Source organism: Mesorhizobium sp. B2-3-2, from assembly GCF_006442295.1.
Classification (GTDB): Bacteria; Pseudomonadota; Alphaproteobacteria; order Rhizobiales; family Rhizobiaceae; genus Mesorhizobium.
Map to the genome: position 1 here is coordinate 114,325 of NZ_VFWA01000011.1, position 54,813 is coordinate 169,137.

Annotated in this window: 60 protein-coding genes (2 of these 60 cut by a window edge); 19 read left to right on the top strand and 41 right to left on the bottom strand. The window is 61.7% G+C overall.

The features are described 5' to 3' along the window. From FJ964_RS22550 to FJ964_RS22565, 4 genes are all read left to right on the top strand, one after another. A protein-coding gene (locus FJ964_RS22550; protein ID WP_140552446.1) for an SDR family oxidoreductase crosses the window boundary here: on the top strand, positions 1–230 show its 3' end. It extends 724 nt beyond the left edge of the window; 230 of the gene's 954 nt are visible here — the last part of the coding sequence; the start codon falls outside the window, past its left edge; it ends in the stop codon at positions 228–230. 73 nt (positions 231–303) lie between these two features. Continuing rightward, a complete protein-coding gene (locus tag FJ964_RS22555; protein WP_140552447.1) occupies positions 304–924 on the top strand; it encodes an NAD(P)-binding domain-containing protein in 621 nt (206 codons plus the stop codon). A 306-nt stretch (positions 925–1,230) separates the two neighbouring features. Further along, positions 1,231–2,322: an IS5 family transposase gene (locus tag FJ964_RS22560; RefSeq protein ID WP_140552448.1), complete on the top strand. Its 1,092-nt coding sequence runs from the start codon at positions 1,231–1,233 to the stop codon at positions 2,320–2,322. Then, the gene (locus FJ964_RS22565; RefSeq protein WP_140552449.1) at positions 2,319–2,666 is read left to right on the top strand and encodes a hypothetical protein; all 348 of its coding nucleotides are present in this window, start codon (positions 2,319–2,321) and stop codon (positions 2,664–2,666) included. Before FJ964_RS22560 ends, FJ964_RS22565 begins: the two co-directional genes overlap by 4 nt. A 109-nt stretch (positions 2,667–2,775) precedes the next feature. Here the strand turns inward: FJ964_RS22565 and FJ964_RS22570 are convergent, their stop codons facing one another. Further along, positions 2,776–3,378, bottom strand: a complete 603-nt coding sequence (locus tag FJ964_RS22570) for an NADPH-dependent F420 reductase (RefSeq protein ID WP_140552450.1) — start codon at positions 3,376–3,378, stop codon at positions 2,776–2,778. Between the two features lie 87 nt (positions 3,379–3,465). After that, positions 3,466–4,200: an SDR family oxidoreductase gene (locus FJ964_RS22575; protein WP_140552451.1), complete on the bottom strand. Its 735-nt coding sequence runs from the start codon at positions 4,198–4,200 to the stop codon at positions 3,466–3,468. A gap of 277 nt (positions 4,201–4,477) precedes the next feature. On the opposite strand from FJ964_RS22575, the gene FJ964_RS22580 reads away from it, so the two are divergent. Both FJ964_RS22580 and FJ964_RS22585 read left to right on the top strand, forming a co-directional pair. Beyond that, a complete protein-coding gene (locus FJ964_RS22580) occupies positions 4,478–5,374 on the top strand; it encodes a LysR family transcriptional regulator (protein WP_140552452.1) in 897 nt (298 codons plus the stop codon). A 24-nt stretch (positions 5,375–5,398) separates the two neighbouring features. Then, positions 5,399–6,064: a GNAT family N-acetyltransferase gene (locus FJ964_RS22585; protein WP_224713384.1), complete on the top strand. Its 666-nt coding sequence runs from the start codon at positions 5,399–5,401 to the stop codon at positions 6,062–6,064. 150 nt (positions 6,065–6,214) lie between these two features. Here FJ964_RS22585 and FJ964_RS22590 read toward each other — a convergent pair whose 3' ends face one another. Continuing rightward, positions 6,215–7,048, bottom strand: a complete 834-nt coding sequence (locus FJ964_RS22590; protein WP_140552453.1) for a hypothetical protein — start codon at positions 7,046–7,048, stop codon at positions 6,215–6,217. A 560-nt stretch (positions 7,049–7,608) separates the two neighbouring features. Here FJ964_RS22590 and folP point away from each other — a divergent pair. Next, a complete protein-coding gene (gene folP, locus FJ964_RS22595; protein ID WP_246676211.1) occupies positions 7,609–8,385 on the top strand; it encodes a dihydropteroate synthase in 777 nt (258 codons plus the stop codon). Positions 8,386–8,394: 9 nt separating this feature from the next. Here the strand turns inward: folP and pqqE are convergent, their stop codons facing one another. From pqqE to FJ964_RS22640, 8 genes are all read right to left on the bottom strand, one after another. Next, complete coding sequence (pqqE, locus tag FJ964_RS22600; RefSeq protein ID WP_140552454.1) at positions 8,395–9,516, bottom strand: pyrroloquinoline quinone biosynthesis protein PqqE; 1,122 nt, start codon at positions 9,514–9,516, stop codon at positions 8,395–8,397. Further along, complete coding sequence (gene pqqD / locus FJ964_RS22605; RefSeq protein ID WP_140552455.1) at positions 9,513–9,809, bottom strand: pyrroloquinoline quinone biosynthesis peptide chaperone PqqD; 297 nt, start codon at positions 9,807–9,809, stop codon at positions 9,513–9,515. Before pqqD ends, pqqE begins: the two co-directional genes overlap by 4 nt. After that, the gene (pqqC, locus tag FJ964_RS22610) at positions 9,806–10,564 is read right to left on the bottom strand and encodes a pyrroloquinoline-quinone synthase PqqC (protein WP_140498254.1); all 759 of its coding nucleotides are present in this window, start codon (positions 10,562–10,564) and stop codon (positions 9,806–9,808) included. The genes pqqD and pqqC overlap by 4 nt, the downstream gene beginning before the upstream one ends. Beyond that, positions 10,561–11,499 carry a pyrroloquinoline quinone biosynthesis protein PqqB gene (gene pqqB, locus FJ964_RS22615; RefSeq protein ID WP_140552456.1) on the bottom strand — a complete coding sequence of 313 codons (939 nt, stop codon included), beginning with the start codon at positions 11,497–11,499 and terminating at the stop codon, positions 10,561–10,563. Before pqqB ends, pqqC begins: the two co-directional genes overlap by 4 nt. A gap of 411 nt (positions 11,500–11,910) precedes the next feature. Next, entirely contained in the window at positions 11,911–12,471 is a 561-nt protein-coding gene (locus FJ964_RS22625) for a PQQ-dependent catabolism-associated CXXCW motif protein (protein WP_140552457.1), read from the bottom strand. Then, on the bottom strand, positions 12,468–13,361 hold the full coding sequence (locus tag FJ964_RS22630) for a substrate-binding domain-containing protein (protein ID WP_140552458.1): 894 nt from the start codon (positions 13,359–13,361) through the stop codon (positions 12,468–12,470). The genes FJ964_RS22625 and FJ964_RS22630 overlap by 4 nt, the downstream gene beginning before the upstream one ends. Then, entirely contained in the window at positions 13,333–13,857 is a 525-nt protein-coding gene (locus FJ964_RS22635; RefSeq protein WP_140515133.1) for a c-type cytochrome, methanol metabolism-related, read from the bottom strand. Before FJ964_RS22635 ends, FJ964_RS22630 begins: the two co-directional genes overlap by 29 nt. Positions 13,858–14,032: 175 nt before the next feature. Continuing rightward, complete coding sequence (locus FJ964_RS22640; protein ID WP_140498243.1) at positions 14,033–15,934, bottom strand: methanol/ethanol family PQQ-dependent dehydrogenase; 1,902 nt, start codon at positions 15,932–15,934, stop codon at positions 14,033–14,035. Positions 15,935–16,620: 686 nt separating this feature from the next. Between FJ964_RS22640 and FJ964_RS22645 the strand changes: the two genes are divergently transcribed. Next, the gene (locus tag FJ964_RS22645; RefSeq protein ID WP_140498241.1) at positions 16,621–16,974 is read left to right on the top strand and encodes a hypothetical protein; all 354 of its coding nucleotides are present in this window, start codon (positions 16,621–16,623) and stop codon (positions 16,972–16,974) included. A 52-nt stretch (positions 16,975–17,026) separates the two neighbouring features. Here FJ964_RS22645 and FJ964_RS22650 read toward each other — a convergent pair whose 3' ends face one another. The 6 genes from FJ964_RS22650 to FJ964_RS22675 form a co-directional block, all read right to left on the bottom strand. Next, positions 17,027–17,983, bottom strand: coding sequence for a quinoprotein dehydrogenase-associated SoxYZ-like carrier (locus tag FJ964_RS22650; protein ID WP_224713383.1), 957 nt, complete (start codon positions 17,981–17,983; stop codon positions 17,027–17,029). Between the two features lie 25 nt (positions 17,984–18,008). Continuing rightward, positions 18,009–18,980, bottom strand: coding sequence for a quinoprotein relay system zinc metallohydrolase 2 (locus FJ964_RS22655; RefSeq protein ID WP_140552459.1), 972 nt, complete (start codon positions 18,978–18,980; stop codon positions 18,009–18,011). A gap of 35 nt (positions 18,981–19,015) precedes the next feature. After that, the gene (locus FJ964_RS22660; protein ID WP_140552511.1) at positions 19,016–19,756 is read right to left on the bottom strand and encodes an ATP-binding cassette domain-containing protein; all 741 of its coding nucleotides are present in this window, start codon (positions 19,754–19,756) and stop codon (positions 19,016–19,018) included. Further along, entirely contained in the window at positions 19,725–20,471 is a 747-nt protein-coding gene (locus FJ964_RS22665) for an ABC transporter permease (RefSeq protein ID WP_224519073.1), read from the bottom strand. Before FJ964_RS22665 ends, FJ964_RS22660 begins: the two co-directional genes overlap by 32 nt. Positions 20,472–20,548: 77 nt before the next feature. After that, positions 20,549–21,535, bottom strand: coding sequence for an ABC transporter substrate-binding protein (locus FJ964_RS22670; RefSeq protein ID WP_140552461.1), 987 nt, complete (start codon positions 21,533–21,535; stop codon positions 20,549–20,551). Positions 21,536–21,566: 31 nt separating this feature from the next. Then, on the bottom strand, positions 21,567–21,776 hold the full coding sequence (locus FJ964_RS22675) for a hypothetical protein (RefSeq protein WP_140552462.1): 210 nt from the start codon (positions 21,774–21,776) through the stop codon (positions 21,567–21,569). Between the two features lie 361 nt (positions 21,777–22,137). Here FJ964_RS22675 and FJ964_RS22680 point away from each other — a divergent pair, with 361 nt between their 5' ends. Next, entirely contained in the window at positions 22,138–22,518 is a 381-nt protein-coding gene (locus FJ964_RS22680) for a cytochrome c family protein (RefSeq protein ID WP_140498230.1), read from the top strand. Positions 22,519–22,566: 48 nt separating this feature from the next. Here the strand turns inward: FJ964_RS22680 and gph are convergent, their stop codons facing one another. The 10 genes from gph to FJ964_RS22730 are packed head-to-tail and all read right to left on the bottom strand — an operon-like array spanning position 22,567 to position 32,540. Further along, positions 22,567–23,268, bottom strand: a complete 702-nt coding sequence (gene gph / locus FJ964_RS22685; protein ID WP_140552463.1) for a phosphoglycolate phosphatase — start codon at positions 23,266–23,268, stop codon at positions 22,567–22,569. Beyond that, positions 23,265–23,822 (bottom strand): thioredoxin family protein, encoded by a 558-nt coding sequence (locus FJ964_RS22690; protein WP_140552464.1) that lies wholly within the window; start codon positions 23,820–23,822, stop codon positions 23,265–23,267. The genes gph and FJ964_RS22690 overlap by 4 nt, the downstream gene beginning before the upstream one ends. Before the next feature lie 21 nt (positions 23,823–23,843). Further along, positions 23,844–24,530: a ribulose-phosphate 3-epimerase gene (rpe, locus tag FJ964_RS22695; protein ID WP_140552465.1), complete on the bottom strand. Its 687-nt coding sequence runs from the start codon at positions 24,528–24,530 to the stop codon at positions 23,844–23,846. Positions 24,531–24,589: 59 nt separating this feature from the next. Next, positions 24,590–25,528, bottom strand: a complete 939-nt coding sequence (gene cbbX, locus FJ964_RS22700) for a CbbX protein (RefSeq protein WP_140552466.1) — start codon at positions 25,526–25,528, stop codon at positions 24,590–24,592. 8 nt (positions 25,529–25,536) lie between these two features. Then, on the bottom strand, positions 25,537–25,971 hold the full coding sequence (locus FJ964_RS22705) for a ribulose bisphosphate carboxylase small subunit (protein WP_140552467.1): 435 nt from the start codon (positions 25,969–25,971) through the stop codon (positions 25,537–25,539). An 18-nt stretch (positions 25,972–25,989) separates the two neighbouring features. Further along, the gene (locus FJ964_RS22710; RefSeq protein WP_140552468.1) at positions 25,990–27,483 is read right to left on the bottom strand and encodes a ribulose-bisphosphate carboxylase large subunit; all 1,494 of its coding nucleotides are present in this window, start codon (positions 27,481–27,483) and stop codon (positions 25,990–25,992) included. A gap of 21 nt (positions 27,484–27,504) precedes the next feature. Beyond that, positions 27,505–28,584 (bottom strand): class II fructose-bisphosphate aldolase, encoded by a 1,080-nt coding sequence (gene fba, locus FJ964_RS22715; RefSeq protein WP_140552469.1) that lies wholly within the window; start codon positions 28,582–28,584, stop codon positions 27,505–27,507. 11 nt (positions 28,585–28,595) lie between these two features. Beyond that, positions 28,596–30,602: a transketolase gene (gene tkt / locus FJ964_RS22720; protein WP_140552470.1), complete on the bottom strand. Its 2,007-nt coding sequence runs from the start codon at positions 30,600–30,602 to the stop codon at positions 28,596–28,598. Positions 30,603–30,612: 10 nt separating this feature from the next. Then, entirely contained in the window at positions 30,613–31,485 is an 873-nt protein-coding gene (locus FJ964_RS22725; RefSeq protein ID WP_140552471.1) for a phosphoribulokinase, read from the bottom strand. An 8-nt stretch (positions 31,486–31,493) separates the two neighbouring features. Beyond that, on the bottom strand, positions 31,494–32,540 hold the full coding sequence (locus tag FJ964_RS22730; RefSeq protein WP_140552472.1) for a class 1 fructose-bisphosphatase: 1,047 nt from the start codon (positions 32,538–32,540) through the stop codon (positions 31,494–31,496). A 123-nt stretch (positions 32,541–32,663) separates the two neighbouring features. On the opposite strand from FJ964_RS22730, the gene FJ964_RS22735 reads away from it, so the two are divergent. Then, the gene (locus tag FJ964_RS22735) at positions 32,664–33,596 is read left to right on the top strand and encodes a LysR family transcriptional regulator (protein WP_140552473.1); all 933 of its coding nucleotides are present in this window, start codon (positions 32,664–32,666) and stop codon (positions 33,594–33,596) included. Between the two features lie 94 nt (positions 33,597–33,690). Here FJ964_RS22735 and FJ964_RS22740 read toward each other — a convergent pair whose 3' ends face one another. The 6 genes from FJ964_RS22740 to FJ964_RS22765 form a co-directional block, all read right to left on the bottom strand. Then, positions 33,691–34,317 carry a hypothetical protein gene (locus FJ964_RS22740; protein ID WP_140552474.1) on the bottom strand — a complete coding sequence of 209 codons (627 nt, stop codon included), beginning with the start codon at positions 34,315–34,317 and terminating at the stop codon, positions 33,691–33,693. After that, positions 34,317–35,177, bottom strand: coding sequence for an ABC transporter permease (locus tag FJ964_RS22745; RefSeq protein ID WP_181167723.1), 861 nt, complete (start codon positions 35,175–35,177; stop codon positions 34,317–34,319). The genes FJ964_RS22740 and FJ964_RS22745 overlap by 1 nt, the downstream gene beginning before the upstream one ends. An 11-nt stretch (positions 35,178–35,188) precedes the next feature. Then, positions 35,189–35,977, bottom strand: a complete 789-nt coding sequence (locus tag FJ964_RS22750) for an ATP-binding cassette domain-containing protein (RefSeq protein WP_140552475.1) — start codon at positions 35,975–35,977, stop codon at positions 35,189–35,191. 70 nt (positions 35,978–36,047) lie between these two features. Next, positions 36,048–36,491 (bottom strand): hypothetical protein, encoded by a 444-nt coding sequence (locus FJ964_RS22755; protein ID WP_140552476.1) that lies wholly within the window; start codon positions 36,489–36,491, stop codon positions 36,048–36,050. Between the two features lie 29 nt (positions 36,492–36,520). After that, a complete protein-coding gene (locus tag FJ964_RS22760) occupies positions 36,521–37,492 on the bottom strand; it encodes a YVTN family beta-propeller repeat protein (protein ID WP_140552477.1) in 972 nt (323 codons plus the stop codon). Positions 37,493–37,513: 21 nt separating this feature from the next. Next, entirely contained in the window at positions 37,514–38,743 is a 1,230-nt protein-coding gene (locus FJ964_RS22765; protein ID WP_140552478.1) for an ABC transporter substrate-binding protein, read from the bottom strand. A gap of 69 nt (positions 38,744–38,812) precedes the next feature. Here FJ964_RS22765 and FJ964_RS22770 point away from each other — a divergent pair, with 69 nt between their 5' ends. From FJ964_RS22770 to FJ964_RS22790, 5 genes are read left to right on the top strand one after another with little or no spacing between them, the layout of a single operon-like run. After that, positions 38,813–39,040: a hypothetical protein gene (locus tag FJ964_RS22770; protein ID WP_140552479.1), complete on the top strand. Its 228-nt coding sequence runs from the start codon at positions 38,813–38,815 to the stop codon at positions 39,038–39,040. Further along, a complete protein-coding gene (locus tag FJ964_RS31410; protein ID WP_140552480.1) occupies positions 39,037–40,863 on the top strand; it encodes a (5-formylfuran-3-yl)methyl phosphate synthase in 1,827 nt (608 codons plus the stop codon). The genes FJ964_RS22770 and FJ964_RS31410 overlap by 4 nt, the downstream gene beginning before the upstream one ends. A 3-nt stretch (positions 40,864–40,866) precedes the next feature. Further along, positions 40,867–41,418, top strand: coding sequence for a flavoprotein (locus FJ964_RS22780; protein WP_140552481.1), 552 nt, complete (start codon positions 40,867–40,869; stop codon positions 41,416–41,418). Next, positions 41,411–42,805 (top strand): DUF6513 domain-containing protein, encoded by a 1,395-nt coding sequence (locus tag FJ964_RS22785; RefSeq protein ID WP_140552482.1) that lies wholly within the window; start codon positions 41,411–41,413, stop codon positions 42,803–42,805. The genes FJ964_RS22780 and FJ964_RS22785 overlap by 8 nt, the downstream gene beginning before the upstream one ends. Then, the gene (locus FJ964_RS22790; RefSeq protein WP_140552483.1) at positions 42,806–43,390 is read left to right on the top strand and encodes a DUF447 domain-containing protein; all 585 of its coding nucleotides are present in this window, start codon (positions 42,806–42,808) and stop codon (positions 43,388–43,390) included. A 20-nt stretch (positions 43,391–43,410) separates the two neighbouring features. Here FJ964_RS22790 and FJ964_RS22795 read toward each other — a convergent pair whose 3' ends face one another. Further along, positions 43,411–44,457 (bottom strand): hydantoinase/oxoprolinase family protein, encoded by a 1,047-nt coding sequence (locus tag FJ964_RS22795; protein ID WP_140552484.1) that lies wholly within the window; start codon positions 44,455–44,457, stop codon positions 43,411–43,413. A gap of 42 nt (positions 44,458–44,499) precedes the next feature. On the opposite strand from FJ964_RS22795, the gene FJ964_RS22800 reads away from it, so the two are divergent. Beyond that, a complete protein-coding gene (locus FJ964_RS22800; RefSeq protein WP_224713382.1) occupies positions 44,500–45,198 on the top strand; it encodes a HisA/HisF-related TIM barrel protein in 699 nt (232 codons plus the stop codon). 135 nt (positions 45,199–45,333) lie between these two features. Here FJ964_RS22800 and fae read toward each other — a convergent pair whose 3' ends face one another. The 7 genes from fae to FJ964_RS22835 form a co-directional block, all read right to left on the bottom strand. Beyond that, on the bottom strand, positions 45,334–45,840 hold the full coding sequence (gene fae, locus FJ964_RS22805) for a formaldehyde-activating enzyme (protein WP_140552486.1): 507 nt from the start codon (positions 45,838–45,840) through the stop codon (positions 45,334–45,336). Between the two features lie 148 nt (positions 45,841–45,988). Next, entirely contained in the window at positions 45,989–46,849 is an 861-nt protein-coding gene (locus FJ964_RS22810; RefSeq protein WP_140552487.1) for a triphosphoribosyl-dephospho-CoA synthase, read from the bottom strand. A gap of 14 nt (positions 46,850–46,863) precedes the next feature. After that, entirely contained in the window at positions 46,864–47,811 is a 948-nt protein-coding gene (locus FJ964_RS22815) for a RimK family alpha-L-glutamate ligase (RefSeq protein ID WP_140552488.1), read from the bottom strand. A 53-nt stretch (positions 47,812–47,864) separates the two neighbouring features. Further along, complete coding sequence (mch, locus tag FJ964_RS22820) at positions 47,865–48,821, bottom strand: methenyltetrahydromethanopterin cyclohydrolase (RefSeq protein ID WP_140552489.1); 957 nt, start codon at positions 48,819–48,821, stop codon at positions 47,865–47,867. After that, positions 48,818–49,879 carry an ATP-grasp domain-containing protein gene (locus FJ964_RS22825; RefSeq protein ID WP_224713385.1) on the bottom strand — a complete coding sequence of 354 codons (1,062 nt, stop codon included), beginning with the start codon at positions 49,877–49,879 and terminating at the stop codon, positions 48,818–48,820. Before FJ964_RS22825 ends, mch begins: the two co-directional genes overlap by 4 nt. A 46-nt stretch (positions 49,880–49,925) precedes the next feature. Then, a complete protein-coding gene (locus FJ964_RS22830; RefSeq protein ID WP_140552490.1) occupies positions 49,926–50,819 on the bottom strand; it encodes an NAD(P)-dependent methylenetetrahydromethanopterin dehydrogenase in 894 nt (297 codons plus the stop codon). Between the two features lie 30 nt (positions 50,820–50,849). After that, entirely contained in the window at positions 50,850–51,821 is a 972-nt protein-coding gene (locus FJ964_RS22835; protein WP_140552491.1) for a beta-ribofuranosylaminobenzene 5'-phosphate synthase family protein, read from the bottom strand. 157 nt (positions 51,822–51,978) lie between these two features. On the opposite strand from FJ964_RS22835, the gene FJ964_RS22840 reads away from it, so the two are divergent. From FJ964_RS22840 to FJ964_RS22850, 3 genes are all read left to right on the top strand, one after another. Then, the gene (locus FJ964_RS22840) at positions 51,979–52,359 is read left to right on the top strand and encodes a 4a-hydroxytetrahydrobiopterin dehydratase (protein WP_140552492.1); all 381 of its coding nucleotides are present in this window, start codon (positions 51,979–51,981) and stop codon (positions 52,357–52,359) included. A gap of 118 nt (positions 52,360–52,477) precedes the next feature. Beyond that, complete coding sequence (locus FJ964_RS22845) at positions 52,478–53,566, top strand: tungsten formylmethanofuran dehydrogenase (RefSeq protein WP_140552493.1); 1,089 nt, start codon at positions 52,478–52,480, stop codon at positions 53,564–53,566. Then, on the top strand, positions 53,560–54,813 hold the 5' portion of the coding sequence (locus FJ964_RS22850) for a formylmethanofuran dehydrogenase subunit A (RefSeq protein WP_140552494.1). It continues 378 nt past the right edge of the window; only the first 1,254 of its 1,632 coding nucleotides appear in the window; the start codon lies at positions 53,560–53,562; the stop codon falls past the right edge of the window. Before FJ964_RS22845 ends, FJ964_RS22850 begins: the two co-directional genes overlap by 7 nt.

Here is a 54,813-nt window from a genome sequence, read left to right on the forward strand (position 1 = left end):
TCGCTGAGGCCATTGGCACCCGTATGGGCGTGCCCGCCGTGCCCATCCCTGCGGACGTACTGATGTTGCCGGGCTTCTTCGGCTTTCTCGCGAATTTGGTCACGCTGGACCTTCCGGCGTCCAACGCCATCACCCGCCGGACTCTCGGCTGGCATCCAGTTCAGCCGGGCCTGATCGAGGACCTCGACAACGGCCATTACTTCCCGGCGGGCCATATCGCGACCCCGTAATTCGTCAAACCAACAAACGGGATCCCCCTTTTAGAAACTACCAGCAATACCCCCACTCAATAGGAGACAGCACATGAGCATTATCAGCATCATTGGCTCTGGAACCATGGCTGCCGCGATCGCGGGCCGTACCGCCAAGGCCGGACACACTGTCGAGGTGGTCGGCCGCGACCCCGCCAAGGCGCGGGCGCTCGCCGACCAACTTGGAGCCGGAGCGACCACTGGGATATACGGAGCCGCCCCCGCGGGCGACATCGTCATCCTCGCCGTGCCGTACAGCGGTGCAGCGGCGGCTGTGGCCGACTTTGGGAAAGCGCTCGATGGCAAGGTGATCGTCGACATCGCCAACCCGGTTGCCCCCGACCTCTCGGGCCTCGTCACGCCCCACGGCAGTTCTGGCGCGCAGGAGAGCGCAAAGGGCCTCCCCGCCGGCGCGCATGTTGTGAAGGCGTTCAACACGATCTTTGGTCACGTGCTTGCGAAGGGTGGACGCCTCGACGCGTTCATCGCAGCCGACGATGCGGAGGCGAAAGCGCGCGTCTCGACGTTCCTCGAAAGTCTCGGGCTGCGTCCGCTCGACGTGGGCGGCTTGCACATGGCCCAGACGCTGGAGGCGCTCGGTTTGATGATGATTGGCCTCGCCAAAAATGGCGCCGGCACCTGGGACTTCGCCATGAACGTCGATATCGGCTGAATCACCGACATCAGCCCTCATGCAGCTGGTCAGGGATCATTAGACTGACCGCGATACTTCCGCCCTTTGGGACGTCGCCCAGCAACCAGGTGCCTTTTCGCGCCGCCGCATGGCATCGCTGCCGGCGCAATCGGTTAGTCCGCAGCCCAAAGCTCTACGACCAATTGCGGCCGCCGCATGGCGCACGCTTGACCGCCCCCGCTCTTCGAACGGCGCCTATACGCCGCTAGCAGGCCGTTGAAAAAGTCACTCGCCGCCGAGCCATGAGCGTGATTCATTGGCTTCGAAGGGATTCGGAGGTGAAGGGTGCGCGGCGGCGACGATCGAACTGGCGAGTTGTTCAGCTACGTGGACCATGAGGCGCGGGTGCGACGAGATCATCCGCTGCGGGCCATTCGTGCGATCGTGAACGAGGCGCTGTCGGCGCTGGAGGGGGAGTTCGCGGCGCTGTATTCGTCGATCGGGTGGCCATCGATCCCGCCCGAGAAGCTGCTCAGAGCGATGCTGTTGCAGGCATTCTATTCGATCCGCTCGGAGCGGCTTTTGATGGAGCGGCTGGAATACGATCTCTTATTCCGCTGGTTCGTCGGCATCGGCGTCGACGATGCGGCATGGAACCCTTCAGTGTTCTCGAAGAATCGTGACCGGCTGCTGGAAGGCGACGTCGCGGCGAAGTTCCTGGCGGCGGTCTTGGCACAGCCCAAGGTGAAGAAACTTCTGTCGACGGACCACTTCTCGGTCGACGGCACGCTGATTGAGGCTTGGGCCTCGATGAAGAGCGTCAAAGTGAAGGACGGTTCGGACGAGCCACCGGCGCAAGGCGATGGGCGCAACACCGAAGCAGACTTCCATGGCCGGAAGCGATCGAACGACACGCATGTCTCGACCGCCGATCCGGACGCCAGGCTATACCGCAAGGGCAAAGGCAAAGAGACCAAGCTGTGCTTCATGGGGCATGAGCTGATGGAGAACCGCCATGGTCTGCTGGTCGATGCCTGCCTGACGCTGGCCGACGGACATGCCGAGCGGGTGGCTGCGCTGCACATCATCGGGCCTCGTGCCGACCGGCCGGCCGCGGTCACGCTCGGCGCCGACAAGGCCTATGACGCCGAGGACTTCGTCAACCAGTTGCGCTCGATGCGGGTGACACCGCACGTGGCGCAGAACACGAACGGGCGAAGTTCGGCGATCGATCGCCGCACGACCCGGCACGGCGGCTATTCCGTCAGCCAGTGTATCCGCAAGCGGATCGAGGAAGCGTTCGGTTGGATCAAGACGGTCGCCGGGCAGCCGAAGACCAAGTTGCGCGATCGCGACCGCGTTGGGTGGGCCTTCACCTTCGCGGCTGCCGCCTACAACCTGGTGCGGCTGCCCAAGCTCGTGGCGGTGCCGATATGACTGTGCCCGCAGGCTGCCAGTTGATCGGCCGCTGGCGCATCGTCGAAGCCGATCTGTGGGATCGCAGCTACCTGAACCTCGGCGGCCCCGCCATGATCGCCATCGGCGGCGACAACAATGGCGAGATCGCCTTTGGCGTCCTGCAAGCCGGCCTCGACCTCATCTACAGCCCGTCGATGGTTCACTTCACATGGGCCGGATGTGACGAGATGGACGAAGTCACAGGCGACGGCCACGCCGAACTGCTCGACGACGGCTCGATCGAAATCACATTCACCTACCACAACGGCGACGAGGCCATCCTCAAGGCTATACGGCAGACTTCTTCAACAGCAGCCTGCTAGGCCCACCCCAGCTTCGCGACCTTGTGGTCTTCAAATATTTGATCGCGCGCTGCTCGAAGAGGTTAGCGCGCGACCAGTTCTCGGCGTCGATCACGCGGTCGTAGATCGATTACTGCTCTTTCTTGAACAAATCCTGGAAGATGAGGTGGCCCCAAGTGCGGCCGCGTGCCTGCACCAGCGCGCCACCCTCGCCGAGCTTTCCCAGCTTGACGGGGGCGAACCCGAGTTGTTTGGCCAGGGCCGCCACGGGGGCGGTCGCGTCCTCGTCGTCACCAGACAGAAAGACGACCCGGTGGCCGCCCTCGACGATCGGATCGGCAGCCAGCGTGGCCGCAGCCAGGTGATTGAACCCTTTGACGAGCTTGGCGCCGGTGAACGCCTTCGCGACGAAGGCCGAGGACGGGAGACCGTCCAGTTCTTCGGGGAGAACTCCAAAAGTGTTCATCGCGTCGATGACTGTCTTGCCTTCCCAGTTCGGCAGGGCTTTCGCGACCTCGCGATGCTCCCAGAACGGGACCGCCAAGATGATTGTGTCGGCCTCGAGCGCATCCCGCAGCGACTTGGCGATGACCGTGGGTCCAATCGCCCGAGCCTGCGGCGCCAATGCCTCGGGCGGCCGGCGGCTCGCGACGGCCACCTTGATGTTCTTACGGGCGAAGGCGTGGGCGAGGGCCTGGCCTATTTTACCGAATCCTACAATCGCGTAACTCATAATGTTTCTCCGATCCGTGTTGATGTCGATTCCCGGCCCTCAACGGCGCTGGTCAATTGAATGGAGTGACCGGCCGGGCGTGGCGCCTCAGAGTTGCGCAAGGCCGCCGTCAACGGCGACCTCGCTGGCGGTCATGAAGCTGCTGTCCGACGATGCGAGAAAGGCGGCGACGGCCCCGATCTCCGCCGGATCGGCCATTCGCTGGAGCGGCGTCATCGCGGCGAAGACCTTCTGGCCCTCCTCGCCCAGCGCTTCCTTCGCGAGTTCGGTCGCGGTCGCCCCGGGCGATAGCACGTTGACGCGGATGCCGGTGCCCTTCAGGTCCTCCGCCCAAGTCCGCGCGAGGTTGCGCACTGCCGCCTTGCTTGCGCTGTAGGCGCTCATTGCCGCGGCGCCGGTCGTGCCGGCGCTCGATCCGGTCAGGATTATGGAACCGCCCTGGTCCATCAGCGGCAGCGCCTTCTGGACAGTGAAGATCGTACCCTTCACATTGGTGTCGAAGGTTTCGTCAATGTGCTCGGCGGTGATCTTGCCGAGCGCAAGCTGGCTTCCCGCCCCGGCATTGGCGAAGACGATGTCGAGGGTTCCGCGCTCGGCCTTCACCGTCGCGTAGAGTCGGTCGAGGTCGGCCTCATCCGAGACCGAGCCCGTCACCGCGCGGGCATTGGGCCCGAGCTCGGCCAGAGCCGCGTCGAGCGTTTCCTGCCGGCGGCCGAAGATGAAGACGAAAGCCCCCTCCTCGATGAAGCGCTTTGCCGCAGCGCGGCCAATGCCGGTAGCGCCGCCCGTGATGACTGCAACCTTACCGTTTAACTTTCCCATGACTTTTCCTTCCAGGCTCTGCCTTTGATCGTTCGGGAAGAACCCCGAGAGCCTGGAAATAAGTCTGCAGGGGTCAGGCGTTGAGTGCGGAAGTGCGCACATCGGTGGTGCAAAATCGATCCGGTCGGAGGACTGCCGCCAGTCGCGACGAATCGGTGTCCGTCGTTCGGAATTGGGCCGCGCTCGTCGACATAAGCTATGATAACTGCCCACACTGCTGTACGACTGCGTTGGATACGGGCTTTGGAAAGCGCACCGCGCGGTGCGGGATCGCGCCATGATCGACTGGGATGATGTTCGCTATTTTCTGGCCGTGGCGCGCGGAGGCTCGGTGCGGGCTGCCGGCGAGCGCCTCGGTGTGAACCACTCGACCGTGCTGCGACGCGTTGCACAGCTCGAGGAACGCCTCGGGGCGCAGATGTTCGAAAAGCTGCCTTCGGGCTACCGCCTCACGGCTGCGGGCGAGGAGGTGCTCGAGCTCGCGAACCAGATGGAAGCGTCGTCGCACCAGTTGGAGACACGTGTCTTCGGGCGCGACCAGAGCGTGCGCGGGCTTCTGCGGGTGACATTGGCTCCGACCCTCGCGACACACCTGCTCATGCCGGATTTCGCCGAGTTCGCGCGTCTGCATCCAGACATCGAGATGGACGTCTTATCGTCCGGGGAGCTGGCAAATCTGACCAACCGAGAGGCCGACGTGGCGATCCGCGTCGTCTATGACCGCAAAACCCTGCCGCTCAATCTTCACGGCCTGAAGGGGCCGGAGTTGTTCGGCGGCGTCTATATGTCCCGCGATCGACTGGCCGCCTGGCATGCGGGCGCGCCTGATCCCATCCGGTGGATCGTCATAAGTATTCATGGAATTCCGGACTGGGCCCGCGAGGGCGAGGTTCGTACCACGGGGGTTCCATTCAGGACCACGGACGCCGAGGCGCAGATCGTTGCTGCAAGGCAAGGGCTCGGGATCACGACACTGCCGTGCTTCGTCGGAGATGCCGACCCCCTGCTGGTGAGGGTGCCGGGCACCGAACTGCACATGTACGGAACGCTCTGGCTTCTCACGCAGGGGGAGACACGCAAGACGAAGCGCGTGCGGCTCTTCACGGAATTCGTATCCCGCAGGCTCGCCGCGTACGCTCCGCTTCTCGCGGGACTGTCCCTATCGCGCGACTGACGCTTGGCGGGTTGACGGCCTGCCTTGCCGAAGGCTTTCTGGGGGGCTTGCCGGCTGGTTCATGATCGCCGCTTTCCGGCTATCATTGGCACCCCCTCAGGTGAAAATGCTTCGATGGAAACTGTCCGATTTCCCAAGCTCACGACACCAAGGCTCGTGCTTCGGGTGCCGAGAAAACGGGATATCCCGGCATGGTTTGCGCGCGCGACGGATGTCGAATCCGCCTCTCTTGCCGGCGATCCTGTTCCCGACGACATAAGCGCGGGCGAGCGATGGTTCGCCCGTTCGCGCCAGCGGTTCGCTGACGGTACGGCGATCCAGTGGTCCATAGATCAAGTAGGAGTTTCGGAAGCGATCGGGACAATAACCTTGTCCTTCGGCGCAACCGACGCCAAGGCAGCTGCATTGGGATTTGTGCTCGCGCGTGCGCATTGGGGGCACGGACTGGGCAGCGAGGCGGCGCGCGAAGTTCTCCGCTACGCTTTCGAAACTCTGGCACTTGAACGGGTGACGGCCGAAGCGGCGGCGCGCAATTTTGCCTCGGTGCGGATATTTGCGAAGCTCGGATTCAAACATGTCGAGAGCTTCATCGATGAGTCCGACGGCGAGCGTTGCGAGCGCTTTACGCTCGACCGAGACATCGGGCCGTCACTGTTGGCGAGCAACGCGATGCCGGACTTCCCGGCTTGAGCCATCGCAGGCCGGAATTCGCCGTGCGCAAGACGCCCGGTCATCGCCCGCCACGGATAAGCTAGCAGTTAGACAACAATGGCCAGCGGAACGATCCCGCCATTTCCGTGGACAAGACCAACGGCTGGACGCGATCGATCGAGTGCAAGATCAGTTGGTGTTGGCGGTGAACCCGCACTGCTTCTGCTCCATATCGATCTGCTTCGTGATGCGGACGGCGTTCTGTGCGTAGGCTTCCGTCACGGAGCCACTATTCACGGTCTTGTCCTTCAGCGGACTCACGCCTGCGCAGAGGTGGAAAACATGCGGCTCGGTGGATTTCGCGGCTCCGTTTTCGGGCGCGATCCAGTAGACGACGTCCTGCCCTGCGGGGTGGCTCGCGTCCTTCGTCGCCGCCGCCACCGCGGCGGTGTCCGCCGCGATCGCCTGCGCCTGAGCGGCGACGTCGGGCGAACAGGCGGTGGTGGGCTGCCCCGACTTGATCTGGGCTGCGCATGCGTTCATGTCCTGGGTGTATTGTTCGACCGACGGGGGTTTGAAACTGATCCCCATGATCGTCGCGAGCACGGCCAGCGCAGCACCCACGCCGCCGGCAACCTTCTTTGTCCGTGGATCCATGTTTTTGTCGGTGAGGATCAGGAAAACCAGCGGGAGGAAGGCAATCAGCGTGATGATTGCGCCGAGCTGGTTCTGGAAGAAGAACCTGGCCGTGTCGGATGCGCGGGCCGGATCGTGCCTGTTGGCCGCCTTCCACAGCAAGTTGCCGGCGATTGCGAAAATCGCGATGCCGACCAGAAGGCCGATGATCAGCGGCAGGTGTGCCTGGTCGAACTTGTTCTGGCGAAGCAGCATAATCCCGTAGATCTCGCCGCCAATGGCGACAATCCACGAGAGTGCGGCGAAAAGGCGAAGACGTGTGGCGGAGGACTTCTGGCCCTGCGTCGCCTGCCAATCCTTGGTAACGTCTGGCTTGTTGTCGGTCATGGACCAGATCCCCCGATATCGACACTTATGCGGGTGGCATTACCCGCCTGCGCAGCCTCGTTGAACGTACATTACCTGCCTTAGCGACGCGACGACAATGTGAGCGCCACGGCAGGCCTCATCCTCATACATATTGCGCATGAGTGAAGCCGTCCATACCCACGAAGGCAGACGCCTACCGGGCGACGGCTCCGTGGTCTCTGGCCCGAACTGACGACACCAGCCGAAAATCGAAATTGCCATCCCGCGGGTCCCTCCCTCGGGACCTTTTCGCACACCTGCGGTGCCCGAACATTGGCTTTTCGCACTGCGGGGTTATGATAAGCCTAGGCAAGCCGAAAGATCGAATAAGACACGAATTCCGCAATGACGATGACCACGACACCAACTGCGGTATTGCGTGGCACGGAGGTCAGCATCCCTCGCGAGAATGCACCCGGCAGACTATGTCCGAGCGATCACCAGGGAGGCATGGCGTCGATGCTCGCCGCGCTCGCCGGATGAACCGTTGGCAACTTGCTCATGGACGCTATCTCGATCTTGGTGCGAGATCGTTGTTGATGGGGATCTTGAACGTTACGCCGGACAGTTTTTCCGACGGGGGAGAATTCGATCGGCCGGAGCGGGCACTCGAACAGGCCCGGCGTATGATCGGCGAGGGCGCGGCGATCATTGACGTCGGGGGCGAGTCGACCAGGCCCGGCGCCGGCAGCGTTTCGGCGCTTGAGGAACAATCGCGTATCCTCCCGATCATCGAGGCGCTGTCGTCCGACGGCAACAGCATCGTCTCGGTTGATACCTATCGGGCCGAGACGGCGCGTCTCGCGGTCGCGGCGGGCGCACATATCGTCAACGACGTACATGGCCTGCAGCGCGAACCCGACATCGCGCACGTCGCGGCGGAAACCGGCGCTGGCCTTGTCATCATGCACACCGGGCGCGACCGGGAAAAATTGGCGGATGTAATCGCCGACCAGTTCCTGTTCCTGAACAGATCGCTGGAGATCGCGCGCAACGCCGGCATCACGGACGACCGCATCGTGCTGGACCCAGGCTTCGCTTTCGCCAAGAGCGGAGAGGAGAACCTTGAACTCATGGCTCGCTTCGGCGAATTGCGCGCTCTTGGTTTTCCATGGCTCGTCGGCACCTCGCGCAAGCGCCTTGCCCACCACCTGGTCGGCGAAAGCGACGAAGGGCGGGACGTTGGCACAGCGGCAACCAGCGTCATCCTGCGATTGAAGGGTGCTTCGATTTTTCGTGTGCACAATGTCGGGATCAATCGCGATGCCCTGGCTTTCGCCGACGCAGTGCGCGAGCGCGACAATACGGCGGAATGAAAGAACCTGTCAGGCGGGCTCGGTCACGACGCCGATACGCCGGTAGGTGAATGGTTCGTCCTCCGAAGAAACTGTCGCGGTGCGCTTGGCTTCGTCGATCAGCATCGCCATGCGCGCGTGGATCGGCGACTTCGCGCAAGCCGGATCCGTTGCGGCGGCATCGCCGGCGATCGCCATCGCCTGGCAGCGGCAACCGCCCCAGTCGATCTCGCGCCGTTCACAGCTGCGACAGGGTTCCTGCATCCAGTCCGTGCCGCGGAAGGCATTGAACGCCGGCGAATCGGCCCAGATCGAGGATAGGGTGTGTGGTTTGAAACGCTCGAAGCTGAGCGACGGGATCGTCTGCGCGGCATGGCACGGCAACACGGTGCCGTCAGGCGCCACCATGAACGCGTCACGCGCCCAGCCACCCATGCACGGTTTGGGGTAGATTGCGAAATAGTCCGGTGTCACGAAATCGATGTTGATAATGCCGGCCAGCCGCTCGCGTGCTTCCGCGACGATCTCCGCCTGCCGGTCGACTGCTGCACGCTCGGGCATCAGCTGATCGCGATTTATCAAAGCCCAGCCAGCGTACTGGACGTTGGCGATCTCGAGCCTCTCCGCGTCCAGCGAAATGGCGAGATCGATAAAATCCGGTACCTCCTCGATGTTATGGCGATGGATCGGCGCGTTGATGGTGAGAGGCAAGCCGGCAGCTCGCGCGCGGCGTGCCGTCTCCAGCTTCTTGTCGTGGCTGCCTTTGTGGTTGCCGATGCGTTCGGTGGTCGCCGGCCGTGCGCCCTGAAAGCTCAATTGCAGGTGGTCGAGCCCGGCTTCGGCAAATGCTTCGATGCGACCCTCGGCGATGCCGACGCCAGCGGTAATCAGATTGGTGTAGACGCCGCGCGCTGAAAGTCCGGCGATCAATTGCTCGAGGTCGCGGCGCAGCGTCGGCTCACCGCCGGACAGATGCACCTGCAGAACGCCGAGATCGGCGGCCTCCGAGAACAGGTTGAGCCAGGTCTGTGTGTCGAGTTCGCGATTGGCCTTCTGCAATTCGAGCGGATTGGAACAATAAGGGCATTGCAGCGGGCAGCGATGTGTCAGTTCCGCCAGCATGCCGATAGGAGGGAGGAGGGGCGTGCTCATAGCTTCACCAGCAGCTTGTCCGACCACTCTTGCAGGAAGGCGATGACGTCGGCCGCCACGGCCTCCTCCTCGGCCTCATAATCCGTGGCAAGGCCGGCGATGATTTCGCCGACCGTGGACCGTCCGTCGCAGCGCCGCAATATGTCGAGGCTGATATCGTTCGGCCAGAATATTCTCTCCGGTGAAAGCACGGCGAATGCCTGCCGCACGGAATCGTACTGTATGCGCACATGTTTCGGCAGGAAGGGTACCGATCGCAGCGACACCAAGGCTCTTTCGCGCAGCATCATCATGGGGCTGCCTCGGGGCGGAAGGCGCCGGGCGGTATATTTCCTGGCTCGCCATAGGCGTGTTGAAGCGCATCAAGCATGGCCCAGAGTATATCGCATTTGAATACCAGCGCATCTATTGCCTGCTGCTGGCGTTCCGCCGTATCGGCATGGCTGAGCACGTAGGTGAGGGCGAAGTCGGCGTCGCGTGAGGCTTGTTCGGGTCGTTGCTTGAAATAGGCCAGCGTATCCTCGGTGATATAATCGTATTTGGCCAGCATCGCCGGTACGCGCTCGCCGATGATAAGCGGTGAGAACATCTCGGTCAGCGACGACGCGACCGCCTCGAACAGCGTCCGGTTGGTGCAAAAGGAGAGGTAGGCCCCCACGGCGAACCGTGTCGCCGGCAGTGCCAGCCTTTCGCTCTTCACGGCCTCGGCGTCCAGGCCGAGCGAGGTTGCCAGATGCAGCCAGCGCGCGATACCGCCGCTCCAGCCGTCCTCCCCGTCATGGTCTTCGATACGTTTGCGCCAGGCGGCGCGAAACGCCGGATCCTCGGCATGTGCGAGGATCATGGCATCCTTGCGCGGGATGACAGCCTGGTAGCAATAACGGTTCAGCGCCCAGGCCTTCATCTCGGCCTTCGACAGCGCGCCGCTGGTCATCCTGTGGTGGAAGGGATGATGATTGTGGTAGCGCTCGGCGCCGACCTGCCTCAGCACGGCTTCCAGATCGCTCGTGGACAGGCCGCCTTTGGCCGCATCGCGGAAATCGTTCAAAATTCCATCTCCATGCCGTCGCCTGCGACCTCCCATCCTGCCGCCTTGACTGCCGCGTGTTCGGCCGAATTCTCGTCAAGGATCGGATTGGTGTTGTTGATATGGACGAAGACGCGGCGGCCCAGCCTCACATCGGCCAGGCCGGCGATCGAACCCGCGTCTCCCGAAATCGCCAGATGTCCCATGCGCGCGCCGGTTTTCTGACCGACGCCGGCGACGATCATCTCGTCGTCGGTGTAGACAGTGCCGTCGAACAGAAGACAGGCTGCATCGCAAAGACGGGCGCGCAGCCTCGCATCGATGCGCGCGCAGCCTGGAATGTAGAAGACAGAATCGCGGCTGCCGATACCCGCAATTCGGACTCCAATCGTGTCACCGGCGTCGGAGCTGAAATTGGCATCCGGATGGTCTTTGTCCTCCAGATAGAGTGCTATCTTTCCAGGCACCGGAAAGCTCTCGATCATCACGCCGGTCTCGCTGCCTTCGGCATCGCAGATGACCAATTCTTTCGCTGTCGGCAGGATGCGCCGCGGCACGACCGCCGGATCGAGAACGTTGAAAATCGAATTCGCCTCCAGCGTCGCCAGAACCTGCGCCGTTGCGTAGATGGCGAAAGGCTGCCGCTCGCGCAGGCTGAGCAGTCCGGCGATATGATCGACATCGGCATTGGTCAGCACCACCGCGCGGATAGGGGTCGAGCGCATCGGCGCGTCGCCCGCAGGTTGCAACTCAGGCGTTGCCGCGATCTGCTGGCGAATGTCGGGAGAGGCATTGAAAAGAACCCATCCGACCCCATCCGCCGAGGCGATGACACTTGATTGGGTTCGTGAATGCACGCCAGCCATCCCGGAACGGGCCGCACGACTGAGACGATAATTGCAATTCCATTGCGGAAAGCCGCCGCCTGCCGCCGATCCGATGATCCTCAAATGCATGAAAATGCCCGCCCCGCGGCTTCTCTGACCAGCAGGCAATTTGCAGCCCTGAAAAGTGCCGCGCGCGCCCTACACGCGTCAAAACCTTTCGCCAAAACCCATGCGGGGATGCGTGCCCCTGTTGCCAGGGACACGCACCTCTGCGGCCTACCTCTTGGGAGTAATTTCGGCAGGCAGATACCGGGAAATTTCCATGCCCGCGGCAACCTGGCACATGGTCGGTTTTTTCCAGTTCTTCTTCATGACATTTCTCCTCTTATACCAGTCCGGAGGGACCGATCCCTGTTGTTAGCCAACCATTGCAGGGCACCGAAGCAATGGCTCGTCCATCACGTCTCAAATGGACAAACGAAAAAGTAGGTTTTGAAAAATCGAAAAGCAAACTACCGGGAATAATTGCATAACATTCCTTCAATTGTTCGTTTCATACGGTTTTTTCACCTCCAGCGGAAGATTTGCACCTTCCCATCCATCAGCACCGAGTGGATACCAGATTACCGAACTGTAGCCCCACTCGATCGCCCGTTTGGCGGCATTCCAGGACATCCAGCAATTCGTCATGCAATAGAACAGAATCGCTCGCGATTTGTCCGTGCCGGCCTTGGCTTCGAGGCCTTGGCGAAAATAGCTGGTGGTCTCCTGCGAAATAGCGCCGTATCCCACGTTGGCCAGCCATGTACTGCCTGGAATGTCCTTTCTAACCTTGTCTCTCCATATCGTTCCTGCCGGCAAATTGGTCGGCTTGGGCGTGTTCGGCATCACGTCGAAGAAGACTGCTTTCTTCGCTCGCCACAGCGCTTCAGCTTCCGCCGTCGTCACCACCCTGGCGCCTCGCAGCGTCGGCGGCACCGGCGCCCGATAGTCATCCATCCGGTACCCGCTGGGTTCGGCGATCTCGCCAGCGCGCGCCGGTTCGGCCAGACCCATAAGGCTCGCAGCGACCAGCAAAAAAACAGCCTCCTTTCCCTTCATTGGGTGATCGGATTGTCGTGTTCATCGATCAGCGGCACATTGTAACTCAGCAGGAGCCTGTTGATCTCCGCCTGGTTTTCCCTGATCACCCGGTTGAGCGTCCGCTTCCATTCCTGGTCGGACGGACGTACGCCCATGGTGATGCGGTAAGACATGCGGGAGCCGGTTTTTTCCTTTAGCAGCGGAACAACCGCCACATCGGCTCCAAGTTGCTTGGCATAGTAGCCTGCCATCGGTCCCCACAGGACCGCCGCGTCGATCTTGTGGGCCAGCATGTCCTTGATCATGACCTCTCCCATGGAGGGGGTGACACGCGTATCCACCGCAAGCGGATAGATCTTGGCGGTCCGCAGAAGCTTGTTGGCGGCCATATTGGCGGTTGGCGGCGTGCGCTCGACAACCCCGATCGTCTTGCCCGTGAGTTTTGGATCCTCGATCGTTTCGACGCCTTCCATATCGTTGCCTTTCGGGTAGACCAGCACATAGGCGGAGCGATAGTAAGCGTTGGTGTTCTGCACCAGTTCATCGCCTTGGGCATAGCCCATGATGATGTCGCATCGGTTGGCCCCGAGCGTGTTGCGAACGAAGCCGGTGACAAGTGGAAACCAGGTGTAGGCGACGGACTTCCGTCCGGTTTTCGCGGCTACCAGTTCGGCAAGTTTGTTTTCGAAGCCTTCGCCGCTCTTGTCGGTGAAGGGCATATTCGAAGGATCGGCGCAGACGCGCAGAATGTCGGGATCGACCAGTTCTCCCGCCGCGCCGAGGCCGGCGCCTTGCGCCTGCGCGTTCGATGGCAACAAGGCCAGCGCGCCGAGGATCGGCAGAACGACGCGCAGTTTCGATGCCCCGCAGCCGTTCATGTCATCCGCCCATGCAGGATGCTTCGGCATCCTTCGCCGCCTGCGGCTTGTCTTCGTGCTTGGGCGGCCTGCCGCGTGGCGCCGCACCATCGGCGCGCGCGCGCAGGTAGACATAGAGATCGTCCAGGTAGCAATAGACGTTCTTGTTGTCGCCAAAGGCAGGCATGACGTTTTCCTTGCCGCCGCCGACATTCTTGCGGCCCTCGGCGACGATCGAGAGGAACGTGGCGTAGTCCATGGTTTTCAAGCTGTTGACCAGGGCCGGCGCATAGCTCGAACCTGTCGCATCCTGTCCGTGACAGACATGGCAATCGGAGTGATACCGGCGGTAGCCGCTGAACGTGTACCAGTCGACGGTTCCGTTCTCGATCTTGTAGGTCGGATTTCCATCCGCATCCAAATACTTGCCGCCTTCTTGCTTCACCGCCTTGGCTTTTTCCATGCTGTCCTCGGCCCACGCCACGCCTGAGCTTGCCAGAGGCAGCAGAGCCAGGACGAAAGCCGAAATTACAATGCGAACGGACATTCAGACGCTTCCTTCATTTGCCGTGGACACGGTTTTGCTGTCGTGGCCGGCATTGATCGGTGTGTTGGGGGTGCAACCGCATCGAGAGCCCGGCCATGGTTTCGGATGATCCGGGCTCTCGTTTTCATGCCTCCGGTCCAACAAGACCTGAGGCGTGCTTAAGGTTCCCCGCCCGTCAGTCCGGGAGACCGAAGACGGTGAGCTGACCGCCCAGCGTCGTATAGTCGGCAAGTGCCGCATAGCCGCCGACGGCACCCAGGCCAGCGGTACCAACGACCGCGGACTGATCGCCTTGCGCACGGCCCTGATCGACGGCGCCATGCCAGGCAGCGGCGTTGTCAGGCGAAAGCAGACCGCCTGCCAGACCGATGCCTGCCCACCCGCCGACGCCGGACAGAACGGCGATGTACTGCTTGCCGTCATGTTCGTACGTGGTGATGTTGCCGATGATGCCGGACGGGGTCTTGAACTTGTAAAGTTCCTTGCCGTCCTTATCGACCGCCTTGATGTAGCCTTCGAGCGTACCGTAGAAGACGACGTCGCCATCTGTCGCCAACGCGCCTGACCACACGGAGAACTTCTCAGGCTTCGACCAGACGATCTCGCCCTTGGCCGCATCCCAGGCAATGAAGTTGCCCATGCTGCCGTCGCCGCCAGGTGCCGGGTACATCGACACTGTCGCGCCAACATAAGGCTGACCGGCGGTGTAGCTTACCTTGTAGGGCTCATAGTCCATGCAGACATGGTTGGTCGGGACATAGAACAGGCCGGTTTTCGGCGAATAGGCAGCCGGCTGCTGATCCTTCGTTCCAAGCGCCGCCGGGCAAATACCCGTCGAGTTGGTGTCTTCGCCATTCTGCTGGGTCGAATATTTCGCCACGACCTGCGGGCGACCATACTGTTCGCTCTTTGGGTCCATGACGACTTCCGTCGCCCAGTTCACCGCTGGATCGTATTTTTTGGCGACGAGAAGCTCGCCGGTGGCGCGATCCATGGTGTAGGCGAAACCATTACGATCGAAATGCACCAGCACGTCGTGTTTGGCGCCATTGACCTCCATGCCATCGACGAGGATCATCTCGTTGATGCCGTCATAGTCCCATTCGTCATGCGGGGTCATCTGGTAGAGCCATTTGGCAACACCGGTATCGGCATCGCGGGCCATGATCGTCATTGACCAGCGGTTGTCGCCAGGCCGTTGGACCGGGTTCCACGTCGAGGGATTGCCGGTGCCGTAGTAGACCAGGTTCAGCTTGGGATCATAGGAATACCATCCCCATGTCGTGCCACCGCCCGTCTTCCATTGCTCGCCTTCCCAGGTGTTGGTGCCGGAATCCTTGCCTACCGGCTTGCCCAGCTGCGTGGTTTTCTCGGGATCGATCAGGGTGTCGGCGTCTGGACCTTCCGAATAGGCTTTCCAGGCAAGTTTGCCGTCTTTCAGATTGTAGGCGGCCAGCCAGCCGCGAACGCCGAATTCGGCGCCGGACACGCCGATGAGTACCTTATCCTTGACCACGACGGGGGCAGCCGTGCCGGATTCGCCCTTGCCGCCGTCGGTCATGTCGCCATTCTTGACCGACCAGACGACCTTGCCGGTCTTTGCATCGAGGGCGACGACCGTCGTGTCGGCCTGATTGAGAATGATCTTGCCGTCACCATAGGCAACACCGCGGTTGACCGTGTCGCAACACATGATCGGAATGACATTCGGATCCTGTTTGGGCTCGTATTTCCAGAGGATCTTCCCGTCATTCTTGAGGTCGAGCGCAAAGACATTGTTCGGGAAGGGCGTATGGACATACATCACATCGCCGATGATCAGCGGTCCACCCTCATGCCCGCGCAGCACGCCGGTGGAAAAGGTCCATTTGACCTGCAGATTTTTCACATTATCCGCAGTAATCTGGTTGAGTTTGGAATAGCGGGTGTTGGCGTAGTCACCCGTCTGCATCGCCCAGTTCTTCGCATCCGAAGCGAGCTTTGCAAGATCCTCGTTAGCCGACGCCGTATAGGCCGCGCCGAGCGACAGAAACGCCGCGGTGGTTAGAATATACGTAGCTTTCGTAAGTACACGCATCCGAATTCCTCCCGGGGTTCACAGTGATGAATCGACTGTTAGGCCCACAAGGGCTCGCCCAAGCGATTCACGGGGGGGAAATATTTCCGGCAGCGTGTCACGACCTAAGCCAGATGTGCAGAGGGCACCGTTACTGCCCACCTCACTTTGGCCTACGAAAGACTGTCGCCGCTCCCTAATGACGGTGACGCCCTTGAAGCCGGAAACAGGGAAAGGCTATGTCATCCCAAAAGGCTAGGCAAGAAAAAAAGGCCTAGTGCATTGTTGCACCGCAATACTCTAAATGATGCACTGCAATATACAGAAATGAACAGAGCTACAAGCCTAATATGAAGTGTTTTTCGCCCCCGGGGGGGCCGAGAATGGTATTAAAATAGTCTTGCTGTCGATCTTTCGATTCTAATTTACACTGAGGTTATTTGCTAATGTTTATCGATGCCCATCGTCGATGACATGTGAAAAGTCTCGTCGTTCCCCGGTATTGAGCGAGATACGAAGCGGTCGTGGGAGCCTGGGCGCGGAGCCGGTCATCAAGTCGTCATGCACAGCTATCGCTCGTGGACAGCCCTTTCCTCCTTTGGTCGTATACGGAACCCATGGGTGCTTGACTGGCTTTACGGCGCGTTGCCAACTGGCACGCCGATCCCGTCCGGGCGCATCGAACCCGGACCAACCGGAGGTTCCTCATGATCAGATATGTTGGATTTTCGACCTTGCCACTGCTCTTCACCGCGACACTGGCCATCGCAAACCCGGCGGGCGCTGCGGGAGACTATCCCACGGTAACGGTTGTCGACTACGTGCTCGGCTGCATGCGAACGAACGGCCAGACGCGTCAGGCTCTGGAAAGCTGTTCCTGCTCGATCGACGTCATCGCCTCGATCCTTCCCTACGACCACTATGAGACGGCTGAGACCTTCAAGAGCATGTCTTTGACAACGGGGGAAAACGCAGGGCTGTTTCGCGAAAGCGCACCGGCGAAGGCAGCCCGTACAGAGCTGAAGCGCGCGCAGTCGGAAGCCGACGTGCGTTGCTTCTAAAGATCAAGCGTGGCCATCGCGGTGGCAGTGCGGCATATCATATTTCGAGACTTCAGAGCCCCGTTTTCTCCAGCGGCCACTGATTGCGGAATACCTTGCCATCCGTATCGATCGCTTCGACCTGGATTTCACCATTGCCGTGCGCCGTGAAATCGAATCGGAAATTGGGGTCTTCCGAAATCGATATTCCACCTTCCATCGAGAGGATCGGCCGGCCGGCTTGCGAGATCGACAGCTTCTGAACAAAATGCGCGGGAATGAAATACTGGGTCAGTGGATCCCGCTGCAGGCCCGAATTGTTCGGGTGGCGGATCATCAACTGCAACTCCTCTGCCTTGCTCATCGTCTCCTGGGGTGGGAACTGGCGTAACTTCATCTGCCCCATCGTCGCCATGGCCTCGTCCTGGTTCTTGACCGCAGGGGCGGAGCAGCCGCCTGACGCCTTGACGAAGGTCTGAGCCATGTGGAGTTGGCCGCCTTGAGTCTCCGCTATGGCACGCAAATAAGAATAGTCGTTGACACGCACGCGCGTCGACAGATGTGTCACGCCGGCGTCCTTGCCGATCTGGAACGTTGCCGCCACCGGCGCAGGATTGGCGTCGATGATCAAGGTCACGGATTTGATGCCGTCCGGCGCCTTGGCTGGGTCGACATAGATGTCGACAGGTACGATGGCGGCATCTTGCGCCCGCTTTGGCGCTTCGATCCTCACGACGCCAGTATCGACCAGAATAGCCCGGTCGCCGAACACGTCGCCTTTCAAGTCTTCCCAGATCTTCTCCGAAGAAGCCGTTGTTTGCTGTGCGTTGGCGGCTGAGGAGACGCCGAAAAGCGTACCGATGGTCAAGATGATTGTGGCCAGGAACGATGCAAGCGACAAGGCGAACTGCCTGCTCGCGTAAGCGTGATTTTGCATTTCGATGCCTCCACCAATGCAACAGAGGTGGTGCCCAGGCTGGCTTCTAGAATATGCCTTTGATGACGCGTTGGCAAATCGCCCCAATTCCATGATCTCTGGCGCATGTCGGTGTGGTCTATTCCCATTCGAGTTCAGCAAAAGCAGCCGTTGCGTTGCGCTCATTGTAGTCGTCGAACAGGTGCCATTTGCCCCGTTCGCTTCCGGCGGCGGTTTTGACGGCCTCTCGGAGCGGCGTCCCGTCGGCGATCGCCTTGCGGATATCGCGCGCCAGAATCTCGAAATAGCGCCGTTCTCCTGCCAGCGCCTGCGGCCAGTCGGCCGGTACCGGGCCATGACCCGGAACGACGCGCGCAGCGGCGATCGTGGCGAGCGCATCCATCTGGCGGAGCCAGCCAAGCAGCGATCCGTCGAGCGTCGGCAAGGAACCCATGAACACGAGATCGCCGGCAAAGAGCGTGCCGGTCTCGGGGTCGAAGACGGTCAGGTCGTTGTCGGTGTGCGCAGCCTTCCATGCCCGCAGTTCGAGCATGCGCCCACCGAGGTCGAGTTCCAGGCGATCGTCGACCAGCATCGCCGGCGAAACGATCTCGACTCCCTTCATGAGCGCTTCGCCGACCTGTTCGCGATAATTGTGCAGATAGAACGCGCCCCGCGCCTCGAGGGCACGCGGCAGATTGCGATGGCCAACGATGGTCGCGCCGATCTCCCGGAATGCCGCATTGCCGAAAATGTGGTCGGGATGCATGTGGGTGTTGATCAGGAAGCGAACCGGTTTTGCGGTTATCTTTCTGATCGCGGCGAGGAAGGCGTGCGCCTCGATCAGGCTGCCGCCACTGTCGATGACGGCAACCGCATCGGTGCCGACGACGACGCCCAGATTGCAGATTGCACCGTCGTTGGTTGCGGTCATCAATTCATCCACGCCCTGAAAGGCGAAGACGCCGTCGGCGATTTGGCCAACCGAGAACCGCAGGCTGCCGGCCGCGGCCAGGGCGGCTCGTCCGAGGCAGCATGGCAGCAAGGCGGCGCTGGCGGCGGTGCAGGCAAAGCCACTCATAACCCTGCGTCGTAGCCGATCAATCGACATCGGGTCCTCCGGTATGCATTTCGCCATCAGGGCGGTCAGGTGACGCCCGGAAATCTTTGACGGAACGACCGCAGAAGGTCGCTCATCACCTGTGAATTGCGGTGTTGGCGAGGCAGCCGCACATCGAACACGCCGAGCACATGTGCTGGTCGCGGCGCGAGCACGATGATGCGATCCGACAGCATCAGCGCCTCGCGTAGATCGTGCGTTATCATCAAGGCGGTCGTAGGCCGTGCCGACCACACCGACAGAAGCAGGTGACGAAGCCGCTCGGCGGTCCGGTGGTCGAGCGAGACAAAGGGTTCGTCCAGGACAAGCATCGCCGGCTCGGTAGCGAAGGCCCTGGCAAGCGCTGCCCTGCGCGCAAGGCCGAGTGACAGTTCCGCAGGATAGAGCGAGCGCATGCCGGCGAGGCCGAGAGTTTCAAACAGATCGTCGAGGTTCTTCGTTCTCAAGCTTTTCGGCAACGCCAGCCTGACATTCTGCTCCACCGTTCGCCACGGCAGCAAGATCGGCTCCTGGAACACGGCCGCGATGCGGTTGGAGCCTCCTTGCGGCAACTGGAAGGATCCGGAAAAATCCTTGTCCAACCCAAGCAGGATACGCAGCGTCGTGGTTTTGCCGCAGCCCGACGGCCCCAGCAAGCAGGCGAATTCGCCTTGCCGGACCTCGAAAGAAAGGTCCTGAAGCGCCGTGATCGAGACGCCTTGCGCGGACCTGAAAGTCTTTTCAGCGATATCGACCCTAAGCGGGACGACGGCGCCAACGGGTTGCATGTCGTTCAACGGGTTGCACCAGAAGAAGTTCGATGACGAGCATCACCGCCACGAAAGCCAGCGTGTAGGCAAGAATGGCGGCGACGTCGAAGAGCTGGAAATAGAGATGGATCTGGAAGCCGACGCCGTTGGAGCGGCCGAGCAGTTCGACGACCAGGACGATCTTCCAGATGAGGGCGATGCCGGATCGTGACGCGGCGGCAAGATAGGGTTGCAATTGCGGCAGCAGGATGTGGCGGATGCGATCGAGAGGGCCGAAGCGATAGACGGTGGCCATTTCGGCATAGCTCGGATCAAGCGCCCTGGCGCCCTCGCGCATCGTCACCACGACATTCGGGATTTTGTTCACCGCCACCGCGCCGATCGCCGCCGCCTCGTTGAGGCCGAACCAGATGTAGCCGAGGACGATGACCACCAGTGCCGGGATGTTGAGGAACAGAATTACCCATGGATTGAAAAAGCGGTCGGCGCGACGATAGCTGCCGAGCAAAACGCCGATGACCGATCCTATGATCATCGCGACGATATATGCCGCGGCGACCCGGCCGAGGGTCGCGCCGAGATGATAGAAGAGGTCGCCGCTCGCAGCCTCCCTGAGGAGCACCTGCCAGACCTGTCCCGGCCCCGGGAGGGCACGGCTCCGCCAGACACTCGCCGCAAGACTCCACAGCAGGCAAAGCCCGAGCAAGGAAACCGCCACGGTCAGAGCGGGCATCAGCGTTGTCGCGACCCTGGCTCGCCCGGACATGCTCGTCGGGGCACCTCGCGTGCCGTTGCTGGTTTCCGGCGCGGTCATTTCGCGCGGTCCTGCCAGAATGTGCCGGGCGCCATCTCGGGCGCGCTGCCGACCAGCTTCGCGCCACCGATCGCCGCCAGCACATGATAGAGCCTGCCGGCGTCGGCCGCTTCCTCGGCGACCGCCCGCCTGGGGATGCCCTGGCGGTAGCGGTCGCGCAGTTTTTCCAGTTCTTTGCCTTCTGCGCGAATGATCGGCGCCAGGCGCAGCCACTCCTCGTCGGATCTCGCCAGCAAGTCTTTGGCTTGCGCGGAGGCCCTGACGAAGCCCCCGGCGGCATCGGGGTTCTCGTTCGCCCATTGGTCATGGAAGACGTAACCGAGTGCCGACACAGGTCCCAAGGCGCCGAGCGCACGCGCCGCATCGTTCACGCCGATCAAGCGACGAAAGCCGTTGGCCTCGAGGCGGGCGCAGAAATGCCAGAAATTCAGCACCGCATCGAGTTCGCCCTGCATGGCCTTTTCCGAAATCAGCGGTGGCGCCCCAAAGATGATGTCGCTGGTTGCCAACAGGTCGATCCCGTAGTCGCGTCTGGTCAGGGCCTGTACCAGGAGCCAGCTCTTGTCGAGCGGGCCACCGGCGACGCCGATCTTCCTGTGCTTGAGGTCGGCGACCGTCCGGATCGGCGCCCCCTCCTTCACCATGATCGCCCCCACAGCGGTCGAATAGGGGGCCAATGTGAGGTCGCCGCCTTCCGACCGTTGGCGCGAGACCCATAGCCAGTCGGAGACGATCATGTCGATCGCACCGGCCAACAGCGCGACGTTGGTCGCGTCCTCCCCAGCGAAATCGATGATCTCCAGATCGATCCCGTTCGCCACATCGAATTTGTGTTGCCTCAGCGTGTCGAGTTCCCAACTCACGGTTCCAAATTTCAGGACGCCGATGCGAATCCTGGCTGCTGCAAAGACCGGCTTGGCGGCAACAGCAGCGACTGTGCCGAGAATCGCTAGACGCAGCGTGTTGCGCCGTGAAATCATCATGACACCTTCTCCCTGGGCTCCAGGACGTCAATCAGATCGCTCGTTCCTTGCTCGGAAATGCGCATTTCCAGCGCATGACCTTGAGGGTCGGGTGTTCCTGAGACCATTTCGCGATCTCGCTGGGCGCAAGGAACATGCATTGGAGCAGAGAGCCGCGGCTCTCGAAATAGAGGTGTTCGTCTCGGCAATTGCCCGGATTGGTGCTGAGGCACACCGTCAATATGAGATCGACCATATCCATTTAGCACCTCTTGCGCTCCGGGACGCCTGTCTCGACTGGTCCGGCCCAGTGAGGAGCCTGGACAGAATCGCCAGTTGCCGGATTCCCGAGGTGCCAGTGGAGAAACCGGAATGTGTTGAAGCTACGCATTCGCCCGATGGCCGTCAACAAAGACGAATACCGGTATCCTGGGGACCCAAGCCTCTGTACCTTTATACGATTGACTTTCACCGCACGCCAACTAGCTTTCCGATTCACGCGGCGCCGCTTCACAAAGGGGAAGCGGATACTCCACTCCACCGCGTAAGGTGCATGCCAACGGATGAAAGATCGGCATGTGCAAAATCGTCCAGGGCACCCAGACGATCCATGAGGAAATGCCATGCGCGCAATCGCATTTTTCGCAGTCGTGTTTGCTGTGTCCTTTATCACAAGCCAATCCCAGGCACAGGATGCCGCGGCGGGTGAGAAGGTCTTCGCCAAATGCAAGGTCTGCCATGTTGCCGACCAGGACAAGAACAAGGTCGGCCCGTCGTTGAACGGCGTCATCGGCCGGACGGCTGGCACACACCCGGGATTCAGTTACTCCCAAGCGATGGTCGCGGCAGGCAAGTCCGGCGTCAAATGGGACGAACCCACGCTGACGACTTACCTTCGCGATCCCAAGGCCATGGTCAAAGGAACGAAGATGGCGTTCGTCGGCCTCAAGCAGGACCAAGACATCGCCAACGTCATCGCCTATTTGAAGCAATTCTCGAAATAGCGGCGGCGCCGGCCGTTCGAACTTGCGTCCGGCCGGCGTTCGCCCCGATCAAGCACCGGCTTGCAGCACCTGCATCGCCGCAGGCAGGTCGAAAAGGCTGTCGCAAACCTGGTCGGCGCCAAGCTCTTCAACCGGAAAATGGGTGTATCCGCCGCGCAGCAGAATGACGGGCATGCCGGCGGCGCGTGCGGCGCCTGCGTCGGCGCCACTGTCTCCGACCAGCAGCGCGTCACAGGGGTCGACTCCAAGCTGGGCGAGCGCCAGCAGCAGAGCATCGGGCGCGGGTTTCAGGCATGTCACTGCGTCTCCGCCAATGATCGCACCGAAATATTCCGTCAGTCCGAAATGCAGCAGGATCTCGCGAGTCGCCAACTGCGGTTTGTTGGTCGCCACGCCCATGGCCACTCCCTTCGCGTAGAAGTGTGTGAGAACCTCCCTGACGCCAGGCATCAACCTTGTCAGGCCGGTCAGATGTCGGCTGTAGATCGGCGCCATAACGCGGTTGGCTTCATCGAGCGCGTTGCCGAGGAGCGGCGTCCCCGATGCCGCGAAGGCCCGCTCGATCAATTTCCTGACGCCACCACCGATCATGGCCTTGACCTGGTCCAGGCGCAACGGCGGCAGATCGCGGCTGGCCAACAACTCGTTGACGGCGGCCGTTATATCAGGCGCCGAATCGACCAGCGTGCCGTCGAGGTCGAACAGGATCGCCTTCGGCGGTCGAAGCGACCGACCTGCGCCGACATTCATGCAGCATCCTTCCACTTGATCGAGCAGCCGATCGAGGCGATCTGGTCGAACGGACCATCGCCGGTTCGGGCAACCTGCTTCATCGCCTCGAACAGATCGCGTCGCAGCCCGAGCGGTCCGGATTCGCGTCGCGACGCGTCCAGCCGGCCGCGATATTGCAGTCTCAATTCGCTGTTGAACCCGAAGAAATCGGGAGTGCACACCGCGGAGTAGTCGCGCGCTACAGTCTGTGCCTCGTCATGCAGGTAAGGGAAGCTGAAGCCGTTCGTCATGGCGAAGCGCTTCATTTGGTCGAAGGAATCGTCCGGGTAGGCGTCGGCATCGTTGGAGTTGATCGCGACGAAGCCGATACCTTCGGCCTTGAGATCATTGGCGTCGCGCACGATGCGAGAGATCACGGCCTTCACATAAGGGCAGTGATTGCAGATGAAGGCCACGACCAGGCCATTCGGGCCAGCGTGACCGAAGATGGAATGCGACGTGCCGTCGACGCCGGGCAAAACGGCATCGATGGCGGGCCAGCCGAAATCGCATACAGGTGGGACCGCAGCCATGTTCGTCTCCCCGACAACGGTTTACGCGGCTTTCCGGATCGCGCCATCGGCCGTCTGTCTGATGGCGCCGATATTGGCACGATAGGCTGCCTCGGTGCCTCCCTTGAATACAGCCGAACCGGCGACCAGTACGTTGGCGCCAACTGCGGTGACCAGCGGGGCGGTTTCGGCCGTGACTCCGCCGTCGATCTCGATGTCAATCGGGCGATGGCCAACCAAAGCCTTGATCCGTCTGACTTTCTCGACGACCGCTGAAATGAAAGCCTGGCCGCCGAAGCCTGGATTGACCGTCATCAGCAGCACCAGATCGAGCCGGTCGAGCACATACTCGATGACACTCTCCGGCGTCGACGGATTGAGCGACACCCCGGCCTTCTTGCCAAGATTCCTGATCGCCTGCAATGAGCGGTCGAGATGCGGTCCAGTCTCGGCATGCACCGTGATGATGTCGCAACCGGCATCGGCGAAGGCGGCCAGATAGGGGTCGGCCGGCGCGATCATCAGATGGCAGTCGAAGACCTTGTCTGTTCGGCCACGGATCGCCTTGATGACCGGCGGACCGAAGGTGATGTTGGGTACGAAATGCCCGTCCATCACGTCGAGATGGATCCAGTCGGCGCCCGCCTGAACGACAGCTTCGACCTCGTCGCCGAGCCGCGAGAAATCCGCGGAAAGCACGGAGGGCGCAATGATTGTCCTGGTGACCATGGTCGTCGTCTCCAATTTCTGTCTTCCATCTCGGGTCGCCGCCAGCCGGCTTCGTCCTGTCAGTGCGCCTTCGTCTCCGGTTCGCCTTCGAGCTTCCCTTCCGCGAATACGCGGCTGCCGCGGATATCGGATTCCTCGATGGTGATAAGGTCTGCCTTGGTCAGGGCACGGCTTCGCGATGCGAAAAGCCGATTGGCCTGGCGAAGCCGCGCCCGGTCCAGCCCATTGCGCACCGAGCGCGCGTTGGAGAAATGCGGCAGCCTCATGCGGATCGGAAGATACTCTTCGAGCGCCTGGGCGGCCGCCTCGCTGAGGCGGTAATTCTGCTCCGCCAGCATGATCTCGGCGATCGATTTCAGCTCGCTGACACCGTAGTCGGGAAAATCGAGGTGGTGGGCGATGCGCGAACGCATGCCGGGATTGCTGTCGAAGAAACGATCCATCTTGTTCTTGTAGCCGGCAAGGATCACGACCAGGTCGTCACGGTTGTTTTCCATGCATTGCAGCAGGATCTCGATCGATTCCTGGCCGTAGTCGCGTTCGTTCTCGGGCTTGTAGAGGTAATAGGCCTCGTCGATGAAAAGCACGCCGCCCATGGCACGCTTGATCACGTCGCGCGTCTTGGGTGCGGTGTGGCCCACATACTGGCCGACGAGATCGTCGCGCGTCACCGCGACCATGTGGCCTTCGCGGACATAGCCGAGGCGATGCAGGATTTCGGCCATCCTCAGCGCCACGGTGGTCTTGCCCGTGCCGGGATTTCCCGTAAAGTTCATATGCAGCGTCGGTGCGCCAGAGGTCAGACCGAACTTGCGGCGAAGCCGGTCGACCAGGAGAAGAGCCGCGATCTCGCGGATGCGGTTCTTGATCGGCTTCAGGCCAACGAGTTCGCGGTCGAGCTTGTCCATCACCTCGTCGATGTTGGACGCTTCGAACTCGGCCTGCAGATCAACCGATTCGTCCTGCGCGCCAGCGCCCTTTCCTATCGTGTCCAGCATGGTTTCAGCTAGCTCCGCTCGCCCTCGGGCCTGTCGGTCGCATAAGGCACGATCGAATAACCCTGGCTGCGGCCGTCGCGCTCCTGGCGCAGCAGCCGGAACCCGGGCTCGCTGGGCGGCCGGTTGACGATGAACGACATGCGCGGCGCTTCCCATCCCTTGGTCGAATCGAATGCGGTTACCCGGACATACATGTTCGGACAGGCTTTCCGGCAAGCGTTGACTTCAAGCAGGATGCCCGCCGGGTCTCTCAAGTCGAACATCGGGTTGCCGTACATTTCCCAATAGGTGTTTCGCGGATGCGGATCGTCGGTGTACTCGACGCTGACGGCCCAGTGGTTCTTCAGCGCGTATTTGATCTGCGCCGAAATCTGCTCTTCAGTCAGGTCGGGCAGGAACGAGAACTGTCCCTGCGTGACCTTGTTTCCCGGATTGGTCATCATGGCGACGGTTCCTTTCTTCTAGAAGCTGGGCGTTGCGGTCGGCATGAAGTCGGCCGTGTCGGTCGATTCATAGTTGAAGGTGACATCCTTCCAGGTCTCCAGGGCAGCCTTCAGCGGGGTGCACCATTTGGCCGCCTGTTCGAGGATTTTGGTTCCTTCGCGCAAATAATCGCGTCCCTCGTTGCGGGCCAGGATCATCGCTTCCAATGCAACGCGATTGGCCGTCGCGCCTGCCTGGATGCCGTCGGGATGGCCGATCGTGCCGCCGCCGAACTGCAGGATGACGTCCTCGCCGAGATAATGGATCAACTGGTGCATCTGGCCGGCATGGATACCGCCCGAGGCGACGGGCATCACCTTGTTGAGCGAGGCCCAGTCCTGATCGAAGAACAGCCCGGTTTCGAGGTTCTGCGGCGTGCGCTCCTCGCGCAGCGTGTCATAAAACCCCTTGATCATGAGCGGGTCGCCTTCCAGCTTGCCGACCACAGTGCCGGCATGGATATGGTCGACGCCGGCCATGCGCATCCATTTGCAGATGACGCGAAAATTCATGCCGTGGTTCTTCTGGCGCGAATAGGTCGAATTACCGGCGCGGTGCAGGTGCAGGATCATGTCGTTGCGGCGTGCCCACTTGGCCATCGACTGGATCGCCGTGTAGCCGATGACGAGGTCGATCATGATGATGCAGGAGCCAAGCTGTTTGGCGAATTCGGCGCGCTCGTACATCTCCTCCATCGTGCCGGCGGTGACGTTGAGATAATGGCCCTTGACCTCGCCGGTGGCAGCTGAAGCCTTGTTCACCGCCTCCATGCAGTAGAGGAAGCGGTCGCGCCAGTGCATGAAGGGCTGCGAGTTGATGTTCTCGTCGTCCTTGACGAAGTCGAGGCCACCCTTCAGCGCCTCGTAAACGACGCGGCCATAGTTGCGGCCTGACAGACCGAGCTTCGGCTTCGTCGTCGCGCCGAGCAGCGGACGGCCAAACTTGTCGAGCCGCTCACGCTCCACCACGATGCCGGTTGCGGGTCCCTGGAAGGTTTTGAGATACGCGACCGGGATGCGCATGTCTTCCAGCCGCAGCGCCTTTACCGCCTTGAAGCCGAACACGTTGCCGATGATCGACGCGGTCAGGTTGGCGATCGAGCCCGGCTCGAACAGGTCGAGGTCGTAGGCGATGTAGGCGAAGTACTGTTGCTCGGTCTTGGTGCCGGGACCGGTGTTTGGAACCGGCTCGGATCTGAACGCCTTGGCGCGGTAGAGCTCGCAGGCCGTCAGCCTGTCGGTCCACACCACGGTCCAAGTTGCGGTCGACGATTCACCGGCGACGGCGGCCGCTGCCTCCTCGTGGTCGACACCGGGTTGCGGCGTGATCCGGAACATGGCGATCAGATCGGTCTCCTTCGGCCTGTAGTCCGGCTCCCAGTAGCCCATCTTCTTGTAGGGAATGACCCCTGACTTGTAGCGTTCCTTGCCTTCCTGGAGCGTACCCGCTGGCAATATATCGATCTTGTTCATGACAGGTCTCCTGTTTGTTGCTCAGGCGGCTTTCGCGGTTGCGATATGTGGCGCGAGTTTTCCCGCGGCATAGCGTTTGGCCATTTCGTCCATGGCGATGACCTTGATCTTCGAGGCGTTACCCGCCGTGCCGAAACGCTCGAAGCGGTCTCGGCAAAGATCGTGCAAGGCATCCATGGCGGGCTTCAGGAATTTTCGGGGATCGAACTCGCGCGGATTCTCCGTCGCGACGCGGCGAAACTGCCCTGCCATGGCCATGCGGCAATCGGTGTCGATGTTGACCTTACGCACGCCGTAGCGGATGCCGCGCTCGATCTCCTCCACGGGGACGCCAAAGGTCTGGGGCATCTCGCCGCCATATTTGTTGATGATGTCCTGCAGTTCCTGTGGCACCGAGGAAGAGCCATGCATGACCAGATGCGTGTTGGGCAGCTTCTCGTGGATCGCCTCGATCACCTGCATGGCCAGAATGTCGCCGTCCGGCTTGCGGGTGAATTTGTAGGCGCCGTGCGAGGTGCCGCAGGCGATCGCCAGCGCGTCCACCTGGGTTGCGGCCACAAAGTCGACCGCCTGATCGGGATCGGTCAGGAGTTGGTCGTGGGAGAGCGCGCCCTCGGCGCCGTGGCCATCCTCGGCCTCGCCGTGGCCGGTTTCCAGCGATCCGAGCACGCCCAGTTCGCCTTCGACGGAAGCCCCGACCCAATGCGCCATGCGTGTGACGCGTTCGGTTACGGCGACGTTGTAGGCATAGCTTGCCGGAGTCTTGGCATCTGCCATCAGGGATCCGTCCATCATCACCGAGGTGAAGCCGTGGCGGATCGCGGAAAGGCAGGTGGCCTCGTCGTTGCCGTGGTCCTGATGGATGCACAGCGGAATGGCTGGGTGCATTTCCGTCAATGCTTCCATCATCTTGGCCAGCATGACGTCGTTGGCATAGGACCGGGCGCCACGTGAGGCCTGGATGATGACAGGCGCGTCGCAGGCTTTGGCCGCCTCCATGATTGCGAGGCCCTGTTCCATGTTGTTGATGTTGAATGCAGGGACGCCGTAGCCGTGCTCGGCGGCATGGTCGAGAAGCTGGCGAAGGGTGATGCGGGCCATTGTGGGTCCTCCTAGACGATGAGCTTCAGCGCCGCCGCGGCAACCGCTTCGGACGTTATGTTGAAATGCCGGTAGAGATCGGGGGCAGGGGCGCTGGCGCTGAAGCCGGCCATGCCGACGACAGCGCCCGTCTCGCCGACCCAGCGGTCCCAGCCCAGCCGGGCTGCCGCTTCGACCGCGACGCGTGGCGCGGAGCCGAGAACGGCCTTGCGGGTGGCGTTTTCCTGCTCCTCGAAAAGTTCCCAGCACGGCATCGAAACAACCGCGGCGGCGACGCCATGCTCGGTCTCCAGCCTTTCGGCGGCAGCAACCGCGATCTCGACCTCCGAGCCGGTGGCGATCAGGGTGACGGCGCGGTGCCTGGCTGGCTCGCGCAGGACGTATGCGCCCTGGCTGGAGCGGTTCGCATCGCTGTGCGCCTCACGCAGCATCGGCAGGTTCTGGCGCGACAGCACCAGCACGCTCGGCCGATTCTTGCTCTTCAGCGCAAGTTCCCAGCACTCCGCCGTTTCGATGATATCCGCCGGGCGGAAGACATTGAGGTTCGGCGTCGCACGCAGCATCGCCAGGTGCTCGATCGGCTGATGCGTCGGGCCGTCCTCGCCGAGGCCGATGGAATCATGCGTCATCACGTAGATGACGCGCTGGCCCATGAGCGACGAGAGCCGTATCGCGCCGCGCGCATAGTCCGCGAAGCACAGGAACGTACCGCCATAGGGCACGAAGCCTCCATGCAATGCGATGCCGTTCATGGCGGCGGCCATGCCGTGTTCACGAATGCCGTAGTGGATGTAGCGGCCGGCATAGTCGCTCGGCGCAATGCGTTTCATGCCTTTGGTGATCGTCAGATTCGAGTGCGTCAGATCGGCCGAGCCGCCGACGGTCAACTCCGTGGCGCCGTTGATGACCTCCAGCGCCATTTCGGAAGCTTTTCGCGTTGCCACCTTGGTTGTCTTCTCGACATGCTCGCGGCGAAAGGCATCGAGCGCTTCGAAGACCGCGTCGGGCAGTCTGGCGGCAACCGCGTTCTCGAAGGCCTCTCGCTGCGGCGAGGCGGCAAGCCGCTGCTCCCAGGCGCCCCGCATCGCTTCGCCGCGGCCGGCAATTTCGCGCCAGGCGAAAAGCACGTCGTCCGGCACCTCGAACGGCGCGAAGGTCCAGCCGATGTTCTCGCGGGTCGCGGCGATCTCTGCCTCGCCCAGCGGCGCACCATGCGTCTTCTCCGAGCCGCCGAGGTTGGGGGCGCCCTTGCCGATCACTGTGCGGCAGGCAATCAGCGACGGTCGATCCGACCGCCGCGCCGCCTCGATAGCCGCCGCGACAGTTTCCATGTCGTGGCCTGAGACCGTTTGGACATCCCAGCCGGCGGCTTTGAAGCGCGCCGGCTGGTCCATCGACGTGGACAGGGAGGTTGGCCCGTCAATGGAGATCGCGTTGTCGTCCCAGAAGACGATCAGGCGGGAAAGCTTCAGGTGGCCGGCGAGGTCGATCGCCTCGTGGCTGATGCCTTCCTGCAGGCAGCCGTCGCCTGCAATCACATAGGTATGATGATTGACCAGATCGGCACCGTAGCGGGCAGCAAGCATGCGCTCCGCCAACGCCATGCCGACCCCCGTGGAAATGCCTTGTCCGAGCGGGCCGGTGGTGGTCTCGACACCAAGCGCATGGCCATATTCCGGATGTCCGGCCGTGCGGCTGCCCAACTGCCGAAACCGCTGCAACTCCTCGACCGGCATGTCTTCATAGCCAAGCAGATAATGCAGCGCGTATTGCAGCATCGAGCCATGGCCGGCTGAAAGAACGAAACGGTCACGGTCCGGCCAGTCCGGCCTGGATGGATCGATATTGATAAAGCGGTTGAACAGCACCGTTGCGACATCGGCCATGCCCATCGGCATGCCGGGATGTCCCGAATTCGCTTTTTGGACGCTGTCCATCGCCAGCACGCGAATGGCGTTCGCCATGTCGAGCTCCGAGACGACGGCGGCGGCAGGCTTCAGTGCTGTTTGGCTGGTCATGGCGTCCTCCTCACGACACACGGCTCTTGCGTTCGATCAACTGCAGGATGAGCGGCGTCAGGATCAGCTGCATGGCAAGGTCGAGCTTGTTGCCTGGCACCACGATGGAATTTGGCCGCGACATGAACGAGTCGTGGATCATCGACAGCAGATAGGGAAAATCGATGCCGCGCGGATTGGCGAAGCGGATAACCAGCATCGATTCGTCGGGCGTCGGAATCCAGCGCGCGATGAAGGGGTTGGACGTATCGACAATCGGCACGCGCTGGAAATTGATGGCGGTCTGCGAGAATTGCGGGACAATGTAGCGGACATAGTCGGGCATCCGGCGCAGGATCACGTCCATCACCGCCTCAGTGGAATAGCCGCGTGTCGAACGGTCGCGATGGATCTTCTGGATCCATTCGAGGTTGATGACCGGCACCACGCCAATCTTGAGATCCGCATGTTTGGCCAAATTGATCGTGTCGGTGACGACACAGCCGTGCAGCCCCTCGTAGAAGAGCAGGTCGCTGGGAGCGAACTCGCGCCATTCGGTAAAGCTTCCCGGTGGCGTGCCGTACTGCTTTTCCTCTTCCTCGTCATGGATGTAGGTGCGGGTTCTTCCGGATCCCCGGCGGCCGTATTCCGCGAACACCTCTTCGAGAATCCCGAGTTCGTTGGCCGCGGCATTGAAGTGGGTGAAGTTCGGATTGCCGGCCTTCTCCTCCTCGGCCACCTTTGCCTTCATCGCGGCGCGGTCGTAGCGGTGGAATGCGTCGCCTTCGATGAACGCGGCCTCGATGTTCTCGCGCCGGAAGATCAGCTCGAAGATACGCTTGACCGAGGTGGTGCCGGCGCCCGACGAGCCGGTGATGGTGATGATGGGGTGCTTGGCTGACATGGTGCTGCTCAGGCTCTGAACAGGCCACGGCGGCTGAACAGCGGCGCACGCTCGCCGATGTTGCTCGGCTCGGTGTGGTAGCGGGTGATGCGCGCGACCTCCCGCGCCGACCCGAAGACCACCGGCACGCGCTGGTGCAGGCTGTCGGGTTCGATGTCCAGGATGCGGTTGATCGTATCCGTGGCCGCACCGGCAGCCTGTTCTATGAGATAGGCAATCGGGTTGGCCTCGTAGACCAGACGCAGCCGTCCCTGACCGTACCCCTTGCGCCGGTCTCCGGGGTAGAGAAACACGCCGCCACGCATCAATATGCGGTAGCAGTCGGCGACCAGGGAGGCGATCCAGCGCATGTTGAAATCCTTCTCTCGCGGTCCTTCGGTGCCCTCCAGGCAGTCGTCGACATAGAGCCGCACGGCCTCGTCCCAGTGCCGGTAGTTGGCGGCGTTGATGGCGAACTCCTGGGTGCGTTGCGGAATGATCCGGCTCTCGTAGGCCTGGACGAAGGTGCCGAGCCTGGCCGACAGGACGAAGATATGCGTACCGCTGCCGAGCGACAGGACGAGCGCCAGCTGCGGCCCATAGATGAAGAAACCGGCGCCTAGCTGATTCGCGCCTGCCTGCAGGAAAGAGGCGGCCGGATCGGCATCCGGCGCGCCATTTATGGGCAACAGCGAGAAGATCGTTCCGATCGACACATTGGTGTCGATGTTGGAAGAGCCGTCGAGCGGGTCGATGGCAATGGCGAGTGGTGCTTGCCTGTCGAGCAGGACCGGTTGCTCCAGCTCCTCGGAAGCGTAGAGCGCGACCGGAGCGTGGCGCATGGCGTCAAGGAAGATGTCGTCGGAGAAGACGTCGAGATCCTTCTGGACATCGCCGTCGGCGTTGGCGCCACGGGTCCCGGCAAAGGCGGCGCCGAGCACACCTTGATTGATGGTATTGCGGACCTTGCTGGCGGCCTGTGTCAGCTGACGGACCGTCGTTACGACCGCGGAGCGGAGTTCGTCCGGCTGGCCGAGATAGGAGTTCAGAAAAGCGTCGAGCGTTGCCGCTGGCATCGTAACCTCCCGATCCAGCCGCGTCTCCTCGGATCGGCTGGATCGGGGAATGAAAACAAACGACACTCGATAAGTAAAATTCAATAACTTTACGTTAGCACTAAAAATAATTTAGTATGAGGCATGAGAAACCTCACGCTCAAACATTTCAAGACCATCCAGGCCATCATCAAGAACGGAAAAATTGTGAGTGCGGCCAAGGCGTTAGGTCTGTCTCCTTCTGCGCTGACAATTCAGTTGCGGCAAATGGAGGAAGAATTCCAACTGGCTCTGTTCGACCGGACGTCGGACGGCATGCGTCCCACTGCCGCAGGTTTGGCGGTCGTTGAGGCGGCGCAGGCTATCGAGGAGCATCTCAGCCTGCTCGAAGACAAGATCGACGCCATCAAAGGCGTTCGTACAGGCAGCCTGAGGCTCGGCGTCGTTTCCACCGCCAAGTATTTCGCGCCGCGGCTGATGGCTGCGTTCATGAAGGAACATCCCGACATCGACATGCGGCTTGCCATCGGCAATCGTGCCCAGACGATCGACAACCTCAAGAATCACGACATCGACATCGCGCTGATGGGCCGCCCGGCGAAAGAGGTACCGGTACGTGCCTCGGTCTTCGGCGATCACCCGCTGGTCATCATCGCGCCGCCCGAACACCCGCTGGCGGCGGCGCGCGATATCTCCAAGGAGCGCATTGCCGAGGAGCATTTCCTTATTCGCGAGCCCGGCTCCGGAACCCGCATCTCGCTGGAAATATTCCTGAGCGACGTGCCTGGCCGCATCGACGAACTCGGTGTCGAGATGGGCTCGAACGAAACGATCAAGCAGGCGGTGATGGCTGGTCTGGGCATCGCCTTCATTTCTGCCCACACCATCGCCGCGGAAACGGAAGCTGGCCGGCTCGTCATCCTCGACGTGGTCGGCATGCCGATCCGCCGACAATGGTTCTCGGTGATACGAACCGATCACGCAATCTCGCCGGCCATGGCTACGTTCAACGATTTCCTGATGCGCAAGGGCGCGATGTATCTGCCCCTGTTCGGTAAGCTTTATCCCGATTCCTGAGCGGGTGCGCCGCAGGACGGCGCTCGGAGGGAGACGCCAGACGTGTCGATGACCTAGGGGACGTTAAATCCGTCGCGTGAGGTCGAGTGAAGGTCTATTTCTTCTGACCGAGCGTTTCCGAGACGGTCCTGGACAATTGATAGAGCCGCTGCTCGATTATCGTCGGCACGTCGCAGACATAGGTCAGCGACTGGACACGTTCGTTGAAAATGCGCGTCTCGAAATTCAACTGGTCGGTACGCCGTTCGACTTCGTCCGGATCGGCATCGGCTTTGGCACGCAGGGCGTCGACGTCGGATGCTTCCTTGCGCAATTCAGCCGCCATTTCGAGCTGCTTGTGGGCATAGCGGGAAATGCCGGAAATCACGTGCGAACGCTCCGCGTCCATGTGATCGAACATTCCCTGCACCAGCATCGCCATCTTTGGTGCGACCTGCTCCGCCGGCAGAGAAGCCGCGAAGTCCTTGATCTCCTTCTGGGCCTCGGCAATCGGCGTCCGTCGGGCCGCCACCGCCTCGACCAGCGCGGAGACGCCCGAATCCTTCGACCAATCCTTCGCCGCCGGGGGAAGCTCCGGCCCATTCCAGATCTGGCCGAGCGAGAGCTGCGGCACCTTGCGCTGCATGCAGGGCCAGTCGGGATCGGTGTTTGCCGCCCTGGCGTCCATCGGGACAAGCATGGCGACCAGAACCAGGGTGTGGACAAGTCTCATTCGCGCCATCAGCCGTTTCCTCCCGTGTCCTGCTTGCGGGTCATCAGGCCGCGCGAAGGATCATATGCAATGATGGCGCCGCCCAGAAACAAAAGCGTGCAACCGGCGACGACGCCCAGCGACAGCCAGTCGATCTGCCCGTAGAAGGCGAAGCGGATCAGTTCGACGGCATAGGTGAACGGATTGGCGAGGCAGATCTTGTAGAGCAGGGGGCTTGCCTCCTGGATACGCCACAAAGGATACAGCGCCGGAGACGCGAAATAGCCTGGAAAGATGACGAAGTTCATGATGCCGGCGAAGTTTTCGAGCTGCTTGATCATGGACGACAAAAGCATGCCGAGCGCGCAAAGCATCATGCCCGACAGAAACAGTGCCGGCAGCACGTAGAGATAGCCGAGCGGCGGCGCCCTGACGCCCCACAACCAGGCGACGATCAGGAATGCGTAGACTTGCACGATCGACACGGCCACGCCGGCCAACATCTTCGACACCAGCAGGAACCAGCGCGGAAACGGGCTGACCAGCAGGATGCGCATATTGCCCATCTCGCGGTCGTAGACCATCGACAGCGAAGACTGCATGCCGGAAAACAGCAGGATCATGCCGCACAGACCCGGAGTGATGTAGACCTCGTAGAGCACATAGGTCTTGTAAGGAGGGATGATCGACACGCCGAGCACCTGGCGGAAGCCGGCGGCGAAGATGAACAGCCAGACGAGCGGCCGCACCAGTGAGGAAATGAAGCGTTCGCGTTGGTGCAGGAAGCGCAGGCACTCGCGCAGGACGATGCCTTTCAGGCAAATGAGATAGTGGCGGAGGCCGAATGGTTCAGACCCTACCGGTTTGATGCCGACGACTTTTCCGGGCATCGCAGGCGCGCTCATGACGATGTCTCCGCCATGCCTGCCGCGTCGACGCGGCTGAGCTTCGAAAAGGCATCCCGAATGGAATTTCCTCCATTTGCCTGGACGACATCCGACACCTTGCCCCTGGCGACCAGGTCGCCTCGCCGCAGCACGACGACATGATCGGTATCGTCGACTTCATCGATCAGATGCGTGGCCCAAAGCACGCCGATACCATCGGTTTCGACGAGCTTGCGGATGGTGGCGAGGATGCCCGCGCGCGACTCGATGTCGAGGCCGACGGTCGCTTCGTCAAGCAGGAGCAGGGAAGGTCGGTGAAGCAGCGCCCGGGCGATCTCGATGCGCCGCATCTGACCGCCGGAGAGGCTGCGCGCCTTGTCATGCTGGCGGCCCTGCATGTCGACCGTGTCAAGCAGCGCGGCGATGCGCTGCCGGGCTTCGCGTCCGCCAATGCCATGCAGCGAGGCGTGGTAGGAGAGATTCTGGTAGACGCTGAGATCGAGGTCGAGCGTTCGCGCCTGGAACACGATGCCGACCCGTCTGAGCGCTTCGCCCGAAGCGCTGCGGATGTCGTGGCCAAAGATGCGGATCGACCCGTGACGCGTGTCATAGAGGTGGCTGATCAGGGAGAACAGCGTTGTCTTGCCAGCCCCGTTGAGGCCGAGCAGGACGGTGAACGTCGCCGGCAAGATCGAGAACGAAACCTCGTTGAGTGCCCGCTTCGGTCCATAGGAGTGGCTGACGGCACTGACATCGAGCGCCGCCGCCTCGTCTCCCGGTCCGCTTGTCCTCACATGCTGCATGCCCGGATCGCTCCTTCAGGACGCGTTGGCAGGACGCACTGCTATCTAGCGCGCCTGATTGCCTTTGGTCTCACTTGATCGTGATCTTGCCCTTCAGGCCCTTGTCGGCGAGGTCGGGAACCGACCAGGTATATTCGCCCGGGCGAACTGTGTGGAATTGCACCTGGATCGTTCCCGCGTCGTCGAATTCCAGCCAGGCCGGTCCGCCGTCCATATGCACCTCCAGATCGTCGATGACGATCTGGTCCATCCACACATTGCGGAACAGGTCCGTCACGAACTTGTATTCGAAACCGCCCTTGGAGGTGATCTTCCAGCGATAGCCTTGGCCGGCGATCAGTTCGAAATCCTTCTGATTGACGGCATAGGTGGAATCGGCCGAGCCGATAATCAATTCCGGCAGGTTCTTGCTGGCACGCGAGGGTTTTGGCGTTGTGTCATCCGCGCTTGCGCCGATCGGAGCAAGGACGAATCCGGTGAGCGCGGCGAAGATAAACCCATGGCGAAATTTCATGTCACGATCCTCCCCTAGATCAATGTCTGCTATTTGGGCGAAATGGCCACACCCCAAGGCTGCTGGCCCACGGTGAGCGATTGGACCGGCTCGTCGGTCGCCGTATCGATGAACGTGATGTCGTTGGAGTTGCCATTCGTGGTGATCAGCGTTTTCTGGTCGGGTGTGAAGGCCAGGTGCCAGACGCGTTGGCCGACGAGGATATATTTCTCGACCTCGTAGGTGTCGGTATTGACCACGGCGACATGGTTCGCCGGGCCGAGCGCGACATAGGCTTTCTTGCCGTCGCCGCTGATGGCGATGCCTACCGGCTGGATGGTCTCAGCCCGCAATCCCTGAATCGCGAACTGGATCTTCTTCACCACTTCGCGTTTGGCGTTATCGATGACGCTGACGGTGCCCCCGACCTCGGCGCTGACCCAGACCTGCGAGCCGTCCGGCTTGAATTCGGCAAAGCGCGGGCGCGTGTCGACCAGCACGTTATCGGTCACATCGTGGGTGCCAGTGTCGATGAAATGCGCCATGCTGGTGGTTTCCGAGGTGTTGACCATGGTCTTGCCATCAGGGCTGATACCCATGCCTTCCGGTTCCACGCCGACTGGAATCTCCGCCATGACCTGTTTGCTCTCGACGTCGATGGCGGTGACGAGGTTGTCGTCCTCATTGGCGACATAGAGCGTCTTGCCGTCAGGCGAGAGCACGAACAATTCGGGATCGGGGCCAGATGGCAACGTGCCGACGATCTGCAGCGTCGCGGTGTCGATGATTTCGACCGTGTCGTCGTCGCTGGCGCATAGATAAACGAATTTGCCGTCATGCGAGATGGTGATGCCGCGTGGCCTCTGGCCGACCTCGACGGTCTTCACCACTTGCATGGTGGCCGTGTCGACGACCGTCATCGTGTTGTCCTTCTCGTTGGAAACGTATGCCGTATAGGCCGATGCCGGGCTGGCCGTGAGGCCGGCCGCGAGAATGGCGAATGCACAAGCTCGTGTCTGCACGCAAATTCCTCCCCTTTGGCCCTACTTGAGAACGCATTTTGTTTCCGGCTGATCGATACCGAGCGTATCGAGTTCAGAGAATTGGTGGAGATAGCCCTCCTGCGGCGATGTCGAAACGACCGACTTGGTGTCACCAAGCAGGATCGGCTGGCGAAGCTGGAGGTTCCATTTGCGGAAGGTGAGCTTCTGTCCTTTGAAGGCGGCAACCGAGAAATCTCCCGACCGCATGTAGTCGCTGATCTTTTTCGCATCGTCGCCTTTGGTGCGCGTGGTGGCTTCGCCGACGGCACGCACTGCTGTCCACGCCGACATGTCCTTGGAAAGCATCCGCCGGCCCGCCGTCTTCAGGAAGCGGCTCTGCATCTGGATGCCGCCCCATTGCTCGCTGGCGGGATGCCACGACGATGCAACAAGCCCGGCCGTGCCGGCGACCAGCCGCGGCGTCCAGGTCCGGTAGGGCACGTAGGTGCCAAAAACCTGGCTTTCGTCGGCGACAAGCACAATGTCGTGCTCCGGCAGATCCTGCGTGAATACGGAAATCTGCTGCTGTATCTGCGTGGCGCCGGTATCGGTACGCCTGGCCGTGCCGGTGTCCTTGAATTCCTTCTCGGCGACGATCTGGCCACCAAAACGAGTTGCCGCGCGGCGCAACGCGTCGGCGTAGAGATGGTCCTGCTCGTGCGAGCCGTAGAGCAGCACCCAATTCGGCCATTTCTTCACCATGAGATACTGCGCCAGCGCATCGGCAAGCATGCTGCGCGTCGGCGCGATATGGAAGACATTGATGCGGCAGTCCTCCTCGCGCAGGCTGTCGTCGGGGGCGCCGATGTTGAAGATCAGCACGCCCTTGTCGCGGGCGATATCGGCGATCGACAGCAATTGTTTGGCCGAGAGATCCGCGACGACATAGTGGTCACCCTTGGCGATCAGGTCCTCGAATGCCTGGACCGCGTCGGCTTCGGGTTTGATCTCGGTCACGTCGAGGCTGAATTTCTGGTCGGTGAACTTTCCGGTCGTGTTGTTGTCACCGACTGCCACCTTGGCGCCGGCGACACCCTCGTCACGCGGCGGTAGGTCGAGCATGGAAAGCGTCAGTTGCGGCGCGTAGGCGCGCAAATAACCTATCTTGATTTCAGTGATTTTTTTTTCCGGCTTCGCCGCCGCTTCCTGGGCTATCGCGCCCGGAGCGTTGACGGTCAGGGAAAAAAAGCACAAAAAGGCGGCGAGAGTGCCCGGCACCGCGCTCGTCATCGATAGTAATTACCCATTCTTGCGCTGAGGTCCGACGGTTGTCGGGACCCGCGCCAAGTCAAGGTGCCCATGGTCAACTTAGCCGACCCGCGAAATTTATCAAACCCTATCGGACGACTTTTCGCGTCTGCCCTGGCTAGATGTCTTTTTGACAAATATGCCATGGCGGCTGAAAAGATTGCCATCTTCGATTTCCAGGTCGTTCGCAGCTATGTCATCCGCGACGTGCGTGAGAATCGCGCGGACCAGGAACAAAAAAGAATCTCGGCCTCCAAACTGGAGAAACTGTTCAAATGACCAGAATGCTGGCCAGCGTCACCGGTATCGAAGAGGCGGAGATCGTTCTTTCGGGCGGCGTCGACATCGTCGATCTGAAGGACCCGAAGGCGGGAGCGCTGGGCGCGGTATCCACCGAAACCATCCGCCGAACGATTTCCTTCATCGCGGGTCGGGCTCCGGTCAGCGCGGTCTGCGGCGACCTGCCGATGGAACCCGAAACGATCCGCGCCAAGGCTGAAGAGATCGCGGCGACCGGCGTGGATTATGTCAAGATCGGGTTTTTCCCATCGGCTGACATCTCCGCCTGCGCGGAGGCGCTGGAACCACTCGCCGCGCGAACGAAGCTGATCGCTGTGCTCTTTGCCGATCTGGCGCCGGATTTCGAGCTCCTGCCGGTGTTCGGCAGGCACCGCTTCCATGGCGTGATGGTCGATACCGCGCAAAAGGGCAACGGCCGGCTGCTGGACCATTTGCCACCGGAGCGCATTCCGGGATTCGTCGATCGAGCGAAGTCGCTCGGTCTGATGGTTGGCCTGAGCGGATCGCTCGAAGCCCCGGATATTCCACGCCTATTGCCTTTCGCTCCCGATTTCCTCGGCTTTCGCGGAGCGCTGTGTGGCCATGCCGACCGCGCGGGTTCAATCAGCGCCGAGGCGGTCTCGCAGATTCGCGAATTGGTCCCGGCAGAGCCTGGGACAGGCGGTAAATCGAGCATCGACTATCGCCTGTTGGCAGCGAGAGGCTATTCGCCGGGCACTGATCCGACACTGGGCACGGACAGGATTTTCGTGCGGGATTTTGTTCTGCCGGTCCAGATCGGTGCGTACAGCTTCGAGCATGGTCATACTCAAAAGGTGCGCTTTGATGTGATCGCCGACGTGCTGCAAGTCACCGACCATCCCGAGGACATGCGCCATGTGTTCTCCTACGACATCATCATGGATGGCATTCGCACCATCGTCGCGAGGGGACACATTCAGCTCAGCGAGGCTTTGGCCGAGCAAGTGGCGGCGTACGTTCTGGAGAACCAGCGCGTCGTGCGCGTCACGGTAAGGGTGGAAAAACTCGAGCTCGGGCCTGGCGGTGTCGGCGTCGAGATCGAACGCAAGCGCCAAGCGGCAGGACGCGGTGTCGCCTCCGGCTCTGCGGGCAGAAAAGACCGAGGCAGTGTTTCCCGGTCGCGCCAGCAAGGCTCCGACGTCCTCGGGCGGGCCGTCGTCAAGCTTGGCGGCAGCACTGCCCATGCGGCGGAAATGACGAGCTGGATCGCGGCGCTGGCGGGTTCCAGGTTGCCGATCGTCATCGTGCCCGGCGGCGGCCTGTTTGCCGACCAGGTGCGCGAGACGCAGACCCGCCTGGATTTTTCCGACACCGCCGCACATGCCATGGCGATCCTCGCCATGGAGCAGTTCGGCCAAGTCATCCTCGATCGGGACGAAAGACTGACGCCGGCACGGTCGCTGGAGGAGATTGTCCGAGCATTGGACGAGGGCAAGGTTCCGGTGTGGCTGCCGTCGTCACTTGCGCTGCCGGCACCGGACGTTCCGGCCTCTTGGGACATTACCTCCGATTCCCTGGCGGCGTGGCTTGCCGGGAAACTTGGCGCGAACGCTCTGTTGCTTATCAAGCAGACCGATGCATTCTTCGACAACGATACCCCTGACAGCCTGAAGGCCAGGGGCATTGTCGACCCAGGCTTTGCCGCCATGCTGCCCGACGGCATCGATTTCCGTCTCGCCGGTCCGAAGGATGCCGCCGAGGCGGGCGCGCTACTCGCATCGGGCAAGCTGCCCGGCATCGGGATCGTGGCTTCGACCCGCTCGGCAAAGAAGGCAGGCTAGCCGATGGTGAAGCTGCACGTGCCGCGTTGGGCGTGGGTTTTGACGGGCTCCGGGCATTTTTTCACGGAGAGCTTCGCACTTGTTCGCCAACTCGAACATAGCGATGTCTTCGTGTCGAAAGCCGCCAATGAAGTGCTGCGCATGTACAAGCTCAAACTCGATTTTCCGGAGACGACGCGCGTGCTGCACGACAAGACGGCGAGCGCCATTCCCGTCGGCGAATTTTACCACGGCGTCTACCACACGGTCGTGGTGGCGCCTGCCTCGTCCAACACGGTTGCCAAATGCGTCTGGGGTATTTCCGACACGCTTGCCACCAACGTCTTTGCGCAAGCCGGAAAGTGCCGCGTGCCGATCATCGTCTTTGCCTGCGACACCGCGCCCGAACTCGAAACCATGGCACCGCATGGCCTGGTCAAAGTCTATCCGCGCAGGATCGACCTGGAAAACACGGAGCGGCTGAAGGGGTTCGAACGAACCCGGGTCGTCGAGTCGCTCGCGGACCTCAACGCGGCGGTTCAGCAACGCCGGGCCGAACTGTCCGGCCATGGCTGAGCGGCTGGTCTTCCTCACCGGACATCTGGCCAGGGCACGGCTGGAAAAGCTGCTATCGGGTCTGGGCGAGACGGAGTTTTCGTGGGAGGTGGTCGACATAGGTGTCAAGGTCGCCGCACTGATGACCGAAGACATCATAAAGCGGCGTCTCATCGCACCCGACGCCGTTGACCGCTTTATCCTGCCAGGGCGCTATCGCGGCGATATCGAGCAATTGTCGAACCATTTCGGCGTGCCCTTTGCGCGCGGTCCTGACGAGATCGCGGACCTGCCGGCCTTTCTCGGCCGTGTCGGCGAGCCGCCGGATCTTACGCGTCACGATATGCGCATCTTCGCCGAGATCGTCGACGCGCCAATGCTGTCGATCGAAGCGCTCATGCTGCGGGCGGGGACGCTAGCTGCGGCCGGCGCCGATGTCATCGATCTTGGCTGCCTGCCTGAAACGCCATTTCCGTTGCTGTCGGAGGCCGTGCGCGAGCTCAAGGCACAGGGATTTCAGGTCAGCGTCGATTCGGCCAGCGCGGACGAACTGTCGATCGGTGCGCGCGCCGGCGCGGACTATCTTCTCAGCCTCGACGAGAACACGCTGCCATTAATCTTCGGCCATGGGGCTACGGCGGTGTTGATCCCGTCCGCCCCCGGCGATCTGGATTCGCTTGGTCGCGCTATCGATGCGGCGCGAAGCGCTGGCATTCCCTTTATCGCGGACCCCGTGTTGGATCCGATCCACTTCGGCTTTTCCCAATCGATCGGCCGCTTCATCGAGGCGCGGCGCCGCTGGCCGGAGGCCGAATTGCTGATGGGCACCGGCAATCTCACCGAACTTACCGATGCCGACAGTTCCGGCGTTACGGCCGTTCTGACGGGGCTCTGCTCGGAACTCGGGATTCGAAACGTGCTAGCCGTGCATGTCAGCCCACACACGGTGCGGACGATCGAGGAGCACGATATTGCCCGCCGCATCATGTTTGCCGCCCGCAATGACGGTGCGCTGCCGCGCAGCTATCACCCAGGCTTGCTGCAGATCCACGATCGCAAGCCTTTCACGGCCTCGACCGATGATATCGCTGCGTTGGCGGCCGAGGTGCGCGACGCCAACTTCCGTATTGCTGCAGCGGAGGACGGCATCCATATTTTCAATGGAAAAACGCACGCGGTTGCTAAGGATGCCTTCGAATTCTTCGCCGGGCTTGGCGTGGAGAGCGACGGTGCGCATGCTTTTTATCTGGGCGCGGAACTGACGAAAGCCGAGATCGCGTGGCGCCTCGGCAAGCGCTATGTTCAGGACGAGCCGCTCACATGGGGCGTCGCCGCACCGGCTCCCGAAACCGACCGTACCCGTCTTGCCGAACCGGGCGAGACGCTTCGCGCGAAGAGGGAGGGCTAGGTGCCTTACATTCGCGAGACAATCATCACCACTGTCGACAAGACAGGAAAGGTCCATATCGCGCCGATCGGCATAATCTCCGAAAAAGACGGCTGGGTCATCGCACCGTTTCGTCCGTCGGTTACGCTCGATAATCTGGCAGCGGTGCCGTTCGCCATCGCCAACTACACCGACGACGTGCGCGTCTTCGCTGGATGCCTGACCGGGCGCAAGGATTGGCCAACCGTTCCCCTTGAAGATTTTCTGGTTCCCCGGTTGGCGACTGCGCTGGCGCATTCGGTTCTCGAAGTCGAGAGCGTTGACGATGATGGCGTGCGCCCTCGCCATTTCTGCCGCGTGGTTCGAGAAGAAACGCATGCGCCCTTCACCGGCCTGAACCGTGCCAAGGCGGCTGTTCTGGAACTGGCCATCCTGGTCAGCCGGCTTGGCATGCTACCCCGCGACAAGATCGAGGCCGAGATCGGGTATCTTTCGATCTCTATCGAAAAGACAGCCGGCGCCGACGAACGGGAAGCCTGGGGTTGGCTGATGCAGCGTGTCAGCGATCACCTGGCCGTCAAAGGGTCCAGCAGCAAGGACGCATGAGCGTGACGACGCGAGCGCCGCTACGCTGCTTGTGATCGATATCCGGCCAGCAGCGCCACCGCCGATGCTGGTGCGGCGCGGCTGGCCTCGCCGCGAACAGCGTCATGGGCAGGGACGATGTCGGCGAAATCGACAAAGCGACGTTCCATGCGCTCGGCCAGCCGCCTGATCTGCCAGCGTCCCGTTCCGGCGCCGATGATCGGAACGTCTTGAGCAAGACCCCAGGCAACCAGGGATGCTGCGTCGTGGATTTTCCGCAATTGCTGCTCGCTGAACCAGCGTGCGACTTCACCCCATTCCGGCGGCGAAAGTTCTGCGGCGTCGCGCCCGACCATGCGCGCCAGTCGCGCGATTGAGCCGTGGACGGTCTTTTCCTTGCCGTCGGCGGAAGGGTGCATGTCGTCCTCCTCATCGAGCACGCCCAGAATCCGGTGCGCGTCGGCGATCGAGGCGAAATACTCGTTCATCAATGGCGTCAGTCTTCGATGGACAGGAGCAGACGAGGCTACGCCGAACAGGAATGTCCTGGTAAATCCCGTATAGACCAGTTCGCCAGTCAGAAGCCGTCCGGCATCGGTGTAGCCCTCATTGACGACGGCGCCATTCTTGATTGCGATAATGTCGGTGGTGGTGGAGCCCATATCGACGAACAGGGCATCGCCGGCCAGTTTTGCCACCAACGAGGCTGTCGCGTGCCAGTTGGCGGAGGCGACATCGGTGCTCAGCCGCGCTGCCTGCTCGACCTCGACAAAGCCGGATGATCCGGCATAGATCAGCTTTTCGCCTGTGGGAAAACGGTTGGAAATCTGACCCAGCAGAGTCGTCACGCCGATATCGCGGGATGCAAAGATGTCCGACAGTTCGCCCGTCATGGTGAACGCGTTGAGATCGGCTTCCGCATAGAGCGGGGCTGTTTCGTCGAGGGCCGAGGTCAGGCTGTGCAACCCTTGCCAAAGCGGCGTGGCGAGCGTTACCGCGCCGACGATGCGGCCGCCTTGCGCGCGCGTCACCTTCAGATGCGCGCCGCCAATGTCGAAGCCCGCAATGATGCTCTTTCTTTTTTCCACACTTCAAGCTTTCATGACAGCAGTTGGTTGGCGAGAAAAGCGTTGCGCATCATTCCGGTTCTCGACTTGAAAGGCGGCGAGGTGGTTCGCGCCCAGCAAGGAAAACGCGATCGCTACCGGCCGATCGTTACGCCGCTCAGCCGAAGTTCCGATGTCCTCGCCGTCGCCGAAGGGTTGCGCACGCTTTATCCCTTTTCGACCTTCTACATCGCCGATCTGGACGCCATCGAAGGCGGTACTCCAAACAGTGACGCACTTGCCCGGCTGAGGGCGATGACGCAGCCGCCCGAGCTTTGGGTCGATGCCGGCGCAGCAGACGGGAAAACGCTCTTGGCGGCGCTTGCTCAACGTTCCGTGTACCCCGTCCTGGGTTCCGAATCGCAGCAGGACGATATGCTGCTCCGGCATTTTCGCGATCATCCCGATCTCATCCTGTCCCTTGATTTCTTCGGTGATGATTTTTGCGGACCGCGTTCTCTTCTCGATGAGCCCGAGCTTTGGCCGCAAAAGGTGATCGTGATGACGCTGGCCAAAGTCGGTGCGGCCGCCGGCCCGGACTTCAGGCGGCTGGAGGAAGTCAAGGCCAAAGCAGGAGATCGCGCGGTCATCGCGGCCGGCGGCGTCCGCGATGACAACGATATCCACGCGTTGTCAGCGATGGGTATCGCCGCAGCGCTGGTCGCAACCTCACTGCACAACGCCACGCTCACACCCGGTCACCTGGCGTCGCTCGGCGCCTGATCATAGTTGCTCCTCACTCCCGAAAGGCGGGCGCCCTTCGGGAGTGTCGCTTCAAAAGCCCAGAACCTTTTTCAGCCGGCGCAACAGACCATCCGTTTCGGAAGATGGCTTTTCCTGTGCGGGGCTGTCTCTTGTCTAGGCCGCGAACGGATGCTTGACCTTGTCGCGCTGAGCGGTGGCTTCGGCGGCGGTCGGGGTTCCTGCGATAGCGCGCTGGATGGCCTCCTTCGTCGCCTCGTAGTTGTATTTCTGGATCTTGGCGTCGTCGGCCGCGTCCCAATGGATGAATACGCCGACGCAGATGAACACGTCGTCCGCTTCGTTGGCCGGAATGGTCCCGTCCGCGACGCTGTCCTGCACGGCCTTTGCAACGGCGTGCTGCGCCGGCCCGAACATCTGGACAGCCTGCTTGGCGCCCTTGATCGTAACCTTGTTGAACATCACCGTATTGGGCTTGCATTGAAGATTAGGCGCGATCACCGCCAAAAGCGAGGTAAAACCGTCCTTGTTGTTGGTGAGCGCGTTGCAAAATGCCGTTTCGACCGCACTCCCTCGCGGGCCGATGAGCAGGTCGACATGCGCGACTTCGTTGCCGTCCCCTACCAGCGATTCACCGACCATTACCTTCGAGATTTTTGCCATGCCAATTTCCTCCAAGACACAATTATGATGTCCACGGACGCTGCAACCGAGCAGGCGCTCGATGGACAGCTATCCTTGTTGGCAGCGCCCGGATTGCCCGGGCCGGTTGGCTAGATAGCCGCGGAAGCACAGCTCCCGCTTTTGGAAGTCAAGCACCAACGCCGCGATTATGCAAGCGAGCGCCCAGGGTGTGGACTAAAAGAGTAGCCACGGTCAGATCGGCCGAGGTGCCCGGGTTGACTTTGACCGCCTTCAGCCGGCGGTCGAACTCCATGAGCAGGCGAATGCGTGACGGCTCGTCGCCGTTGGCATGGAGCGCCGCCTGAACGGCAAGAGCGTCTTGTCGCACCTGATTTGCGACTTCAATTCCGTGATTGCGAACCACGTGACTGTCGGGGAAGCCTGCGACAAACGCCATATAGGCGAACACGGTCGGCCACATGCCGCTTTCTCCGCGCGCTAGCGCCCCTACCAGCGCCGCCAGCCCGACCCCGAACACGTCGCCGAAACAGGTGTCATACTGGCGTGCGATCATATCGCGGTCGGCAGCCTCCCGCATTGCTTCCAGGAGATGAACCTTCGGCTCCTGCCGCACATCATTGGCGGCGTCTCCCAGGCCGCCTGGCGCTGCCATGGCGATCGCCTCGAACACTGCCCTGGTATCGTCCATGCTCAACGCGCGCAGCAGCGAGTCGAGATTATCCTGCAAGCTGCCACTCCTCATTTCGGCGGCGCATATCAGAGGCCCCGCCAGGAGGATGATACCGAGATTTGTATTGGTCGCTACCGCCAGACGTGTCGCACGCACCGCCTCCAGCATGCGCTGCCCGGCCGAGAGGCGAGGATCGGTCAGCGGCTCGGACGAAACCTCGGCACTTATCATGAACTGAGCGGCGGACATGCCGTGTCCGTCGGCGAACAGGTGGACATTGCCCGGCTTCAGAGCTTCGATCTCCATCCTGCAGGCATCCTTGTAGCTAGCCCGGAGGCGTTCACGCGATAACGTCATCCTCCGCCGCTCCGTTACGAATTCGCCGGCGCGGTGAACCGGAAGGGGCGCGGCGCGGCGGTGGCTTCGGTGCGGTCGGCCAGGAATTTCAGCAGGGCATCGGCGATCGCTTCGGCGATGTTCACAGCGACCACCGATTGCAGCCCTGACCAGGCGGGCATGCTGTTCACCTCGAGCACGAACAAGCTGCCATCGTCGGCTCGCACAATGTCCACGCCAGCAAAATCCGCGCCGACGGCGGCCGACGCGGCGACAGCCAGCGCTGCCAGCTCAGCCTCGCCATGTCCCGAAACCGGCTCCGGCACGCCACCCCGGTTGACGTTCGTGATCCAGTCGTCGCTGCTGCGGCTCATCATCGCGACGGTTTCGCCGGCGCAGATAAAAACGCGAAAATCCCGGAAAGGCGGGCCGGCGCGCGACACATAATGCTGGAGATAGTAGACGCTGTTCACCTCGTCTGCGGCGGGAAGGTCGGAGAGCGTACGGATCAGCCTTATCCCGCGGCCTTGCGCCCCGAACAAGGGTTTCAGAACCAGCGGTCCCTCCGGAAGCTCCCGCGCCGCGATCTCCTTGGCGGCGGCAAGGCCTTCGACGGCGAACGTCGGCGGCGTTGGCAGGCCGGCATTTTTCAAGAGGAACGTCGTCATCGACTTGTCGACGCAGCGTTCGACCGCCTGCGCCGAATTCCACACGGGAACCGACAGCCGGCTCAGCGCGTGCAGCACCCCGAGGCGCCGGGTGATCGCCTCGAACGATCCGGCGGCGATCGAACGGACGAGCACGGCGTCGGGCAGCGCGCCGCCGAAACCGGGGATCGAAAGTCCGCTCGGGCTACCGGTGTCGAACGCGATTGCCGCCAGCGGCGCGGTAGCAACAATAGCGCCCCGTCGACTAAGCCTTGCCGCGAGGCCTCTGGAGCCGGTGTCCGAACTGTCACTGACGATCAGGATGCGAGGGATCATGTGGCTCCTCGGACATGGCGGATGACGGACGGTTCCCTTTGTGCCGCCATGCTCTAACCGAGGCTCCGTTCGAGCATCTTCGGATCACGCCGGCCAGCGCGAAACGTATCGCCGGTTTCGATCGCCGTCACGATCACTTCGGCCGGGCTGAACAGCAGCGGATCGATGGCATAGAAATCCCCCTTGAACCGCTTGAAGATCTCGGCAAACGGTTGACCGTAGTCCCGTGAGGCGCGGCTCGGAAGTTTCTCCGCGAGGTTGCTGGCCTCTTTTGCCGACCCTTTTACGAAGAGCTGGACGCTGCCGCCATAGATGATGGCATCGTTCGTTCTGCCCATGGCGGTCAGGAAATCCGGGTGGGGGGCGGGGATTGGCGCCGCTCCGATGCCGTCGACAACGTTCTCCAGCGGAAATTTGAGATCGTTGGCCTTGTGCAGGGCAACCTCGAGCGCGCGCGCAACGATCTGCAGGCTGCCGGCAAGGCTTTGCGTCGGCGCGTAGAGGAAGGTGAGCTTGTCGGTTGCCAATCCGGTTGCCTTGCTCACTTTCTCGACGATTGCTGGGGGAGGCGGTTTGGCAGTCTCCAGGATAAGCACGGCGGACGATGCGGTGTCTCGATAGGAAAGCGCGTCGAACAGTGGTTCGACGCGGGCGAGTGCCCGCGCAGGTCCCGATCCCATGGCGAAATAGTCCTGGGCAGACAGGTTCCAGCCCGCATATTGACTGCCTAGGCAGGCCAGTACGGGCTGCGACGAGCGCACCTCGACCGTGAACGGCCATTTCCGCTCCGTGCGGTCCATGAACACTGAAACGCTGCCGAGACCACCCATCGCCGCCTCTGCCATGCGCAGCCCGGCCTCGACGCTGCCGGGCGCCTTGGCGCCGACATCGATAAGGAGCTCGCCCAAGGTTCCCTTGGAAGCGGCGATCCGCAGCCGTTCGGCATCGCTGATCATGCCGTCGGCGATGCGCTGTGCATTGTCGTTCAGGAATGCCGAACCGTTCTTCATGTCCGGTCTCCTTCCCATTGGAGTTGCAACCGGCGGGCTTGCCCCTTGATGAGCCGCCGGGTCAAACCGGCGTTCGGACCGCGCGCGAAGACGGTACAGACGGGGTCGCCGGCAATCAGACGGGTGCCGGGTGACTGGTGGTCCGCAGTCCATTCGGGCCACACAATCGACGGAAACCGGGCGATTGGGGTCGCGGCGTAGGTCACCATTGAAGCCATCGAATCGACGAAGCGTGGCAAACGGTAGGTTCCTCCGGCCGCAGCTCGCAGATGTGCTTCGATCAGCGGCGCCTCGTCCTCGTCAAAAATGTCCAGCGTGGCGCCTGGCCGCGGATTGATCTCGATGAGCTTGTAGCCGTCCGATCCGCGAATGAGATCGGCGCTGCACAATCCAACCAGGCCGGCGCGGCGCGTCAGGGCTGAAAGCCAGCCGCCGATGAGCGCCGCCTGCCTGCGGTCGAAGCGTCTCAACCGCACGGCCCCGCCATAGCGATAGGGTGCCGCGGAGACGGGGGAAGTCCATTGTTGGCTGAAGCCGACGATGCGCGCGGCCTGGCCGTCGCCGACGAAGAGGGCCGAGACGCTGCGTCCGGCGATGAAACGTTGGAAATAGCGGCCGGTGGTCTGGCTTTCTCCGGCCGCCCGTCTGATATGCCCACCCCCGGCGCCGCCCACGGTCTTGGCCACCCAGCTGTCTGGCTCAGGCGGCCGATCCCACCGGAATTCCGGATGTGGGATGCCGAGTTCGGCACAATCCGCGGCCAGCAATTGCGGATCCTTGATCCTGCTGATCGCCGCGCCGCGATTGCCGGCAAGCGGAAAATGGCGAGCGACGGCGTCGACAGTCTCCGTCATCCGCTCAAAACCCGAGCCCAGGACGACGGCGACCGGCTGGTCTTCGCCGGCCAGGTCCCGAAGCGTCTCGATGATGCGCTCGCCGTCGATGCCGTCCTGTAGGTTGCCCGGCAGCTTGGTCGTTCGTTCTGCCAGCGCAACCGTATCGGTGTCGCAGAAGAAATCAGCGACCAACGGACGATAGCCCGCACGCCGCGCAGCCATGGCCAATGCCCGGCCTGAAATCGCCGCGATCAGCAGAGATCTGGCGCTATTTGGCAATCTCGCGTGCAAGGGAAAACGCTTCCTGGAAATCGAGCGCGATCGTTTTTTCGGATTCGATCATTCTTTTGAAAAGGCCCGACTCGACCTTATATTTGACGTTGCCGATGGCAAGCGGGCCAATCCCGACGGCCTTTGACGCTTCTAGCGGGTCGCCATTGGCATTGACGGCCAATCCTTCGATGCCTGCGGGCGGAACCGCGTTGACGTCGGCGGCGATAAGCAAGCCGCTGCCTCTCAACTGGGCCTTTGAAACCACCTGGACGCCGGCCTTCGCACAAGCCAGTATGACCTCACTTGCCTCGACCAGATAGGCTTTCCGGGCATCGCTCGATCCGTCAGCCGCATCGACACCGATCTTGAATCGGCTTTTGATCTCGGCAGCGATCTGTTTCACCCTTTCGATGCCGTCATGGCCGACGAGTGTGACGCGGGCGCCCTCCCTTGCCGCGATGACGGCGGTGCAGAAGCCAACCACGCCGGTGGCGCCAAAAACAGCCACCCTCGTGTCCTTCAGCCCGCGCTCGAATTTCTTCTCCAACGCCTTTTCGACCTTGGCCACCATCGCCGCGGCCGTGGTAAACGAGCCGGCCGGGTCGGCAAATACCGAAACCTGGAAAGGCGGCACCATCGCCTTCTTCGCGGCATCGAACATGTCGAGCGCCAACGAAGCATCCTTCCCGGCGATAAAGATGCCGGTATCAACGCCGGCATCAGGCGGACGCGAAAAGATCGCGTCCTGAACCAGGCCTGTCACCTCACCAAGGCCAACATCGACATAGGGGACGACGCTGTCGAAGCCCGCGTCGAGCGCCATGTTCACGTCGAAGGGGCTCATGTGCTTCAACGGCGTCAGCATATGCAGGATATGTTTGCGGGCCATTTCTCGCCTTTCTGCTTGGAATCTGAAGCGTCAGCTGCCGACGAGACCGAGTCCGGTCGAACTGATCTTCGCGCCGGAGTTCCTGCCTTTGACGATCTTGATCTGAAGGCCGTCTTCAACGGTTGTCTTCTGAACCGCGTCGACGAATTTGAGCGCGGCGTCATGCGACGGCGCGAAGGCAAACCCTGTCGGTCCCCAGGAACTCTGGCCGATTCCGACGGCGCCCGCTTCATTGAGACGGTGAGCGACCATCTCGACCCGCTTTGAGGTGAACACGCCGCCCTGCGCCGGAGCGAAATGGCTGCCGATCAGCATCTGTATCGCGGCGACGGCAGCGCCGAATGCCGCAAGATCGCGCTCGACCAAGGCCGGCATGATACCCATCAGCACCCTCCGGCAGATCTCGCCGCTGCCCGCCGTCGGGAAGGGTGGCAGTGAACGGAACGCCGCGACCTCGGCCTCGCCATGCAGTCCATGCCCGGCATGGTCGAGGATGAGGATGACGCGCCATTCTTCGGGAAACGGCAGCCGCGCCACGACCGGAGGCGGTCCGCCACGCTCGTCCTTGCCCGCGTCGACAATCACGCCGCCGTCTTCGAAACTTGCGATGCCGATTCCAGATCGGCCGCCTCGTTCGAGCAGGGTCGCGTCGCCGGCGACATCGAGAGGCAGGTTGTGCAGCGTTCGCAGTGCCGAGGCGACGGCAAGGGCGATCTGCGTGCCGGACCCAAGGCCGGCGTGACTCGGGATCGACTGTTCGATCACCAAATGGTGCTGGCCGCGAATGCCGAGATGCCTGCGGAGCGTCGACAAGTGCTCACCGGCGCGAGCGCTCTCGGAACCTTCGACTAGGGTCTCGCCGGACCGCGACAGGGTGACAACGGTTTCGGGTTCACTCAACGGAAGCCCAACGCTGCCAAAGCGACGTCCGGCATCGCCATTGAGATCGAGGAAGCCAAGGTGAAGGCGAGCGGGCACTCGTACGGTAACAAAATTCGACATCTGCCCCCCGATGGGTGCATCATGGATGCATCATGGAAGTTTAGGTGCCCGCCACGATGATAACTGTTTTCGTCGAGGGAGCAAGCCAAAGAGAGTGCATTCATGTTTCTGCTTTGGCCTGTCGTGTTGACGGACCGAGCAATTCGGGGAGGTCGAGATGAGCGAAACGGTCAAGGAGAAGATCTATTCGGACGCCGAGATTGCCGACCGGCTTGAGAAGGAGCTGCCGAAATGGCGCTACGAAAACGGCTGGATCCGGCGCAAATACAAGACCCACAGCTGGAAGTCGACGCTGATGGTCATCAACACGGTTGGCCATCTCGCCGAGGCGGCGTGGCACCATCCCGATATCACCGCTTCCTATGCCTGGGTCGAGGTACGCCTTATGAACCACGCGGCGAAGGGTATCACCGACAAGGACTTCGAGTTGGCGAGAAAGATCGAGGACGTCGTCCAGTGGCAGCCGGCCAAGGAAGGCGGGGCGCTGGAGGGAACTCCGCCGACCGATCAACGCTTCGCTTACATCAAATATGATTAAGCGCGGTCGGAGTTTGTTGATAGCGTATGAAAACATTCGTTAATCTGCTGGTAAGCGGGGTTCACGGCCAATCCAGTTTCGTCTAGGATCGGGCCGGCACCAGAAAGTAGTGTAGCGAATGGCGGTTGCTTGGATAGGCAACCGGGAAGCGCTGGTCGAGCGCGCGGCTGCGCATGCCGCGTCGCTGTTATCGTCAAGCCGGTGCCCGGTTTTCAGCTTTGATACGGACATACACGGCACGAGGGCGGCGATCGCGCTGGCCGAGCGGCTCGGCGCGGCATACGATCACGCCGACGGCGCGGCACTTGCCCGAGAGACCATGCTTTTTACCGACAGGGGCGCGATGACCGTCGCCCCTGGGGAGACGCGCCGGCGTGCCGATATCGTGGTGATCGTGGGCGAATTCGCACAAACCCATCATGATCTTGTTGCCGAGCTCGCTGGCACGGTTCCCGATCTCTCGACCAGGAGCAAGCGCGAGTTCTTCCTGGTGGGATCGAACGGGGTGTCCGTGCCGCCGTTGAAAAACGGGCGCAAGGCAACGCTCCTTTCCTGTGGCCAGGCTAGCCTCGGAGCCACGCTGGCGGCGCTGAGGGCGCAGTACAAGGGGCGGCAAACATCGCGACCGGTGTCGAACTTCAACGATTTCGCCAAGGCTCTGGCGGCTGCGCATTTTCCCGTGTTCCTGTTTTCAGGCCACGCCACCGATGGGTTGGCGTTGGAGATGCTGCAGGGGCTGATCGCCGATCTCAATCGCAAATCACGTGCATCTGGCCTTCATCTGCCCGCGAGCGAAAACGGGTGGGGAAGCTTGCTCGCCTCGACCTGGATGACAGGGTTTCCATTGCGCACGGGCTTTGCGCGGGGCTTTCCGGAATTTGACCCCTGGCGTTACGATGTGGCGCGCATGATCGCCGCCGGCGAAGCCGACCTGCACCTGCGGATCTCCGCCACGGTTGCCCAACTCCCGAGAAACAGGGGACGCACGGCACTGATTGCGCTGGCCAAAACGGAAGAGCCGGTCGCAGGCGCCGCGGTCACCATCGCCATTGGCGAAGCTGGGATCGATCACGATGCGGTTGTTTATTCCAGCCGTACCGGCTCGCTGAAGTCGACTGATACCCGCGCTGCTTCGAAATTGCCCTCCGCCGCGACGATCATTCGCCTGGTCGCCAGTCGGGTTTTCGCCGAGGCATTGCCATGCTGACGAAAATCGCCAACGGCGACATCGTCGACCCCGTCAACAGCCGCCTCGGCAAGGGCGACCTATGGATCAAGGATGGCAAGATCGTCGCGGCACCGGCTGAGGGGTCGGCCGACCGGACCATCGAAGCCGCCGGCTGCATCGTGATGGCGGGCGCCATCGACATCCACTCCCACATTGGCGGCGGTAACGTGAATACCGCGCGGCTTCTCTTGCCCGAACAGCATGCCGCCCATCAGGCGCGACCGGCGACGACGCCGCTCTCCAATGCCGGCTGGTCGACCTTCCAGACCGGCTGTCTCTATGCCAAGATGGGCTTCACGACGGTCGTCGAACCGGCGATGTCCCCGGGATCTGCACTCCACACCCATCTCGAACTGGCCGACATCCCGATCATCGACAAGGCGACGCTGGCCATTCTCGGCAACGACGACTTCCTGCTGTCAATGATCCGTGACGCCGCCACTCCTCAAATGATCGAGGACTATGTCGCCTGGACGGTCGCCTCGACGCGAGCGCTCGGGGTCAAGGTGATCAACGCCGGTGCGGCGGCCGCCTTCAAGGAAAACGCACGCACCTTCGCGCTGGACGATGTGGTGCCTTCCTACGGCGTCAGCTCGCGCAAGATTGTCAAGACGCTGCAGGCCGCCGTCGACAGTCTTGGCCTGCCACATCCTTTGCATGTCCATTGCAACAATCTGGGCATCCCTGGATCTGCGGATACGGCGGCCGCGACGATTGCGGCGGCGGATGGGCAGCCACTGCACCTCGCCCACCTCCAGTTCTATGGCTATGGCACGGAAGGAAAGCGCAGATTTTCCTCCGCCGCCGCGCGCCTTGCCGAGCTTATCAACACGACTCCGGAAGTCACTATCGATATCGGTCAGGTGATGTTCGGTCAGACGGTCACGGTCTCCTCCGACGTCATGCGGCAGTTCTCGGCGCGGGGCAGCGCACATCCGAAAAAGTCCGTCATTCATGACGGGGATGGCAATGGCGGCGGCATCGTGCCCTACAGCTATGGCAAGGACTTCTATGGCACGATGCAGTGGGCGATCGGGCTCGAGCTTTTTCTCCTCATCGACGATCCCTGGCGTGTGTTCTTCACCACCGATCACCCCAACGGTGCACCCTTTACCGCTTATCCGGCTCTATTCGAGCTGCTGATGAGGCGGGAAGCGCGCACCGAAATGGCCGCTGGACTTTCACGATCCGCCTTAGCGCTCTCTACCCTGTCCGCAATCGACCGC

Excerpts from the sequence above, each read along its gene's own strand:
- FJ964_RS22555 (WP_140552447.1), top strand. The coding sequence starts at position 304 with ATGAGCATTATCAGCATCATTGGCTCTGGAACCATGGCTGCCGCGATC.
- FJ964_RS22565 (WP_140552449.1), top strand. The coding sequence starts at position 2,319 with ATGACTGTGCCCGCAGGCTGCCAGTTGATCGGCCGCTGGCGCATCGTC.
- FJ964_RS22570 (WP_140552450.1), bottom strand. The coding sequence starts at position 3,378 with ATGAGTTACGCGATTGTAGGATTCGGTAAAATAGGCCAGGCCCTCGCC.
- FJ964_RS22575 (WP_140552451.1), bottom strand. The coding sequence starts at position 4,200 with ATGGGAAAGTTAAACGGTAAGGTTGCAGTCATCACGGGCGGCGCTACC.
- FJ964_RS22580 (WP_140552452.1), top strand. The coding sequence starts at position 4,478 with ATGATCGACTGGGATGATGTTCGCTATTTTCTGGCCGTGGCGCGCGGA.
- FJ964_RS22590 (WP_140552453.1), bottom strand. The coding sequence starts at position 7,048 with ATGACCGACAACAAGCCAGACGTTACCAAGGATTGGCAGGCGACGCAG.
- folP (WP_246676211.1), top strand. The coding sequence starts at position 7,609 with ATGGGGATCTTGAACGTTACGCCGGACAGTTTTTCCGACGGGGGAGAA.
- pqqE (WP_140552454.1), bottom strand. The coding sequence starts at position 9,516 with ATGAGCACGCCCCTCCTCCCTCCTATCGGCATGCTGGCGGAACTGACA.
- pqqD (WP_140552455.1), bottom strand. The coding sequence starts at position 9,809 with ATGATGATGCTGCGCGAAAGAGCCTTGGTGTCGCTGCGATCGGTACCC.
- pqqB (WP_140552456.1), bottom strand. The coding sequence starts at position 11,499 with ATGCATTTGAGGATCATCGGATCGGCGGCAGGCGGCGGCTTTCCGCAA.
- FJ964_RS22625 (WP_140552457.1), bottom strand. The coding sequence starts at position 12,471 with ATGAAGGGAAAGGAGGCTGTTTTTTTGCTGGTCGCTGCGAGCCTTATG.
- FJ964_RS22630 (WP_140552458.1), bottom strand. The coding sequence starts at position 13,361 with ATGCCGAAGCATCCTGCATGGGCGGATGACATGAACGGCTGCGGGGCA.
- FJ964_RS22635 (WP_140515133.1), bottom strand. The coding sequence starts at position 13,857 with ATGTCCGTTCGCATTGTAATTTCGGCTTTCGTCCTGGCTCTGCTGCCT.
- FJ964_RS22640 (WP_140498243.1), bottom strand. The coding sequence starts at position 15,934 with ATGCGTGTACTTACGAAAGCTACGTATATTCTAACCACCGCGGCGTTT.
- FJ964_RS22645 (WP_140498241.1), top strand. The coding sequence starts at position 16,621 with ATGATCAGATATGTTGGATTTTCGACCTTGCCACTGCTCTTCACCGCG.
- FJ964_RS22650 (WP_224713383.1), bottom strand. The coding sequence starts at position 17,983 with ATGGAATTGGGGCGATTTGCCAACGCGTCATCAAAGGCATATTCTAGA.
- FJ964_RS22655 (WP_140552459.1), bottom strand. The coding sequence starts at position 18,980 with ATGTCGATTGATCGGCTACGACGCAGGGTTATGAGTGGCTTTGCCTGC.
- FJ964_RS22660 (WP_140552511.1), bottom strand. The coding sequence starts at position 19,756 with ATGCAACCCGTTGGCGCCGTCGTCCCGCTTAGGGTCGATATCGCTGAA.
- FJ964_RS22665 (WP_224519073.1), bottom strand. The coding sequence starts at position 20,471 with ATGCCCGCTCTGACCGTGGCGGTTTCCTTGCTCGGGCTTTGCCTGCTG.
- FJ964_RS22670 (WP_140552461.1), bottom strand. The coding sequence starts at position 21,535 with ATGATGATTTCACGGCGCAACACGCTGCGTCTAGCGATTCTCGGCACA.
- FJ964_RS22675 (WP_140552462.1), bottom strand. The coding sequence starts at position 21,776 with ATGGATATGGTCGATCTCATATTGACGGTGTGCCTCAGCACCAATCCG.
- FJ964_RS22680 (WP_140498230.1), top strand. The coding sequence starts at position 22,138 with ATGCGCGCAATCGCATTTTTCGCAGTCGTGTTTGCTGTGTCCTTTATC.
- gph (WP_140552463.1), bottom strand. The coding sequence starts at position 23,268 with ATGAATGTCGGCGCAGGTCGGTCGCTTCGACCGCCGAAGGCGATCCTG.
- FJ964_RS22690 (WP_140552464.1), bottom strand. The coding sequence starts at position 23,822 with ATGGCTGCGGTCCCACCTGTATGCGATTTCGGCTGGCCCGCCATCGAT.
- rpe (WP_140552465.1), bottom strand. The coding sequence starts at position 24,530 with ATGGTCACCAGGACAATCATTGCGCCCTCCGTGCTTTCCGCGGATTTC.
- cbbX (WP_140552466.1), bottom strand. The coding sequence starts at position 25,528 with ATGCTGGACACGATAGGAAAGGGCGCTGGCGCGCAGGACGAATCGGTT.
- FJ964_RS22705 (WP_140552467.1), bottom strand. The coding sequence starts at position 25,971 with ATGATGACCAATCCGGGAAACAAGGTCACGCAGGGACAGTTCTCGTTC.
- FJ964_RS22710 (WP_140552468.1), bottom strand. The coding sequence starts at position 27,483 with ATGAACAAGATCGATATATTGCCAGCGGGTACGCTCCAGGAAGGCAAG.
- fba (WP_140552469.1), bottom strand. The coding sequence starts at position 28,584 with ATGGCCCGCATCACCCTTCGCCAGCTTCTCGACCATGCCGCCGAGCAC.
- tkt (WP_140552470.1), bottom strand. The coding sequence starts at position 30,602 with ATGACCAGCCAAACAGCACTGAAGCCTGCCGCCGCCGTCGTCTCGGAG.
- FJ964_RS22725 (WP_140552471.1), bottom strand. The coding sequence starts at position 31,485 with ATGTCAGCCAAGCACCCCATCATCACCATCACCGGCTCGTCGGGCGCC.
- FJ964_RS22730 (WP_140552472.1), bottom strand. The coding sequence starts at position 32,540 with ATGCCAGCGGCAACGCTCGACGCTTTTCTGAACTCCTATCTCGGCCAG.
- FJ964_RS22735 (WP_140552473.1), top strand. The coding sequence starts at position 32,664 with ATGAGAAACCTCACGCTCAAACATTTCAAGACCATCCAGGCCATCATC.
- FJ964_RS22740 (WP_140552474.1), bottom strand. The coding sequence starts at position 34,317 with ATGGCGCGAATGAGACTTGTCCACACCCTGGTTCTGGTCGCCATGCTT.
- FJ964_RS22745 (WP_181167723.1), bottom strand. The coding sequence starts at position 35,177 with ATGCCCGGAAAAGTCGTCGGCATCAAACCGGTAGGGTCTGAACCATTC.
- FJ964_RS22750 (WP_140552475.1), bottom strand. The coding sequence starts at position 35,977 with ATGCAGCATGTGAGGACAAGCGGACCGGGAGACGAGGCGGCGGCGCTC.
- FJ964_RS22755 (WP_140552476.1), bottom strand. The coding sequence starts at position 36,491 with ATGAAATTTCGCCATGGGTTTATCTTCGCCGCGCTCACCGGATTCGTC.
- FJ964_RS22765 (WP_140552478.1), bottom strand. The coding sequence starts at position 38,743 with ATGACGAGCGCGGTGCCGGGCACTCTCGCCGCCTTTTTGTGCTTTTTT.
- FJ964_RS22770 (WP_140552479.1), top strand. The coding sequence starts at position 38,813 with ATGGTCAACTTAGCCGACCCGCGAAATTTATCAAACCCTATCGGACGA.
- FJ964_RS31410 (WP_140552480.1), top strand. The coding sequence starts at position 39,037 with ATGACCAGAATGCTGGCCAGCGTCACCGGTATCGAAGAGGCGGAGATC.
- FJ964_RS22780 (WP_140552481.1), top strand. The coding sequence starts at position 40,867 with ATGGTGAAGCTGCACGTGCCGCGTTGGGCGTGGGTTTTGACGGGCTCC.
- FJ964_RS22785 (WP_140552482.1), top strand. The coding sequence starts at position 41,411 with ATGGCTGAGCGGCTGGTCTTCCTCACCGGACATCTGGCCAGGGCACGG.
- fae (WP_140552486.1), bottom strand. The coding sequence starts at position 45,840 with ATGGCAAAAATCTCGAAGGTAATGGTCGGTGAATCGCTGGTAGGGGAC.
- FJ964_RS22810 (WP_140552487.1), bottom strand. The coding sequence starts at position 46,849 with ATGACGTTATCGCGTGAACGCCTCCGGGCTAGCTACAAGGATGCCTGC.
- FJ964_RS22815 (WP_140552488.1), bottom strand. The coding sequence starts at position 47,811 with ATGATCCCTCGCATCCTGATCGTCAGTGACAGTTCGGACACCGGCTCC.
- mch (WP_140552489.1), bottom strand. The coding sequence starts at position 48,821 with ATGAAGAACGGTTCGGCATTCCTGAACGACAATGCACAGCGCATCGCC.
- FJ964_RS22825 (WP_224713385.1), bottom strand. The coding sequence starts at position 49,879 with ATGGCTGCGCGGCGTGCGGGCTATCGTCCGTTGGTCGCTGATTTCTTC.
- FJ964_RS22830 (WP_140552490.1), bottom strand. The coding sequence starts at position 50,819 with ATGGCCCGCAAACATATCCTGCATATGCTGACGCCGTTGAAGCACATG.
- FJ964_RS22835 (WP_140552491.1), bottom strand. The coding sequence starts at position 51,821 with ATGTCGAATTTTGTTACCGTACGAGTGCCCGCTCGCCTTCACCTTGGC.
- FJ964_RS22840 (WP_140552492.1), top strand. The coding sequence starts at position 51,979 with ATGAGCGAAACGGTCAAGGAGAAGATCTATTCGGACGCCGAGATTGCC.
- FJ964_RS22845 (WP_140552493.1), top strand. The coding sequence starts at position 52,478 with ATGGCGGTTGCTTGGATAGGCAACCGGGAAGCGCTGGTCGAGCGCGCG.